Origin of the sequence: Pseudomonas sp. B6(2017) (assembly GCF_002112765.1) — a bacterium.
Lineage (GTDB): Bacteria > Pseudomonadota > Gammaproteobacteria > Pseudomonadales > Pseudomonadaceae > Aquipseudomonas > Aquipseudomonas piscis.
On sequence record NZ_NEIQ01000002.1, the window covers coordinates 332,573 to 388,097 of the forward strand.

General features: G+C 62.4%; 57 protein-coding genes (2 of these 57 cut by a window edge). 22 read left to right on the forward strand and 35 right to left on the reverse strand.

Features of this window, described 5'->3' with window-relative positions; genetic code table 11:
* On the forward strand, positions 1-787 hold the 3' portion of the coding sequence (locus CAG11_RS04865; RefSeq protein WP_053131711.1) for an alpha/beta fold hydrolase. The gene continues 248 nt to the left of window position 1, outside the view; only the last 787 of its 1,035 coding nucleotides appear in the window; its start codon lies beyond the left edge, outside the window; its stop codon occupies positions 785-787.
* Positions 788-829: 42 nt separating this feature from the next.
* Here the strand turns inward: CAG11_RS04865 and CAG11_RS04870 are convergent, their stop codons facing one another.
* Genes CAG11_RS04870 through CAG11_RS04895 form a run of 6 tightly spaced genes read right to left on the reverse strand, consistent with a single transcriptional unit; the run spans position 830 to position 8,079 of the window.
* Positions 830-2,227 carry a sigma-54 dependent transcriptional regulator gene (locus CAG11_RS04870; RefSeq protein ID WP_085595093.1) on the reverse strand — a complete coding sequence of 466 codons (1,398 nt, stop codon included), beginning with the start codon at positions 2,225-2,227 and terminating at the stop codon, positions 830-832.
* Complete coding sequence (locus tag CAG11_RS04875) at positions 2,217-3,995, reverse strand: ATP-binding protein (protein ID WP_053131705.1); 1,779 nt, start codon at positions 3,993-3,995, stop codon at positions 2,217-2,219. The genes CAG11_RS04870 and CAG11_RS04875 overlap by 11 nt, the downstream gene beginning before the upstream one ends.
* A complete protein-coding gene (locus tag CAG11_RS04880; RefSeq protein WP_085595095.1) occupies positions 3,992-5,119 on the reverse strand; it encodes a GNAT family N-acetyltransferase in 1,128 nt (375 codons plus the stop codon). Before CAG11_RS04880 ends, CAG11_RS04875 begins: the two co-directional genes overlap by 4 nt.
* 14 nt (positions 5,120-5,133) lie before the next feature.
* Positions 5,134-6,000, reverse strand: a complete 867-nt coding sequence (locus CAG11_RS04885) for a carboxylesterase (protein ID WP_022640641.1) — start codon at positions 5,998-6,000, stop codon at positions 5,134-5,136.
* Positions 5,997-7,391, reverse strand: coding sequence for an aspartate aminotransferase family protein (locus tag CAG11_RS04890; RefSeq protein ID WP_085595097.1), 1,395 nt, complete (start codon positions 7,389-7,391; stop codon positions 5,997-5,999). Before CAG11_RS04890 ends, CAG11_RS04885 begins: the two co-directional genes overlap by 4 nt.
* On the reverse strand, positions 7,384-8,079 hold the full coding sequence (locus CAG11_RS04895; RefSeq protein WP_022640639.1) for an HAD-IB family phosphatase: 696 nt from the start codon (positions 8,077-8,079) through the stop codon (positions 7,384-7,386). Before CAG11_RS04895 ends, CAG11_RS04890 begins: the two co-directional genes overlap by 8 nt.
* Before the next feature lie 229 nt (positions 8,080-8,308).
* Here CAG11_RS04895 and CAG11_RS04900 point away from each other — a divergent pair, with 229 nt between their 5' ends.
* On the forward strand, positions 8,309-9,079 hold the full coding sequence (locus CAG11_RS04900) for a MipA/OmpV family protein (RefSeq protein ID WP_022640638.1): 771 nt from the start codon (positions 8,309-8,311) through the stop codon (positions 9,077-9,079).
* Positions 9,080-9,191: 112 nt separating this feature from the next.
* Positions 9,192-10,055, forward strand: a complete 864-nt coding sequence (locus CAG11_RS04905; protein ID WP_085595099.1) for a fatty acid desaturase — start codon at positions 9,192-9,194, stop codon at positions 10,053-10,055.
* Between the two features lie 157 nt (positions 10,056-10,212).
* Here the strand turns inward: CAG11_RS04905 and CAG11_RS04910 are convergent, their stop codons facing one another.
* From CAG11_RS04910 to CAG11_RS04975, 14 genes are all read right to left on the reverse strand, one after another.
* On the reverse strand, positions 10,213-10,614 hold the full coding sequence (locus CAG11_RS04910) for an EamA family transporter (protein ID WP_085595101.1): 402 nt from the start codon (positions 10,612-10,614) through the stop codon (positions 10,213-10,215).
* A 31-nt stretch (positions 10,615-10,645) separates the two neighbouring features.
* The gene (locus CAG11_RS04915) at positions 10,646-11,020 is read right to left on the reverse strand and encodes a transporter (protein ID WP_022640635.1); all 375 of its coding nucleotides are present in this window, start codon (positions 11,018-11,020) and stop codon (positions 10,646-10,648) included.
* Positions 11,017-11,937, reverse strand: a complete 921-nt coding sequence (locus CAG11_RS04920; RefSeq protein WP_085595103.1) for an arginase — start codon at positions 11,935-11,937, stop codon at positions 11,017-11,019. The genes CAG11_RS04915 and CAG11_RS04920 overlap by 4 nt, the downstream gene beginning before the upstream one ends.
* A 151-nt stretch (positions 11,938-12,088) precedes the next feature.
* Positions 12,089-12,418: a GlpM family protein gene (locus CAG11_RS04925; protein ID WP_177409099.1), complete on the reverse strand. Its 330-nt coding sequence runs from the start codon at positions 12,416-12,418 to the stop codon at positions 12,089-12,091.
* 27 nt (positions 12,419-12,445) lie between these two features.
* Positions 12,446-13,771: a sigma-54 dependent transcriptional regulator gene (locus tag CAG11_RS04930; RefSeq protein ID WP_085595107.1), complete on the reverse strand. Its 1,326-nt coding sequence runs from the start codon at positions 13,769-13,771 to the stop codon at positions 12,446-12,448.
* Entirely contained in the window at positions 13,768-15,669 is a 1,902-nt protein-coding gene (locus CAG11_RS04935; protein ID WP_085595109.1) for a sensor histidine kinase, read from the reverse strand. Before CAG11_RS04935 ends, CAG11_RS04930 begins: the two co-directional genes overlap by 4 nt.
* A 177-nt stretch (positions 15,670-15,846) precedes the next feature.
* Complete coding sequence (locus CAG11_RS04940) at positions 15,847-16,581, reverse strand: amino acid ABC transporter ATP-binding protein (RefSeq protein ID WP_022640630.1); 735 nt, start codon at positions 16,579-16,581, stop codon at positions 15,847-15,849.
* Positions 16,578-17,249: an amino acid ABC transporter permease gene (locus CAG11_RS04945; protein WP_022640629.1), complete on the reverse strand. Its 672-nt coding sequence runs from the start codon at positions 17,247-17,249 to the stop codon at positions 16,578-16,580. The genes CAG11_RS04940 and CAG11_RS04945 overlap by 4 nt, the downstream gene beginning before the upstream one ends.
* Positions 17,249-17,995 (reverse strand): amino acid ABC transporter permease, encoded by a 747-nt coding sequence (locus CAG11_RS04950; protein ID WP_022640628.1) that lies wholly within the window; start codon positions 17,993-17,995, stop codon positions 17,249-17,251. The genes CAG11_RS04945 and CAG11_RS04950 overlap by 1 nt, the downstream gene beginning before the upstream one ends.
* 194 nt (positions 17,996-18,189) lie before the next feature.
* Entirely contained in the window at positions 18,190-19,104 is a 915-nt protein-coding gene (locus CAG11_RS04955) for a glutamate/aspartate ABC transporter substrate-binding protein (protein ID WP_022640627.1), read from the reverse strand.
* A 360-nt stretch (positions 19,105-19,464) separates the two neighbouring features.
* Positions 19,465-21,003: a glycerol-3-phosphate dehydrogenase gene (glpD, locus tag CAG11_RS04960; RefSeq protein ID WP_085595111.1), complete on the reverse strand. Its 1,539-nt coding sequence runs from the start codon at positions 21,001-21,003 to the stop codon at positions 19,465-19,467.
* A 265-nt stretch (positions 21,004-21,268) separates the two neighbouring features.
* The gene (locus CAG11_RS04965; RefSeq protein ID WP_011063123.1) at positions 21,269-22,024 is read right to left on the reverse strand and encodes a DeoR/GlpR family transcriptional regulator; all 756 of its coding nucleotides are present in this window, start codon (positions 22,022-22,024) and stop codon (positions 21,269-21,271) included.
* A 221-nt stretch (positions 22,025-22,245) separates the two neighbouring features.
* Positions 22,246-23,751, reverse strand: a complete 1,506-nt coding sequence (gene glpK / locus CAG11_RS04970) for a glycerol kinase GlpK (protein WP_022640625.1) — start codon at positions 23,749-23,751, stop codon at positions 22,246-22,248.
* 76 nt (positions 23,752-23,827) lie between these two features.
* A complete protein-coding gene (locus CAG11_RS04975) occupies positions 23,828-24,676 on the reverse strand; it encodes an MIP/aquaporin family protein (protein WP_031320417.1) in 849 nt (282 codons plus the stop codon).
* A 371-nt stretch (positions 24,677-25,047) separates the two neighbouring features.
* Between CAG11_RS04975 and ybaK the strand changes: the two genes are divergently transcribed.
* Positions 25,048-25,518, forward strand: a complete 471-nt coding sequence (ybaK, locus tag CAG11_RS04980; RefSeq protein WP_022640623.1) for a Cys-tRNA(Pro) deacylase — start codon at positions 25,048-25,050, stop codon at positions 25,516-25,518.
* A 58-nt stretch (positions 25,519-25,576) separates the two neighbouring features.
* Here ybaK and CAG11_RS04985 read toward each other — a convergent pair whose 3' ends face one another.
* Positions 25,577-26,686, reverse strand: a complete 1,110-nt coding sequence (locus tag CAG11_RS04985) for an ABC transporter ATP-binding protein (protein ID WP_031320416.1) — start codon at positions 26,684-26,686, stop codon at positions 25,577-25,579.
* Positions 26,683-27,603 (reverse strand): ornithine carbamoyltransferase, encoded by a 921-nt coding sequence (gene argF, locus CAG11_RS04990; protein ID WP_031320415.1) that lies wholly within the window; start codon positions 27,601-27,603, stop codon positions 26,683-26,685. The genes CAG11_RS04985 and argF overlap by 4 nt, the downstream gene beginning before the upstream one ends.
* A gap of 413 nt (positions 27,604-28,016) precedes the next feature.
* Between argF and CAG11_RS04995 the strand changes: the two genes are divergently transcribed.
* The 3 genes from CAG11_RS04995 (at position 28,017) to grxD (ending at position 30,988) form a co-directional block, all read left to right on the forward strand.
* The gene (locus CAG11_RS04995; RefSeq protein ID WP_085595113.1) at positions 28,017-28,307 is read left to right on the forward strand and encodes a hypothetical protein; all 291 of its coding nucleotides are present in this window, start codon (positions 28,017-28,019) and stop codon (positions 28,305-28,307) included.
* Positions 28,308-28,441: 134 nt separating this feature from the next.
* Positions 28,442-30,550, forward strand: a complete 2,109-nt coding sequence (locus CAG11_RS05000; RefSeq protein WP_085595115.1) for a molybdopterin oxidoreductase family protein — start codon at positions 28,442-28,444, stop codon at positions 30,548-30,550.
* A gap of 96 nt (positions 30,551-30,646) precedes the next feature.
* Entirely contained in the window at positions 30,647-30,988 is a 342-nt protein-coding gene (gene grxD, locus CAG11_RS05005; protein WP_022640619.1) for a Grx4 family monothiol glutaredoxin, read from the forward strand.
* A 128-nt stretch (positions 30,989-31,116) separates the two neighbouring features.
* On the opposite strand, the gene bfr is transcribed toward grxD, so the two are convergent.
* Together bfr and CAG11_RS05015 are read right to left on the reverse strand one after the other, a co-directional pair.
* Positions 31,117-31,590 (reverse strand): bacterioferritin, encoded by a 474-nt coding sequence (gene bfr / locus CAG11_RS05010; protein WP_022640618.1) that lies wholly within the window; start codon positions 31,588-31,590, stop codon positions 31,117-31,119.
* Between the two features lie 203 nt (positions 31,591-31,793).
* On the reverse strand, positions 31,794-32,012 hold the full coding sequence (locus CAG11_RS05015; protein WP_022640617.1) for a bacterioferritin-associated ferredoxin: 219 nt from the start codon (positions 32,010-32,012) through the stop codon (positions 31,794-31,796).
* 324 nt (positions 32,013-32,336) lie between these two features.
* Here CAG11_RS05015 and CAG11_RS05020 point away from each other — a divergent pair, with 324 nt between their 5' ends.
* Positions 32,337-32,939 (forward strand): peroxiredoxin, encoded by a 603-nt coding sequence (locus CAG11_RS05020; protein WP_022640616.1) that lies wholly within the window; start codon positions 32,337-32,339, stop codon positions 32,937-32,939.
* A gap of 61 nt (positions 32,940-33,000) precedes the next feature.
* On the opposite strand, the gene rnt is transcribed toward CAG11_RS05020, so the two are convergent.
* Positions 33,001-33,669 (reverse strand): ribonuclease T, encoded by a 669-nt coding sequence (gene rnt, locus CAG11_RS05025; RefSeq protein WP_022640615.1) that lies wholly within the window; start codon positions 33,667-33,669, stop codon positions 33,001-33,003.
* Entirely contained in the window at positions 33,666-34,712 is a 1,047-nt protein-coding gene (gene pyrC, locus CAG11_RS05030; RefSeq protein ID WP_053131679.1) for a dihydroorotase, read from the reverse strand. Before pyrC ends, rnt begins: the two co-directional genes overlap by 4 nt.
* Before the next feature lie 157 nt (positions 34,713-34,869).
* On the opposite strand from pyrC, the gene CAG11_RS05035 reads away from it, so the two are divergent.
* From CAG11_RS05035 to CAG11_RS05055, 5 genes are all read left to right on the forward strand, one after another.
* Positions 34,870-35,784, forward strand: a complete 915-nt coding sequence (locus CAG11_RS05035) for an OmpA family protein (protein ID WP_085595117.1) — start codon at positions 34,870-34,872, stop codon at positions 35,782-35,784.
* 129 nt (positions 35,785-35,913) lie between these two features.
* A complete protein-coding gene (locus CAG11_RS05040; RefSeq protein ID WP_022640612.1) occupies positions 35,914-37,131 on the forward strand; it encodes an argininosuccinate synthase in 1,218 nt (405 codons plus the stop codon).
* Between the two features lie 279 nt (positions 37,132-37,410).
* The gene (locus CAG11_RS05045) at positions 37,411-37,830 is read left to right on the forward strand and encodes a hypothetical protein (RefSeq protein WP_085595119.1); all 420 of its coding nucleotides are present in this window, start codon (positions 37,411-37,413) and stop codon (positions 37,828-37,830) included.
* 176 nt (positions 37,831-38,006) lie between these two features.
* A complete protein-coding gene (locus CAG11_RS05050; protein WP_085595272.1) occupies positions 38,007-38,246 on the forward strand; it encodes a hypothetical protein in 240 nt (79 codons plus the stop codon).
* A gap of 313 nt (positions 38,247-38,559) precedes the next feature.
* On the forward strand, positions 38,560-39,186 hold the full coding sequence (locus tag CAG11_RS05055; RefSeq protein WP_053131674.1) for a response regulator transcription factor: 627 nt from the start codon (positions 38,560-38,562) through the stop codon (positions 39,184-39,186).
* 137 nt (positions 39,187-39,323) lie between these two features.
* Here CAG11_RS05055 and CAG11_RS05060 read toward each other — a convergent pair whose 3' ends face one another.
* The 8 genes from CAG11_RS05060 to metG form a co-directional block, all read right to left on the reverse strand.
* Positions 39,324-39,503, reverse strand: a complete 180-nt coding sequence (locus CAG11_RS05060) for a PA3496 family putative envelope integrity protein (protein WP_022640608.1) — start codon at positions 39,501-39,503, stop codon at positions 39,324-39,326.
* A 107-nt stretch (positions 39,504-39,610) separates the two neighbouring features.
* Complete coding sequence (gene nth / locus CAG11_RS05065) at positions 39,611-40,249, reverse strand: endonuclease III (protein WP_022640607.1); 639 nt, start codon at positions 40,247-40,249, stop codon at positions 39,611-39,613.
* Between the two features lie 7 nt (positions 40,250-40,256).
* Positions 40,257-40,841, reverse strand: coding sequence for an Rnf-Nqr domain containing protein (locus CAG11_RS05070; RefSeq protein WP_085595121.1), 585 nt, complete (start codon positions 40,839-40,841; stop codon positions 40,257-40,259).
* Positions 40,834-41,445: an RnfABCDGE type electron transport complex subunit G gene (locus CAG11_RS05075; protein WP_085595123.1), complete on the reverse strand. Its 612-nt coding sequence runs from the start codon at positions 41,443-41,445 to the stop codon at positions 40,834-40,836. The genes CAG11_RS05070 and CAG11_RS05075 overlap by 8 nt, the downstream gene beginning before the upstream one ends.
* Positions 41,442-42,431, reverse strand: coding sequence for an RnfABCDGE type electron transport complex subunit D (locus CAG11_RS05080; protein ID WP_085595125.1), 990 nt, complete (start codon positions 42,429-42,431; stop codon positions 41,442-41,444). The genes CAG11_RS05075 and CAG11_RS05080 overlap by 4 nt, the downstream gene beginning before the upstream one ends.
* On the reverse strand, positions 42,418-43,626 hold the full coding sequence (gene rsxB, locus CAG11_RS05085) for an electron transport complex subunit RsxB (protein WP_085595128.1): 1,209 nt from the start codon (positions 43,624-43,626) through the stop codon (positions 42,418-42,420). The genes CAG11_RS05080 and rsxB overlap by 14 nt, the downstream gene beginning before the upstream one ends.
* Positions 43,623-44,201, reverse strand: coding sequence for an Rnf-Nqr domain containing protein (locus tag CAG11_RS05090; RefSeq protein WP_085595130.1), 579 nt, complete (start codon positions 44,199-44,201; stop codon positions 43,623-43,625). Before CAG11_RS05090 ends, rsxB begins: the two co-directional genes overlap by 4 nt.
* Before the next feature lie 130 nt (positions 44,202-44,331).
* The gene (gene metG / locus CAG11_RS05095) at positions 44,332-46,377 is read right to left on the reverse strand and encodes a methionine--tRNA ligase (protein WP_085595133.1); all 2,046 of its coding nucleotides are present in this window, start codon (positions 46,375-46,377) and stop codon (positions 44,332-44,334) included.
* A gap of 184 nt (positions 46,378-46,561) precedes the next feature.
* Here metG and apbC point away from each other — a divergent pair, with 184 nt between their 5' ends.
* Positions 46,562-47,656, forward strand: a complete 1,095-nt coding sequence (gene apbC / locus CAG11_RS05100; protein WP_085595135.1) for an iron-sulfur cluster carrier protein ApbC — start codon at positions 46,562-46,564, stop codon at positions 47,654-47,656.
* 91 nt (positions 47,657-47,747) lie between these two features.
* On the opposite strand, the gene CAG11_RS05105 is transcribed toward apbC, so the two are convergent.
* Complete coding sequence (locus CAG11_RS05105) at positions 47,748-48,506, reverse strand: SDR family oxidoreductase (protein ID WP_085595137.1); 759 nt, start codon at positions 48,504-48,506, stop codon at positions 47,748-47,750.
* Positions 48,507-48,669: 163 nt separating this feature from the next.
* On the opposite strand from CAG11_RS05105, the gene CAG11_RS05110 reads away from it, so the two are divergent.
* From CAG11_RS05110 to CAG11_RS05145, 8 genes are all read left to right on the forward strand, one after another.
* Positions 48,670-49,401 carry a HugZ family protein gene (locus tag CAG11_RS05110; protein WP_085595139.1) on the forward strand — a complete coding sequence of 244 codons (732 nt, stop codon included), beginning with the start codon at positions 48,670-48,672 and terminating at the stop codon, positions 49,399-49,401.
* Positions 49,402-49,467: 66 nt separating this feature from the next.
* Positions 49,468-49,941 carry an FxsA family protein gene (locus CAG11_RS05115; protein WP_085595142.1) on the forward strand — a complete coding sequence of 158 codons (474 nt, stop codon included), beginning with the start codon at positions 49,468-49,470 and terminating at the stop codon, positions 49,939-49,941.
* A 254-nt stretch (positions 49,942-50,195) separates the two neighbouring features.
* Positions 50,196-50,489: a co-chaperone GroES gene (locus tag CAG11_RS05120; RefSeq protein WP_011063093.1), complete on the forward strand. Its 294-nt coding sequence runs from the start codon at positions 50,196-50,198 to the stop codon at positions 50,487-50,489.
* Between the two features lie 49 nt (positions 50,490-50,538).
* Positions 50,539-52,185, forward strand: coding sequence for a chaperonin GroEL (gene groL, locus CAG11_RS05125; protein ID WP_053131655.1), 1,647 nt, complete (start codon positions 50,539-50,541; stop codon positions 52,183-52,185).
* A gap of 270 nt (positions 52,186-52,455) precedes the next feature.
* The gene (gene colR / locus CAG11_RS05130; RefSeq protein WP_053131653.1) at positions 52,456-53,139 is read left to right on the forward strand and encodes a two-component system response regulator ColR; all 684 of its coding nucleotides are present in this window, start codon (positions 52,456-52,458) and stop codon (positions 53,137-53,139) included.
* A complete protein-coding gene (locus tag CAG11_RS05135; protein WP_085595144.1) occupies positions 53,129-54,409 on the forward strand; it encodes a HAMP domain-containing sensor histidine kinase in 1,281 nt (426 codons plus the stop codon). The genes colR and CAG11_RS05135 overlap by 11 nt, the downstream gene beginning before the upstream one ends.
* 197 nt (positions 54,410-54,606) lie before the next feature.
* Entirely contained in the window at positions 54,607-55,287 is a 681-nt protein-coding gene (locus tag CAG11_RS05140) for a class I SAM-dependent methyltransferase (RefSeq protein WP_085595146.1), read from the forward strand.
* Between the two features lie 4 nt (positions 55,288-55,291).
* Positions 55,292-55,525, forward strand: partial view of a lipopolysaccharide kinase InaA family protein gene (locus CAG11_RS05145; protein WP_031320407.1) — the beginning only. 480 nt of this gene lie beyond the right edge of the window; the window shows 234 of its 714 coding nt (coding positions 1-234); its start codon is at positions 55,292-55,294; its stop codon lies beyond the right edge, outside the window.

A 55,525-nucleotide genomic window follows, 5' to 3' on the forward strand; every position in this document is an offset into this window, starting at 1 on the left:
GGTGATCCGCTATGACAACCGCGACGTCGGCCTGTCCACCTGGCGCCAGGCGCCGGCCAGCGCCAACCTGACGCTCGAAGTGCTGCGCTATAAGCTCGGCCTGCCAGTCGCCGCGCCCTACACCCTGACCGACATGGCCGATGATGCCCTGGGGCTGATGGATGCCCTGCATGTGGAGCAGTTCCATGTGCTGGGGGCGAGCATGGGCGGGATGATCGCCCAGCACCTGGCGGCGATGGCTCCGCAGCGGGTCGAGAGCCTGACCCTGGTGATGACCAGTTCCGGCGCCGAAGGCCTGCCGGCACCCAACGCGGCGCTGGTGCAGTTGCTGTCGCGGCGCAATGCGCCCAACCGGGAGGCGGCCCTGGAACAGCAGGCGGACTTGCTGGCGGCCCTGGGCAGCCCCAAGGTGCATGACGATCGCCAGGTATTGCTGCACCAGGCGGCGCTGGCCTATGACCGGGCGTTCAATCCCGAGGGGGTCAAGCGCCAGATCATGGCGATCCTCGCCGAGCCGAGCCGGGTGACCATGCTCAAGCAATTGCGGGTGCCGACCCTGGTGGTCCATGGCACTGCCGATCCGTTGCTGCCGGTGATGCATGGGGTGCATCTGGCCGCGCATATCCAGGGCAGCCAGTTGAAGCTGATCCCGGGGCTGGCCCATCGTTTCCAGGAGGCGTTCAAGGCGCCGCTGCTGGCGGCGGTGCTGCCGTACCTGCAAAGCCATCGCGAGGATACGTCGCACTGGGCGCAGATCGAGCCGCTGGAAGTGGGCCGCATGCTCTGAGCCAGCGGATAGATTTCCGTTTGCAGCTTGTCGCTGTTCGCGTCAGCGAACGATCTTGTCCACCTGGATCCCGAGTTTCTTCAGGCGATACCAGAAGCTGCGTTCGGAGATGCCGATCATCTGGGCGGCGGCGGCCTGGACGCCGTTGCTCTGGTGCAGGGCCGCGAGGATGTAGGCCTTTTCCACTTCGGCCAGGGCAGCGTCCAGATCGCTGGGCACTTGCGGCCCGACGTTGAGAGCGACGCTGGCGGCTCCCTCCTCGGCACGGGTATCGAACAGGTAGCCCGGCAGGTCGCTTTCCTCGATGGTCTGGCCGGTGGCGACGATGGTCGCCCGCTCCACGCAGTTCTGCAGCTCGCGGATATTGCCCGGCCAGTTGTAGTTGGCCATGGCCTGCAAGGCCTGGGGGCTGAAGCCGGTGATGCGCTTGCCGGCGGTGGCGCCCAGGCTGTGGGCGAAATGCCGGGCCAGCGGGCCGATGTCCTCGACGCGCTCGCGCAGGGCCGGCAAGGGAATGGGGAACACATTGAGGCGGTAGTACAGGTCTTCGCGAAACTCCTTGTCGGCCACCGCTTGCAGCAGGTCCTTGTTGGTCGCGGCGATCACCCGCACATCGACCTTGCGCTCCCGCGGATCGCCCACCGGCTCGATCACCCGCTCTTGCAGCGCGCGCAGGATCTTGGCTTGCAGGGCCAGGGGCATGTCGCCCACTTCGTCGAGGAACAACGTGCCCTTGTCCGCCTGCTGGAAGCGCCCGACCCGATCGGCCACGGCGCCGGTGAAGGCGCCCTTGCGATGGCCGAACATCTCGCTTTCCAGCAAGCCTTCGGGGATGGCCGCGCAATTGACCGCGACGAATGGTTTGCCAGCGCGATTGCCATGCTTGTGGATGGCCCGGGCGACCATTTCCTTGCCGGTGCCGCTTTCGCCGGTGAGCAGGATGGTGGCATTGCTCTCGCGGACCGAGTCCACCGCTTGCAGCACCTGGCGAAAGGCCGGGCTGTCGCCCACCAGGCTGTCGATCTGCTGGTGCTCCTCAAGTTCGGCGCGCATGCGCTGGTTGTCCTTGAGGATGTCGCGAAACTGCAGGGCCTTGCTGACGGTGATGTCCAGCTCGTCGATGTCGAAAGGCTTGGCGATGTAGTCGTAGGCGCCGTTGCGCATGGACTGCACGGCGTTCTTCACGGTGCTGTAGGCGGTCATCACGATCACCGGCAACTGTGGGTAGCGCTGCTTGATCTCGCTCAGCAACTGCGGGCCGTCCATGCCGGGCATGCGCCAGTCGCTGATCACCAGGTCGATGTCTTCCTGTTCCAGCACCTTGAGCGCGTGCAGGCCGTTGCCCGCGGTGAACACCTGGATGCCGTTCTGGCCCAGGGCCGAGGACAGCAGGTCACAGAGCTTGGGTTCGTCGTCGACCACCAACAGGTTATGCGTCATCGCGGTCCTCATCATCCTCGTCGTCTTCACCATTGGCCGGAATGTACAGGCTGAAGGTGGCGCCGGCATCCTTTTCGCTGGCGCATTCGATGTGGCCGTCATGACTTTCCAGGATCGAATAGACCTTGGCCAGGCCCAGGCCGGTGCCCGAGGCCTTGGTGGTCACGAACGGCGTGAAGATGCGCTCCAGCATGTCCGGCTCGATGCCCTGGCCGGTATCGCCGATGCTGATGATGGTTTCGTCCTCCTGCTGGGCGATGCCCAGGGTCAGGCGGCCGCCTTCGGGCATGGCGTCGATGGCATTGAGGATCAGGTTCAGGCAGGCCTGCTTGAGCTGGCGGGCGTCGGCGTGGATGGTCGCGCCCGGGGCCAGGTCCTCGATGCGTGCGTCGATGTTGTGGGTCGCCAGTTCCGGGCCGCAGAACCCCAGCAGCTCCTCGAGCAGGGGGCGCGCCGGCTGGGTGGCGCGGATCGGTGCGCTGGGCTTGGCGAAGTCGAGGAACTCGGTGATCAGGTCGTTGATCCGGCTGACTTCGCTGATCACGTATTCCAGGTGGCGCTTGTCGTTCTCGGGCAGGTCGGCCCGGCGGTGCAGCAGTTGGGTGGCGGTCTTGATGATGCCCAGCGGATTGCGTATCTCGTGGGCCAGGCCCATGGCGACCTCGCCCAGGGCATGCAGGCGGTCACGACGGCGCAGTTGCCCCTCCAGGTGTTGCAACTCGCCCAGGCGCTCGGTCATGTGGTTGAAGGTGCTGCTCAGTTCCGCCAGCTCGTCGCCGCCGATCACCGGCACCCGTTGCCGGTAGTCGCCGCTGATCACCGCCTGTACGCCCTTGGACAAGCCCCGCAGGGGCCGGGTCAGGCGTTGCGACACCAGCCAGCCGACGCATAGCGAGGCCGCCGAGCTGAGGAGGAAGATCAGGATGAACAGGTTGCTCTGGTTGACCAGGCCGACCAGGCTGCTGTGGCGCAGCAGGCCGCTGAAGATCACTCCCACCAGGTCGCCGCTGTCGTTGAAGATCGGCCGGTACAGTCCGCTGTAGCGGCTGGTGAACTGCTCGGTGGGTTGGCGCGTGGTGCGCAGGATGTCCTCGATCCGGTGCGGTACCTGTGGCGGGTGGTCCTCGAAGCGCTGGGTGGCGAAGATTTCCGAGAAGTCGTCGGCCTTGGCCAGGTACAGGCGCAGGTCCAGAGAGTGCACGTCGGCCACGCTGGTGAGAAAGCTGGCGTCCAGGTAGGTGGCGATCAACAACTGGTAGTCGACGCCGTCGAGGTTGGTCTGGAAGGTCGAGACCACCACGCCGGTGGCCGCACCGCCGACCTGGATGGTCTGCAACACGGCGTTGGAGGCGGTGCTGATCTGCCCGACCACATCGTCGGCGGCGGTAGTGAACATCACCTTGTGGTCGCTCTTGCGAATCAGCGCCACTACATCGATGCCCATGGAATCGGCGATATCGGCGGTGAGCTTGTCATGCTTGGCTGCGTTGCGTTCCCCCGGGGGCCGGGTGTAGCGCAGGAACAGCTGGGCGATCCGGGCGTTGTCGCGCAGGATCTCGGTGATCTCGTCCTCGACGATCTTGGTGGATTCCTGCAGCCAGATCCGCACGTTGCTGTCGAAGATTTCCGACAACGTGGTGGCCGCCAGCTCGGCGGCGATCATGGTGGGAATCACGCTGACCAGCCAGAACGCCAGCACCAGCTTGCGCTGCAGGCTCCAGCGGGAGATGGCGAAGGGGCGGGGAGGACGACGATCTTTTCTGGTCATGTACTTTCGCTTATTGCAGCGGCCATGGCGGGGTCGGAGCGATCCGGGCGGACAAAGCGTTTTATCACCTTCAGCAACGCGTTGAGCAAGGGATTGCGGTGGCGGAAAAACAGCATGTTAGCGGTGAAGCGACAGCCCAGGCGCAATTTGCTCGCATAACCGGCCTGGCCGCACTCGTACAGCGGGATGCGCTGCTGGATGCAGTAGTCGACGTTGGCCAGCCAGCTGCGAAAATACAGGTTGTGCTCACGGGTGACATCCAGGTCGTGGGCGAAGAACTTGTCGATCAGCCGATGCTGGTCGATGAGCACCAGGTTGAACGCCACCAGTTGCTCGCCGACCCAGTACAGGACGCAGGCGGCCCGTTCGCCCAGCTGTTCGAGGATGCCGGTGAAGTACTCCGCCGGCAGGCGTTCGAACTGCAGGTCGGCGCGGTTCAGGGTCGCCTCGTACAGGCGCATGATGTCCGGTAGCACGTCGTCGACCCGCTGCCGCCACTCGATGCGCGGCGCCGGCGCCCGGAGCTTGCGGCGCAGGTCCTTGCGGGTGGACTTGCCCAGGGTGCCCAGGTAGGCGTCGATGGAGGCGAAGGGTATCGGCAGCAGGGCGCTGGGCAGGCTCGGCATCGCCTGCAGCCCGGCGGCCAGGCAACTGGCGGCCCATTGCCGGTCGTGGCTGGCGGCGTCCTTGACCGCCATCAGGCCGATGCCGAAGCCGTCGGCGTCGGTCCGGGCCAGCTTCAGCAACTCGTCCAGCAGGGCTTGGCGGCGTTCGGCCGGGACATGGCTGGCGGTGCCGACATTGCACTGTTCGGCCACTGGCGAGCCGATGGCGTACAGGCGCAGTTGCAGGACCCCGGGCCATTGGCGTTCCAGGCGCTCGGTAAAGCGCTTGGCCAGGCCCGAAACCGTGGTATCGAGCCGGTACTGGGTGGTGAAGGCCGGTGCCACCGCCACCAGGGTCGATCCCTCGTAGATCGCCAGGTAGCGCCAGCGGAAATCGGCGATGGCGGCTTTTTCCACGGCCAGGTAATAGTCCCAATCCTCCAGGGCCCCTGGAAAACAGTCGTTCCAGGCACTGCGTTCGATGGCCTGTATGGTTGAAAAGGCTTGGGCGGTAATCACGTCTCGTCCTTAAGTCACGCCAGCTGTCGATAGTCTTCGCGCAGGCTCGGGCTGGTCACCCGTTGCTGGATGAAGTCGGCGCTCAGCTCGATCACCCGCTGGTATTGCAGGTCCACGGTGATCATGTGGTAGCAGTTGTCCAGGAGGATCTTGGTCACCGGGCCGCCGAGCTTGCGCTCCACGTAGTCGGCATTCCAGGTACTGGTGATGTCGTCTTCGCTGGAGTGCAGGACCAGGGCCGGGGTCATGATCGACGGCATGCGTTTCTTGACCACGGCGTTCATCCGGTGCAACTCGCGCACCGTCACGCCCTCCATGGTCAGGAGTCCGGCATCGCTGCTGGCGCCGGCCTTCATCTGCTTCTCGACGATGGCCCGCAGGCGTTCGTTCTTGATGCCGTAGGGTGGTTTTTCCTCGAAGCGGCAGATATGCACGCCGAACGGGATCTTCATCAGCAGCGGGGTCAGGAACGCCAGCTTGTTGATGCTCCAGCCGTCGTACTTGAGGGTGGTGGAATACATCAGCAGGCCGCTGATCCGCCCCGGGTGCTCGGAGGCCAGGTACATCGACATCACCGCGCCCATGGACAGGCCGCCGACGAACACCTGCTCGTGGCGTTGCTGCATGGCGGCGAAGGTCTTGCGCACGCCTTGGTACCAGTCCTGCCAGCCGGTGGCCTGCAGGTCGCTGTTGTCCCCGCAGTGCCCGGGCAGGGTCGGTACGTACACGGTGCACGTACCGTCCTTGGCCAGGCCCTGGGCCACCCGACGGAGTTCCGTCGGGGTGCCGGTCAGGCCGTGGATCAACAAGATCCCGACCTGACCCGTGCCGAGAACGAAGCCGGCGTCGCCTTCGCCCAGATCGATCTCAGCCATGCTCATCGCTTCATGGCCCGATCCAGCAGGCGGTCCAGCAGGGCCAGCCCCAGATCGATTTCCGCGTAGCTGATTTCCAGCGATGGCGCCAGGGTGATCACGTTCTTGTAGTAGCCGCCCACGTCGAGGATCAGGCCCAGGCGCTGGCCGTCGATCTCGATGTCGCCCTTCATGCCTTCCTCGACCATGTAGTCCAGGGTCGCCTTGTCCGGGGTGAAGCCGTCGGTGGTGCAGATCTCGCAGCGCAGGGCCAGGCCCAGGCCGTCGACGTCGCCGATGATCGGGTAGCGCTTCTGCAGGTCCTTGAGGCCTTCGAGGAAGTACTTGCCCTTCTCCATGACCATCGCGCCGTAGTCGATCTCGCTGGTCATCTTGAACATTTCCAGGCCCACGGCGGTGCCCAGCGGGTTGGAGGCGAAGGTGGAGTGGGTCGAGCCTGGCGGGAACACGCCCGGGTTGATCAGCTCTTCACGGGCCCAGATGCCGCCCAGCGGGTTGAGGCCGTTGGTCAGTGCCTTGCCGAACACGATCACGTCAGGCTGGACGTCGAAGTGCTCGATCGACCACAGCTTGCCGGTACGGTAGAAGCCCATCTGGATTTCGTCGACCACCAGCAGGATGCCGTGCTGATCCAGTACTTGCTTGAGCTCGCGGTAGAAGTTCATCGGCGGGATCACGTAGCCGCCGGTGCCCTGGATCGGCTCGGCGTAGAATGCTGCGTATTCGCTCTGGCCGACCTTCGGGTCCCAGACCCCGTTGTATTCGGTTTCGAACAGACGGGCGAACTGCTTCACGCAGTGGCTGCCGTACTCTTCCTTGGTCATGCCTTTCGGGCCGCGGAAGTGGTACGGGAACGGAATGAACTGCGCACGCTCGCCGAAGTGGCCGTAGCGGCGGCGGTAGCGGTAGCTGGAGGTGATGGACGAGGCGCCCAGGGTACGACCGTGGTAGCCGCCTTCGAAGGCGAACATCAGGCTCTTGCCGTTGCTGGCGTTACGCACGACTTTCAGCGAGTCCTCGACGGACTGCGAACCACCGACGTTGAAGTGCACGCGACCGTCGAGGCCGAACTTCTTCTTGGCGTCGACCGCGATCATTTCCGACAGCTCGATCTTGCCTTTGTGCAGGTACTGGCTGGCGATCTGCGGCAGGGTGTCGATCTGCTGCTTCAGGGCGTTGTTCAGGCGCGGGTTGGCGTAGCCGAAGTTCACCGCCGAGTACCACATCTGCAGGTCGAGGTAGGCCTGGTCTTCGGTATCCCAGACGTAGGAGCCTTCGCAGCGGCTGAAGATGCGCGGGGGTTCGATGTAGTGGACGGTATCGCCGTAGGAGCAGTACTTGGCTTCTTTTTCCAGAAGGACCTGGTCTTCTGCGGTAGCGATGCGGATATCAGACATGGTGGAAGAGTTCCTGGGTTTCAAGAGAGAAAGTGGTGGCGTTGGCGGCCTCGCGCGGCAGCTTGGCCAGCAGCGCCGGCAGTTCGGCGAAGGAGTCGAAGCGCGCGTAGGGAATGGCGTTGCGTTCGCAGTACTCGGCCAGGCGGCCCTTGGCGAAGACGAAGTCGGCGGTGGAGGCCACGCACATGTCGGACTGGCCGTCGCCGATCACCAGCACGCGTTTGCCGCGCGGGGTGGACTTGCACTTGCAGTTGCCGGAAGCGGCCCGGCAAGCGTCGCTGGAATAGGGGAAGTCGATGCGCCAGCTGTTGTGGTCGACCTGGCGCAGGCGGTTGGCGAGGATCGGCAGCAGGGTCACGTAGTTGCGCGCCAGGATGCGGGCGATGCCCTGTTCGATGCCGTCGCTGACCACTTCGATGGTGGCGCCCAGGCCGATCACATGGTCGACGAAGTCAGGGAAGTCGGGGTCGATCTCGACACTGTCGAAGTAGCCCAGCAATTCGGCGGGCGAGGCCTTGACCAGGGCCAGTTGGCGACTGAGGCATTCCCGGGAGCCGATATGACCGTCCAGCCACTCTTGCTCGATGGTTTCCCAGCTTGGGTCGGCGAAGCGTTGGAGGACGTTATCGATCACGTCGGCGCGGGAGATGGTCCCGTCGAAGTCACATACGATATGCCAGTGCATCATCTGCTGTTACCTGTTGAATAAGAGCGTTGTGTACGCTTGTGGCAGAGGTAGAGCAGGGACTGTGCCAAGTAGGGGAAACCCAGCGGGGCTGGGGCTTGGCTTGGAAGGGCAGGCGATTTGTAGCTTGGCAGCTACAATTTTTGTAGCTTGCTACAAACAACATCAGTGCTTGCGCTCGAGGCTGTCGGTGGTGATTGATGCGCGCATTTTCAGATAAGGAATTTCATTCATGCCAAGGTTCACCTTCCCCTCCCTCCTGGCCGGCCTGCTGTCGCTGGGCCTTGCCTGTAGCGCCTGGGGCGACTCCGGCATCACTGGCGAAGTGGGCCTGGGCATCGGCTACCAACCCCACGACCCTACGGCCAGCCGCTACGACACCACGCCCTTGCCCTACCTGGACCTGGACTGGGGCGATGTCAGCCTGAGCACCGACGACGGCCTGACCTGGGATGCCTTCAAGAGCAATGGCTGGAGTGCCGGGCCCTACATCAATTACCTGCAGGGGCGTAATGCCGACGGCTCCTTGCGCGGGTTGCGGGACGTGCCGGACATGGCCGACGTCGGTGGTTTCGTGCAGTACGCCCCGGATGATTTCTGGCGCGTGTTCGCCGCCGTGGGCCAGGCCGTGGGCGGTTCCGGTGGCCAGGGCGGCATGCTGGGCAAGGTGGGCGCCGAGATCGGCTACCCCTTGGGCATGGGCATCATCGGCAGCAACAACCTGACCCTGCACTTTGCCGATGCCCGGCAGAACCAGACCTTCTTCGGTGTCAGCACCAAGGAGTTCCTGGCCTCTGGCATCCAGCGCTATGACGCCGGCGGTGGCCTGCAGAACTTCACCCTGACCCAGAACATCCAGGTCCCGCTGGGGCGCAACTGGTCGCTGGTGGCCAGCGCCAGCTGGATCCGCCTGGTCAACTCGGCGGCCGACAGCACCATCGTGCGCGACAAGGGCCACGTCAACCAGGGACAAGTACAGACCGCCATCAGCTACCGTTTCTGAGGGCTTTGCGGCCTGGCGCCCGGGGCTGGACCAGCCATGGGCGCCGCCAGGAGGAAAACTGGTCTGGCCTTTGCAATGGGCGCCATGAATTCAATTTCTCAGGAAGTTCTTCATGGCCCGTCCTGCTTACCGTTTGCTCGCCTATTCACTCTGGGACCTGATCCCGATCGTCATGGCCCTGGCGCATTTCGCCTTCGTCCTGTGGCTGGTGCTGGATTTCCACGCGCTGTCCTGGTGGATCATCATCCCGGCCGCGCTGCTGTACGCCGTCAGCCTGTCGTGGAGTATCAACAGCATTTCCCACAACCAGATCCACAACGCCTACTTCACGCCCTCCTGGATGAACCGCGCCTTCGACCTGCTGCTGTCGGTGACCATCGGTTTTTCCCAGACCCTGTACCGCGACATCCATAACCGCCACCACCGGGGCAACTCCGACCTGCCGGACGCCAGTGGCAAGACCGTCGATCCGCTGTCGATCTACCTGCATGGCAAGAACGGCCAGCCGGACAACCCATGGGCCTATACCTTCCTCAGTTTCTTTCGCGATGATCCGAAGGAGATCTACCAGCAAATGCAGCGCAAGCGCCCGGACGATGCCCGCTGGGTGAAAGTGGAAATCGCCATGACCGTGGTCTTCTACCTGGCCCTGGCACTCTTCGACTGGCACGCGGTGCTGGTGCTGTTGCCGTTCTGGTACCTGGGCCAGTCGCTGTCGTCGCTCAATGGCTACTACGAGCACCTGGGCGGCAATCCCGACCTGCCGATCGCCTGGGGCGTGAGTTCCTACAGCCCGCTGTACAACCTGATCTGGATGAACAACGGCTACCACGCCGAGCACCACTACCGGCCGAAGATGCACTGGACCAAGGTCAAGGCCTTCCATCGCCAGATTCGCGAGGAACAGCGTGCGGCGGGGGTGAAAGTGATCCCGGTGTCCCACGGACTGGGCTTTTTGGTTTCCCACCGCAAGTAACCTGTAGCTGCCGCCGAAGGCTGCGCACGACCGCGCAGCTGCCGCAGGAGGCTGAAGTCTGAAGGTCCTGATGACCTTGTCGCAGCCTGGCGGCAGCGGCTACACGAAGCCGATCCTGTACCGCTGCCGAAGGTTGCGCAGCGGGCGCAGGGTGTTTTCAGGCTTCCTCGCCTTCGGCCAGCAGGGCGATCCCGCCCATGATCACGAAGACCCCGAGCCAGTGCAGCGGGTTGATCTGCTCGCCCAGCATCAGCCACGAGCCCAGCAGCACCACCACATACACCAGGGCGCTCAGGGGAAAGGCCAGGGACAGGCTGCTGCGCCGCAGGATCAGCATCCAGACGAAGAATGCGCCGATGTAGCAGGCGATCGCCGTCAGCACCCCGGGATTGGCGACGACCGCCGCCAGCCATTGCAGGCTGAAATCCATCTGTCCCAGCTGGTCGCCACCGACCTTGGTGGCGATCTGGCCGGCCCCTTCGAAACTGATCAACAAGAACCACAGCAGCAGGGTACCCAGGCGGCCATGCAGCCAGTCGTTAGCTTGGTTCGAACTCATGAAGCGTTTCCTTGTATCGGTTGGACAGGGCTCAGGTACTGGCGAGGCAGACCAGCATCACGCCGGCGGTGATTACCAGGGTGCCGAGCCAGCGCCGGCGGCTGACGGTTTCCCCCAGCACCACCTTGCCCGCCAGCACCACTCCGCAATAACCCAGGGCCGCAGCCGGGAACAGCAGGCTCAGGGGGGCCCGGGACAGGGCCTCGAGCCAGACGAAAAACTCCACCACGTAGGCGCCTACCCCGCACCACAGCAGCGGAGCGTTGAACACCTGGCCCCAGAAGGCGTTCAGGCGAAAGCCCCCCTCCAGCTCCGGCAAGCGGTCCAGGCCCAGCTTGAAACACAGTTGGCCGATCACATCCAGGAGGATGGAAAAGGCCACCAGCAACACGACGGTCAAGGTCATGGGAACAGCTCCTCGAACAGCGAAATCAGGGCTTCATTGGTCACCGAGTTGCGCAACAGATCCTCCTGGCTCCAGCGTTCGGGCGGTGGCTGGTCGGACTTGGCCTCCCAGCGCTTGAAGGCATTGCTAAAGGCCGGTTGGGCGAATTCGCCGCAAACATCGATACCCAGTATCCGTTTGCGCGCGGCCAGGGCGCGGATGGCTTGCAGCAGGTGTTCCAGGCGCATGCCGCCCTGGTCCCAGTTGGTGGCGGCGTCCTCGCTGGCCAGCACGTCCTTGTCGATGGTGATCCAGACCGCCGCGGTGGGCAGGCTGGCGATCATGCTGTCGAGGAAGTCCGTCCAGTCCTGCTGGGCCAGGTTGCGCCAGTGCAGGTGCTGGTCTTGCTGCTGGTGCCCGGCGCCATCGCCGACCCGGCCCCAGACCCGGGAGGGTTCGTGCTGCCAGGGGAACAATTGCAACTTGCCGTGCTTCAAGGCGCCGAGGTTGCCGCCGCGCAGTTGCGGGTTGTGCAGGTCTTCGCTGCAGGGCCCCAGGGTGACGATGCGCTGGATATTGGACAGTTGCAGCGCCCGGTTGACCCAGGATCCGCAATGCCGGCGCGGGGCCAGGCGCACCCAGTCCGGATGGTTGTCGAAGTGGACCAGGCTCACCGGCTCCGGCAGGTTGCGCAAGAAGGCCGGGGTCAGGTGGTGATAGTCGCCGGAGCCGACGAAGAAGATTTCCGGCTGTGGGCCGCTACGCCGGGGCCGCCGTTCGAGGCGCTCGATGAATTGGCGATAGGTGCGCTCGGTGGACCAGAGCCGCAGCCTGGGGCCCAGGTCCAGCAGGTCGATGCGTTGCGCCTGGCCACTTTGCAGGCGCCGGATGATGGGCTCCTGGGCGGTCAGGCTGTGGTCGAGATCTAGAATGTTCAAGGTGTACTTTACCCATGGCAGCGCCCCCCGGAAAACTGCGTGGTCAGGCTAAAACGCAGGCCGGGTGGGCTTTGCCGGGTAAATGCAAGGGTCGGGCCAGGCTTGTCTGGCCGAGCCGGTCGGGGCGGCTGGGTCTTCGGCCTGGCAGGCCTCAGGCGTGGACCCGGACCCAGACGCCGACCAGGATGCTGGCGGCCATCAGCCAGGCCACCGCGGCCACCGCCAGGGAGGCCTCCAGGCGCAGGCGGTCGACCATCAAGTACAGGGTCGCCAGGTAGACGAAGTAGGGAATGATCGACCACATGCCGAACAGGATGGTGGTCTTCAGGTCGTCCAGCGAACGGCCTTTGCCGACGATGTAGTGGGCGATCAGGGCGAAGGTCGGGAACAGCGGTACCAGCCCGGCGATGTAGTAGTTCCGGGTCTTGGCCAGGGCCGCGAGAATCACCACTACAGCCGCGCCCAGCGCGGCTTTCAACAACAGATCCATGGATAGGGCGCCTTGGGGTCAGTGGCTCAGGCCGTACTTCTTGACCTTGTCGAACAGCGTGGTCTTGGCCATACCCAGCTCCTGGCTGGCCTGGCTGAGGTTACCGCCGCTGCGTTGCAAGGCATCGTTCAACAGGTTGCGCTCGAAGGCTTCCACCGCCTCGGCGAAGCCCAGGCCCTGGCCGCTGCCACTGCCGGCTTTCTTGAAGGCCGGCAGGCCCAGGGCGAAGCGCTCGGCGACGTTGCGCAATTCGCGCACGTTGCCCGGCCAGTCGTGGCTCATCAGGTTCGACAGGGTCTGGTTGTCCAGCTCCGGCGCCACGCGGTCGAAGCGCAGGGACGACTGCTGCAGGAAGTGCTCGAACAGTTGCAGGATGTCTTCGCGCCGCTCGCGCAGGGGCGGCAGTTCCAGGGTCACTACGTTGAGGCGGTAGTACAGGTCGCTGCGAAACTCCTTGGCCTGGCTCAACTGGTTGAGGTCCGACTTGGTGGCGGCGATCACCCGGCAGTCCACGGCCACGCTCTGGTTCGAGCCCAGGCGCTCCAGGGTACGCTCCTGCAGCACCCGCAACAGCTTGATCTGCAAGTTGATGGGCATGCTTTCCACTTCATCGAGGAACAGCGTGCCCTGGTGAGCGTGCTCGATCTTGCCGATGCGCCGCTTGCCGGCACCGGTGAAGGCGTTTGCCTCGTGGCCGAAGATTTCGCTCTCGAACAGGTTTTCCGGCAGGCCGCCGCAGTTCAAGGCGACGAACTGTTGCTGGTGGCGCCGACTGAAGTCGTGCAGGCATCGGGCGACCAGTTCCTTGCCGGTGCCGGTCTCGCCTTCGATCAGCACGTTGGCCGAGGTATCGGCGACGTTGGCGATCAATTCCCGCAGGTTCTGCATCGCTGGCGAGCGGCCGATGATTCGCCCCTCCAGGGAGCTGCGTTCGGCCAGCTGGCGCCGTAGTGAACTCACTTCACGGGCCAGGCCACGTTGTTCCAGGGCGCGGCGAGCCACTTCCACCAGGCGCTCGGGGGAAAAGGGTTTTTCCATGAAGTCGTAGGCGCCGTTCTGCATCGCCCCCACCGCCATGGAGATGTCGCCATGGCCGGTGATCAAGACCACCGGCAGGCTGCGATCGCGAGCCTTGAGGCGGGTCAGCAGTTCCAGGCCGTCGATGCCCGGCAGGCGGATGTCGCTGACCACGATGCCGGGAAAGTTGTCCCCGACCTGGGCCAGGGCATCTTCGGCGCTGCCCACGCCGATGCAGGGAATGTCTTCCAGGGCCAGGGCCTGTTGGCAACCCAGCAGGACATGGGGGTCGTCTTCGACGATCAGCACGGTCAGCTCGTGGTTCATATCGGCTCGGCTCGATTAGGGCTTGCCAGGGGCAAGCTGAGGACAAAGGCGGTGCCGCCGCTTGCCGGATGTTCCACCCCCAGGCTGCCGCCGGTGGCGGCGGCGAGGCTGGCGGACAGGGTCAGGCCCAGTCCCAGCCCTTGTTCGCCGGGTTTGGTGGTGAAGAAGGGTTCGAACAGATGCTTGCGTGTCTCGGGGTCGATGCCATGGCCGTTGTCCCGTACCCGCAGGCGGTACTTGCCGTCGGCGGATTCGCCTTCGAGCCAGAGCTGCGGCGCCGGCTGTGCCTGCATGGCATCCAGGGCGTTGCCTATGAGGTTGACCAGGATCTGCTCCAGGCGTGTCTGGTCGATCTGCAGGGTCTGCTCGGCGAAGTCGCGATGCAGTTGCAGGGGCAGCGGTTCCAGGCGCGCGCCGAGGACTTGCAAGGCGGCGTCCACCGCCTTGCCCAGGCTGGCCTGGCCCTGGTCGTCGCCACGACGGGCGAAGGAGCGCAGGCTGGCGGTGATGCGGCCCATGCGGTCGATCAGTTCATTGATGGTCTTGAGGTTGGCGCTGGCGGTGTCCAGGGCGCCGCGCTCGAGGAAGCGCACGGTGTTGCCCGATAGCGTGCGCAGCGCTGCCAGCGGCTGGTTGAGTTCGTGGGCGATGCTGGTGGACATCTGGCCGATGGCTGCCAGCTTGCCGGCCTGGACCAGCTCATCCTGGGCCCGGCGCAGGGTCTCCTCGGCTTGGCGGCGCTCACGGATCTGCGCCTTGAGCCGTTCGTTGCTGGCGCGCAGGTCGGCGGTGCGCTCGGTGATCCGTCGTTCGAGCTGGCTGTTGGCTTCCTGCAAGGCCTCGCGGGCGGCCAGGCGGGTGGCGATGACCTTGCGCCGTTCGTTCCAGGCGATCATCAGGAAAGCCACCAGGGCGAAGGCCACGGCCACCAGGATGCCCTGGTTGATGGCTTCGCGGCGCAGGTCCTGCAAGGGCGTCAGCAGGGTGAAATTCCACGGTGTGTCGCTCAGGGGCCGAGTCTGGGACAGGTAGCTGATGGGCTGTTCTTCGTCCGCCAGCTCGGTATTGGCGGGGAAGGTGAGTTTCTCCACGCCCTCGTCCAGGCGCTCGCGGGCCAGGGGTTCCAGTTCGTTGAGCGGGAACCAGTAGTACTGCAGGCTGCGGGCCAGGCGTTCCTTGGTGTCGTCGCTCAGGGGGCGGACCGACTTGAGGCGGCGGCTCGGATCGCTGGAGAGGATGATGATGCCGTTCTCGTCGCTGACGAAGGCTTCCATGCGCGCCCGTTGCCAGCGTTCCTCCAGGGCTTCGAGGCGGACCTTGACCACCGCCACGCCGATGATCTTGCCTTGCTCCTCCAGGCCGTGAGCCAGGTAGTAGCCGGGCTCGCCACTGGTGCTGCCGATGCCGTAGAAGCGCCCGGGGTAGCCGCGCACGGCGTTCTGATAGTAGGCCCGGAACGACAGGTCTTCGCCCAGGTAGCTGTCGACATCGCGCCAGTTGCTGGTGGCCACTACCCGGCCGGTGGTGTCCATGACATAGATGGCCCGGCTGCGGCTGCGCCGGTTCAAGCCTTCGAGGTACTGGTTGACCGCCTGGCGGTGCTCCGGCGAAGGATCGGCCAGCAATTGCGAGACACTGGATTCCAGTTCCAGCAGGCTGGGCAGGTAGGTGTACTTGCTGATCTCGCTCTCTACGGCGCGGGCATGCAGCTCCAGTTGGCGCGCGCCGTTTTCACCCAGGGTGCGGATGCCGTTGTGCTCGCTGATCCAGAATCCGGCGTAGCCCAGGGCGGCCATCAGGGCGATGACCAAAGGCGGCAGCAACAGATGACGGATCAGACGGGGTTTCACGGCGAGTGATGGCGGCGTGGCGCGATAGAGAGTGGGGTCGCATTTCATCACAGATGCCTTGGGTCAACCAGCATGGCGACAGGGCGCACTCGCGCTCCGCCCGGGGGCCGTCGTAGAGCGCTGGGTGCGTTGTGCCAGGCAAGATCCGTTCGCAGGTTGGGGGTCGCCAGGCGACCCCGTGGGAGCAGGCTCCCTTGCCACGAGGGCGGGCGGAACGCCGCCGTCTCAGTGCTGCAGGATCTTCTCGAGGAAGTGCTGCGCACGTTCGGAGCGGGCGTTGATATCGCCGAAGAACTCTTCCTTCTGGCAGTCCTCGATGATCTGGCCCTTGTCCATGAAGATCACTCGGTTCGCCACCTTGCGGGCAAAGCCCATTTCGTGGGTCACGCACATCATGGTCATGCCTTCGTTGGCCAGTTGCACCATCACATCCAGCACTTCGTTGACCATTTCCGGGTCCAGGGCCGAGGTCGGTTCGTCGAACAGCATGACGATCGGGTCCATGGCCAGGGCGCGGGCGATGGCCACACGTTGTTGCTGGCCGCCGGAAAGCTGGCCCGGATGCTTGTGGGCGTGGGCAGCCAGGCCCACACGCTCGAGCAATTGCAGGCCTTTCTTGGTGGCCTCTTCCTTGCTGCGACCCAGGACCTTGATCTGGGCGATGGTCAGGTTCTCGGTGATGCTCAGGTGCGGGAACAGTTCGAAGTGCTGGAACACCATGCCCACCCGCGAGCGCAGCTTGGGCAGGTCGGTCTTGGGATCGGCGATGGAGGTGCCGTCGACCACGATGTCGCCCTTCTGGAAAGGCTCCAGGGCATTGACGCACTTGATCAGGGTCGACTTGCCCGAACCGGACGGCCCGCAGACCACCACCACCTCACCTTTCTTGACCTCGGTGCTGCAGTCGGTCAGTACCTGGAAGTCCCCATACCACTTGTTGACGTTTTTGATAGAGATCATACGGCGAACCTTTTTTGCAGACGCTTGACCAGCAGCGAGGCGGCGAAGCTGATTGTGAAATACACCAGACCGGCGAAGATCAGGAATTCATTGGAGCGGCCGATGATGTCGCCGCTGGAGCGCGAGGCGTTGAGGAAGTCCACCAGGCCCACGGTGTACACCAGGGAGGTGTCCTGGAACAGGATGATGCTCTGCTGCAGCAGCAGCGGAGTCATCTTGCGGAACGCCTGGGGCAGGATGATCAGGCGCATGGTCTGGCCGTAGGTCATGCCCAGGGCCTGGGCGGCGCCCATCTGGCCCTTGGGAATCGACTGCACGCCGGCCCGGACGATTTCGCAGAAGTACGCCGCTTCGAACATCATGAAGGCCACGATGCACGAGGTGAACGCGCCGATCGGTGTGTCTTCGCCGGTGATCCAGCGCAGCACGAAAGGCACCGCCAGGTAGAACCAGGTGATCACCAGCAGCAGCGGGATCGAGCGGAAGTAGTTGACGTAGGCGCCGGCGATGTTCGCCAGCAGCTTGTTGTGGGACAGGCGCATCAGGGCCAGCAGGGTGCCGAGGATGATCCCCCCGACCACGCCCAGGACCATCAGCTTGAGGGTCATCAGCATGCCGTTCCACAGGCCGGGAATGGCCGGGACGATGCCCGAGAAGTCGAATTCCATTATTTACCTCCCACGGAGATCAAGCCGGGGACCGAGACTTTCTTCTCCACCAGGCGCATCAGCAGCATCAGGCTCATGTTCAGGGTGAAGTAGATCAGGGTGGCCAGGGTGAAGGCTTCGAACAGGTTGGCCGAGAACTCGGCGGTCTGCTTGGTCTGGGCCAACAGCTCCATCAGGCCGATCAGCGAGGCCACGGAGGAGTTCTTGAAGACGTTGAGGAATTCCGAGGTGAGCGGCGGAATGATGATCCGATAAGCCTGGGGCAGCAGCACGTTCCAGTAGATCTGCGGCAGCTTGAAGCCCAGGGCGCGAGCGGCGGACTCCTGGCCGCGGGGCAGGGCCTGGATACCGGTGCGCACTTGTTCGCAGACCCGGGCGGCGGTGAACAGGCCCAGGCAGACGACGACGCTCAGGTAGGCCGAGGTGGTCGGGTTGAGATCCTGCTTGTACCAGTCCTGCAGGTTCTGCGGCAGCAGGTCGGGCACCAGGAAGTACCAGATGAACAGCTGCACCAACAGGGGCACGTTGCGGAAGATCTCCACGTAGACGGTGGCGATGCCCGACACCAGGCGGTTCGGTACGGTACGCATGACCCCCAGGATCGATCCCAGTATCAGTGCGATGATCCAGGCCACCACGGCGATGGCGATGGTCCAGCCCAGTCCGGAGATGAACCAGTCGAGATAGGTCTCGCTGCCCACGCCGGTGGACTTGAAGAACACGCCCCAGTCCCAGTTGTAATTCATTGGGGTTACCCCTCAGATCGTTCGATGTACTACAAGCACCCGCCTGGGGAGATCCGTTCCCTTCTGGCCAGGACGGCCAGGCACGCGCTATCGGCTCGACAACCACCGGTGCGAGTGTTTCCAGAATGTGCCAGCAGGTAGTGACAGGCTCCTGAAGAGGCCAGGGGCCCCTCAGGAGTAAGGTTAGTCAGGAATCAGGACTTTTTGTCGTCAGCCGCTTTGTCGGTCGGATTGGCGATCAGGGCCTTGAGCTCGTCGCTCATCGGGAACATCAGGTTCAGGCCTTTTGGTGGGATCGGCGATTGAAACCACTTGTCGTAGATCTTGTTGATTTCGCCCGATTTGTAGGTAGCGACGATGGCGTCGTCCACGGCTTTCTTGAAGGGGGCATCACCCTTGCGGACCATGCAGCCGTAGATTTCGTAGGACTGGGGGGTACCGGTCACGGCCCAGTCGGTAGGCTTCTTGGCCTTGGCCATCTCACCGGCCAGCAGGGCGTCGTCCATCATGAAGGCGACGGCACGGCCCGATTCCAGCATCTGGAACGACTCGCCGTGGTCCTTGGCGGAGATCACGTTCATGCCCATCTGCTTGTCGGCGTTCATGGCCTTGAGGATACGCTCGGAGGTGGTACCGGCGGTGGTTACCACGTTCTTGCCCTTCAGGTCGGCAAAGTCCTTGTAGGTGGAGTCCTTCTTGGACAGCAGGCGGGTACCGATCTCGAAGATGCCGACCGAGAAGTCGACCTGTTGCTGGCGCTCGACGTTGTTGGTAGTGGAGCCGCACTCGACGTCCACGGTGCCGTTCTGTACCAGCGGGATACGGGTCTGGGAGGTGACCAGGTTGTACTTGACCTTGAGGTCAGGCATGTCGAGGTCTTTCTTGAGCGCTTCGACGATCTTCAGCTGGATGTCGTGGGAGTAGCCGACCGGTACGCCGGAAGCGTCAGCGATATAGGAAAACGGAATGGAAGCGTCGCGATGTCCGAGGGTGATGGTGCCGGACTCTTTGATTTTCTTCAGTGTGCCGGTGAGCTCGGCAGCGAGAACTGGAGTGCTAATCAGAGCTGCAGCGATAGCTGCGCCCAACAGCTGGGGAACGATGCGCATCAGTATTTCCTCGACATTTGTTTTTTTTATGAAGCCAGTTCGACGGCTCTTTTATACAGCGAATGCCTTGACGGCTCCTGTTGTGTTGGCACGACAGGCATTCGTCGAACAGTGTAGAGCATGAGTCGTGCCAGACCAGTAGATAACGATCAACTATTTGATTTTAAAGGGAATTAAATATTCATGACGAAACCCGCCTAGCCAGGCTATCCGGTTAACCGAACTACCCTGCAAGCAGCGTTCGGAAAACCGAACGTCCGGCATCGGCTCGCTTGAGCTCTTCGGTGCCGCGGATGTCCGCTGTACAGGTACAAAAAAGCCCCTGGACCACAAGGTGCAGGGGCTGGTTGGGCTAGAGATTCAAGCTGCCTTGATCTTGCCGCGATTGTGCTCGACTTTTTCCAGGTATTCCCGCAGTTGCTGCTGTTCCTGTTCGGTGGTGAACAGCCCCAGCTTGCTGCGGCGCCAGAGGATGTCCTCGGCCTTGAGCGCCCATTCCTCGCTGCACAGGTAGTCCACTTCGCGGCTGTAGAGGCCGCCGCCCAGGTGTTCGCCCATGTCGCCCAGGTCTTGCACGCCTTCCAGCAGGCGCCAGGTGCGGCTGCCGTAGGTGGTGGCCCAGCGCCGGGCAATCTGGCTGGGCACCCAGTCGTATTGGCTGCGGATGGCTTCGGCCAGGGCTTGCGGCGTGCTCATGTCCTCGCCGCCGGGCAGGCTGGCCTGGGCCGTCCAGCTTGGCTTGGCGTGCTTGAAGTAAGGGGCCAGCTGGGCCATGGCCGATTCCGCCAGCTTGCGGTAGGTGGTCAGCTTGCCGCCGAACACCGACAGCAGGGGCGCCTCGTCACCATTGCCGGACAGGGCCAGGGTGTAGTCACGGGTGACCGCCGACGGGTTGTCGGACTCGTCGTTGCACAGCGGACGAACCCCGGAATAAGTGTGCAGGATGTCGTCGCGGCTCAGTTGTTTCTTGAAGTGGGCGTTGACCACTTGCAGCAGGTAGTCGGTTTCCCCCTCGGTGATCGCCACCTTGGCCGGATCGCCGGTGTATTCGCGGTCGGTGGTGCCGATCAGGGTGAACTGGTCGAGGTAGGGAATGGTGAAGACGATGCGCTGGTCCTCGTTCTGCAGGATATGCGCGTGCTCGCCTTCGTACAGCTTGGGCACGATCAGGTGGCTGCCCTGGATCAGGCGGATGCCGTAGGGCGATTCCAGCTTCAGGTCGTCCTTGATGAACTTGGCGACCCAAGGACCGGCGGCATTCACCAAGGCCTTGGCGGTGATGGAGAACAGGCTGCCGTCGGCACGCTCCAGGTCCAGTTGCCACAGGCCCTTGCTACGACGGGCGCTGACGCAGCGGGTCTGGGTATGCACGTGGGCGCCATGTTCACGGGCGGACATGGCGTTGAGCACCACCAGGCGGGCGTCGTCGACCCAGCAGTCGGAATACTCGAAGCCCCGGGTGATCTGCGCTTGCAGTGCGCTGTCGGCACCGAACTTCAGGCCGCGGGAGCCGGCGAGCTTCTCGCGCTTGCCCAGGTGATCGTAGAGGAACAGGCCGGCGCGGATCATCCAGGCCGGGCGCAGGTGAGGGCGGTGCGGCAGGACGAAACGCATCGGCTTGACGATGTGCGGGGCCTTGGCCAGCAACACCTCGCGTTCGGCCAGGGCCTCGCGCACCAGGCGGAATTCGTAGTGCTCCAGGTAGCGCAGGCCACCGTGGATCAGCTTGCTGCTGGCGGAGGAGGTGTGGCTGGCCAGGTCGTCCTTTTCACAAAGGAACACGGACAGGCCGCGACCCGCCGCATCCGCGGCAATTCCAACACCATTGATCCCACCGCCAATGACGGCGATATCGTAAACCTCGGAGAGAGGGCGCGCGGGCAAGGTAGAAGTGGGCATCAGCAAGCCTCGTGTTGCTTTGATATTTGAATTCGAACATTAATGTTCATTTCCGAAAATATTAGCGGATAAGGAACGGTACATCCAGCGTGTTTCGATTGAAAAAACTGATCGGAAAACCGCTAAAGGAAAGTTTTCGAACATTACCGAGGGGTAACTGTAGCTGCTGTGCCGGTGGGCGGCGGGCACGCAGGCGCGACGATATCCAGCCTGGTGGCGGGATATCGTTCGAATGCGCGAGCGGTGCAGGGAGGGGGAGGCGGTCTCAGACCACTTCGAGGCGGATCTTGTGCTGGTTGAGCAGTTGGGTCAGGGCCGGCACCGGTTGCTGGTCGGTCACCAGGCAATCGATCAGGCTGATCGGGCCCAGGCGGATCATCGCGTTGCGGCCGAACTTGCTGGAGTCGGCGGCCAGGATCACTTGCCGGGCGTTGGCGATGATCGCCTGGGAGACCCGCACTTCCTGGTAGTCGAAGTCCAGCAGGCTGCCGTCTTCGTCGATGCCGCTGATGCCCACCAGGGCGAAATCCACCTTGAACTGGTTGATGAAGTCGACGCTGGCCTGGCCCACCACGCCGCCGTCGCGCCGGACATTGCCGCCGGTCAGCAGCACGTCGAAATCATCCTTGGCACTGAGCATCGAGGCCACGTGCAGGTTGTTGGTGATGATCTTCAGGTGGCTGTGGTTGAGCAGGGCGCGGGCGATGGATTCGGTAGTGGTGCCGATGTTGATGAACAGCGAGGCATGGTCGGGGATCTGGGCGGCAACGGCTTCGCCGATGCGTTGTTTCTCATCGCGCATCTGGTCGGCGCGCATGGCGTAGGCGGTGTTTTCTACGCTGGAGTCATAGGCCGCGCCACCGTGGTAGCGACGCAACAGGTTGGCTTCCGCCAGCTGGTTGATATCGCGGCGGATGGTCTGCGGGGTGACGACGAACAGCTGGGCCAATTCCTCGATGCTGACATAGCCGCGCTCGCGGACCAGGTCGAGGATTTGCTGCTGACGGGGAGGCAGATTCATGGGGCTTCCTTTGGGCTGCCGTGCAAAATTTGCCCATGATGCCGCAGGAATCCGCTCCCTACCAGTTGCCAGGCCGGGTGACGGCGAGTGCCGTGCCTCGAAAACCGGTCCGCACACCTCACCTGCGGCAGGTGGTGGATGCGGCTATGCCGGTTCGTTGCGCAGCCCCGCAGGTCATGGGGGCTGCCCAGGTTGCCTGGAGATGGAGTCCAGGATCTGGCTTATTTGGCCTCGTCGTGGGGTTCCCAGTCGCGGGTGCGGCTGACGGCTTTCTTCCAGCCCGCATACAGCTCTTCTTTTTCCGCTTCGGCCAGTTGTGGTTCGAATTCGCGCTCGATCACGGCCTTGCCGCGCAGTTCTTCCAGGCTGCCCCAGAAACCGCATGCCAGGCCTGCCAGGTAGGCGGCGCCCAGGGCGGTGGTTTCACGCATTTGCGGACGCTCCACCTGGGTGCCGAGAATGTCGGCCTGGAACTGCATGAGGAAGTTGTTGGCCACGGCGCCGCCGTCCACGCGCAGGGCCTTGAGGCGTTCGCCGGAGTCCTGTTGCATGGCGTCGAGTACATCGCGGGTCTGGTAGGCGATGGATTCCAGGGCGGCGCGGATGATGTGGTCCACGCGCACGCCACGGGTCAGGCCGAACAGCGCGCCACGGGCGTAGGGGTCCCAGTAGGGCGCGCCCAGGCCAGTGAAGGCCGGTACCAGGTACACGCCGTTGCTGTCCTTGACCTTGCCGGCGAAGTATTCGGTGTCGTGGGCGTCGTTGATGATCTTCAGCTCGTCACGCAGCCATTGCACGGTGGAGCCGCCGTTGAATACCGCGCCTTCCAGGGCATAGGCCACTTCGCCGCGTGGGCCGCAGGCGATGGTGGTGAGCATGCCGTGCTGGGACTTCACCGCCTTGTCGCCGGTGTTCATCAGCAGGAAGCAGCCGGTGCCGTAGGTGTTCTTGGCTTGGCCCGGCTCGACGCACATCTGGCCGAACAGCGCCGCTTGCTGGTCGCCGGCGATACCGCCGATGGCGATGCCGCTCTTGGTACGGCCGTAGATTTCCGAGGAGGACTTGACTTCCGGCAGCATCTCGCGCGGGATGTCCAGCACTTCCAGCATCTTCGCGTCCCACTCCAGGGTGTGGATGTTGAAGAGCATGGTGCGCGAGGCGTTGGTGTAGTCGGTGACGTGGGTCTTGCCGCCGGTAAATTTCCAGATCAGCCAGCTATCGATGGTGCCGAACAGCAGTTCGCCGTTGCGGGCGCGCTCGCGGCTGCCTTCGACGTTATCGAGGATCCACTTGAGCTTGGTGCCGGAGAAGTAGGGGTCGGTGACCAGGCCGGTGGTCTCGCGGATATAGTCTTCCAGGCCGTCACGCTTGAGTTGCTGGCAGATCTCGGTGCTGCGCCGGCATTGCCAGACGATGGCGTTGTAGACCGGGCGACCGGTGTTCTTGTCCCAGACCACGGTGGTTTCACGCTGGTTGGTGATACCGATGGCGGCCACCTGGTCATGGTGCAGGCCGGCTTGTGCCAGGGCCTCGACCATCACCGCGCTCTGGGTGGCGAAGATTTCCATGGGGTCATGCTCGACCCAGCCGGCTTGTGGGTAGTGCTGGGCGAACTCGCGCTGGGCGGTGCAGACCACGTTGGCGTCGCGATCGAAAATGATGGCTCGGGAGCTGGTCGTACCCTGATCGAGGGCAATGATGTAGTTCTTATTCTGAATGTCGGTCATGTCGATTGCCTTGGACGAAATAAGGGAGTGGAAACAGGCGCGGGATCGATTCGGGCAGGATCCCGCGCCAGCGGATTCAGGAAGCCTTGACCTTGCCGTCAGCGGCTGGTTCGGTTTGCGCAGCCGGCGCGGCATCGGGCAGGTGGCGGGCAATCAGGCCGCGATAGGCTGCTGCGCCGAGGCAGGCACCCAGGATCGGGGCGAAGATCGGCACCAGGAAATACGGGATATCACGGCCACCGGTGAAGGAGATTTCACCCCAGCCGGTGAAGAACGTCATCAGTTTAGGACCAAAGTCCCGCGCCGGGTTCATCGCAAAGCCGGTCAGCGGGCCCATGGCGCTGCCGATCACGGCGATCAACAGGCCGATCAGCAGCGGTGCCATGGGGCCGCGCGGCAGGCCGTTGTTGTCGTCGGTCAGGGACATGATCACGCCCATCAGGATCGCGGTGATCACCACTTCCACCAGGAAAGCCTGGGCGGTGCTCAGGGCCGGGTTGGGGAAGGTGGAGAACACCGAGGCCAGTTCCAGGCTCGCCTGGGAACCACGGACCATCTGGTGGGCTTGTTCGAAATCGAAGAACAGGTTGCTGTACAGCGTGTAAACCAACAGGGCGGCGCAGAAGGCGCCAGCGACCTGGGCCAGGATATAGAACGGCAGTTTGCGCTTTTCAAAGTCGGCGAACAGGCACAGGGCGATGCTCACGGCGGGGTTCAGGTGTGCGCCGGAAACACCGGCGGTCAGGTAGATCGCCATGCTCACGCCGATCCCCCAGATGATGCTGATTTCCCACAGGCCGAAGCTGGCGCCCGCGACCTTGAGCGCGGCGACGCAACCGGTACCGAAGAAGATCAATAGCGCGGTACCCAGGAACTCGGCGATGCATTGGCCCGATAGCGATGGTTGTTGCAGAGCAGTTGTCATTGTGAACCTCGGTTTTTGTTGTTGTCTGGCGCTGCTGCAAAAGGCATGGAGCGCGACTTCCAACGACGACGGAATCCCCATTCCGGCCTCGTCTTGCTGCTGGGTGCCAACTTGGATCTACCGCATGATATTCAGAAACGAAAAAATATAGACAAGAAACACCGCTGTCAAAGGTCGAAAGTGAACGAGTGGTCATTTTATAGATATCAGTCAAATGAATGCTTTGCGGGGGTTGTGCCAAGACTGACAGCGATGGTCGCGCGGTCGTGGTGGGGCGTTGGTTTTCAAGGCTCGGAATAGAGCCTTTTGTCGGCGAATAACCTAAAATCCGGGTGCTTTGTTTTGCCTTTCATCATTGCCCTGGAGCTGCCATGACCCCTGCACTGGACCTGCTGAAAAAAGTTCGCGCCGAACATCGCATCCACAGTTATGAACACGATCCCAAGGCGGCCTCCTACGGCCTGGAAGCGGCGGAGAAACTCAGCCTGGACCCGGCACAGGTGTTCAAGACCTTGCTGGCCAGTAGCGAAAAGGGCGAGTTGCTGGTAGCGGTGGTGCCGGTCGTGGGCAGTCTCGACCTGAAGGCCCTGGCCCATGCGGCGGGGGTGAAGAAAGCCGAGATGGCCGATCCGGCCGCTGCCCAGCGTGCCACCGGCTATTTGCTGGGGGGGATCAGCCCGCTGGGGCAGAAGAAGCGCTTGCGTACCTTCATCGACAACAGCGCACAGCCCTTTGCCAGTATCTTCGTCAGTGCCGGTCGTCGTGGTCTGGAGGTGGAGTTGTCGGCAGCGGTGCTGGCCGAGCATACCCAGGCCAAGTTCGCCGATATCGGGCGAGACTGAACCGGGAGACGTGAATGCAAGGTCGGCTGCCGTGTTGTGCGGCAGCCGGCTTTTTGCGTCAGTGGGCGTTGCTGTAGCGGCGCACGCCCGAATCGTTTGCAGCGATCTGTGCGGCGGTGCTGCCCGAGGCCTGGAACAGCACCAGGTGTTCGGCGGCCACGCGGATGCCTACATCGGCTCCGACCTGGTGGTCGGCGTGGCTCGGGAAGATCGACTCCAGCTGGCTGCCGGTGGGCAGTTGCAGGCGATAGAGGGTCGAGGCGCCGAGGAAGGTCTTGCCCACTACCCGGGCCTTGAGGGTGCTGTCCGGTGCGTGGACGATGTCGTCCGGGCGCAGCAGCACGTCCACCGCGCCGCCGGTCGGCCAGGTGTAGGCACGGTTGCCCTGCAGCATTCCCAGTTCGGTCTGCACCGACTCCGGGCTGCTCAACTGGCCACGAATGAAATAGCCCTGGCCGATGAAGCTGGCGACGTAAGGAGTCTGTGGCTCGTGGTAGAGGTTGTAGGGTGTGTCCCACTGCTCCAGTCGGCCTTCCTTGAATACCCCTACCTGGTCGCTCACGGCGAACGCTTCTTCCTGGTCGTGGGTAACCAGGATGGCGCTGGTGCCGCGGGTCTTGAGGATATCGCGCACCTCATGACTGAGCTTGCGACGCAGTTCGCCATCGAGGTTGGAGAAGGGTTCGTCGAGCAGCAGCAACTGCGGTTCGGGAGCCAGGGCGCGGGCCAGGGCCACCCGCTGTTGCTGGCCGCCGGACAGCTCGTGGGGGAAGCGCTGGCCCAGTTGCTTGAGGTTGACCAGTTCCAACAGTTCGGCGACTACCCGGTCCTTCTGCGGATGCTTGCGGATGCCGAAGGCGATGTTGTCCGCCACCGATAGGTGCGGGAACAGCGCGTAGTCCTGGAACACCATGCCGATCCGGCGTTTTTCCGGGGCCAGGGTGAAGCCAGCGCTGGAAATGGTTTCCCCGGCCAGCTGGATTTCCCCTTCGTGCACCGGTTCGAAGCCGGCGATGGCCCGCAGGGTGGTGGTCTTGCCGCAACCGGAGGAGCCCAGCAGGCAGCCGATGTCACCGGCGTTGAGGTGCAGGTTGAGATTCTGCACCACGCGCTGGTCCTGGTAGCCGCAGGCGAGATTGCGCAGGTTCAGTAGCAATGGTTGGCTCATGCGTGGTGGTACGCCGGCTCGACGAGGAACTCGAGCAGGGCCTTTTGTGCGTGGAGGCGGTTTTCCGCCTGGTCCCAAGCCACCGAACGTGGATCGTCCAGCAGGTCGAGGCTGATTTCTTCGCCGCGGTGGGCGGGCAGGCAGTGCATGAACACCACATCCGGTGCTGCCAGGTCGAGCAGGGCCCGGTTGACCTGGAACGGGGCGAACAGCTCGAGGCGCTTGGCGGTTTCCTCTTCCTGGCCCATGGAGGTCCAGACGTCGGTGCTCACCAGATGGGCGCCCTGTACCGCTTCCCGAGGGTCGCGGACGATGGTTACGCGCTCGCCGGCCTGGGCGACGAACCTTGGGTTGGGTTCATAACCTTCCGGGCAGGCGATGCGCAGTTGGAAGTCGAACTGGATGGCCGCTTCTATATAGCTGTTGCACATGTTGTTGCCGTCGCCGATCCAGGCCACGGTCTTGCCCTGGATCGAGCCGCGATGCTCGAGGAAGGTCTGCATGTCGGCCAGCAGTTGGCAGGGATGCAGGTCATCGGACAGGCCGTTGATCACCGGGACGCGGGAGTTGGCCGCGAACTCGGTCAGGGTGCTGTGGGCGAAGGTGCGGATCATCACGGCGTCGAGCATGCGCGACATGACGATGGCGCAATCGCTGATGGGTTCGCCGCGTCCCAGTTGGGTATCGCGTGGCGACAGGAAGATCGCCTGGCCGCCCAGTTGGATCATGCCGGCTTCGAAGGACAGGCGGGTACGGGTCGAGGACTTTTCGAAGATCATGCCCAGCACACGATTCTTCAAGGGCTCGAAGAGTACGCCGCGGTTACGCAGGTCCTTCAGCTCGACGCCTCGACGGATCACACTGACCAGCTCATCGGGCGTGCAATCCATCAGGGAGAGAAAGTGCCTTGCGCTCATCATTAACTACCTTTTTGCCACGGACCGCAGATTCTCTAGGCCTTGTTTTATCGAACAATAGGCTGGACCTGCGGCGGAAGCCGCACGGGGCGACGAAATGGGGAAGGCGCGATCTTATAATTAAATGTCGCGTATTACCAATAGTGCTACGGCGATCAAGGGTGTTCACAGGAGCCGGAACGCGAACGCGTCGGCATTTTCAAGATCAGTTTCCAGGCAGCAGCCGGGCATTTGTACACTGCCCCGGCACGGCTTGGCAATCGAAGGGACGCTGCCCGCGGGGCCGGGGTCGCTTTCTGACCCATGGGCCGTGGATCTGCCGGCCAGGTGAGCCTCGGTCGCCAACCTGAAACATTTCCTAATGCAAAGTGCTGGGGTTATAAAGGCGGATCAGCAGCCGGGAAGCGTGTGCGATGGAGTCCAGGGAGCAACAACTTATGACGCTGTTGGGGCTCACGGCCCGGGCCCTTACCGACATGACGGCCTCGGTGACCACATTTTCCTTCGAACTGCTGCGCAGCGATGACCAGGTGACCCGGGACGCGGCGCGCAAGATGATCGATCGGATGATGACCCTCAGTGCCGGCCTCGATGAACATTGGCGCCTGCTTGCCCAGTTGTCGGGCACTTATCCCGGACAAGGACCAGCGGAATCGAGAGTGCCGGTGTCCATGGACAGCCTGCCCAGGCTGCCGCCCAACTGAGGGTGGCGAGCATGTCCCGGGTTGATGGTCTTGGATTCATGGGACGAACATCCCTGGCGTGCCTGGTGGACTGACGCCATAGTCCTGGCTTCCGATGCCTGATCGCAGGTGTCGTCGAACAATAGAGACTGGCCATGACCAAGACTCTCCATCACCGTGCCTGCCACCTGTGCGAAGCCATCTGCGGCCTGACCCTGGAAATCACCGAAGAGCCGGGAAGCGGCCCGCGGATCACCTCGATCAAGGGCGACCCCCAGGACAGCTTCAGCCGTGGCCATATCTGCCCCAAGGCCGTGGCCCTGCAAGACATCCAGGATGATCCGGATCGCCTGCGCCATCCGGTGCGGCGGGTCGGCAATGAATGGCAGCCGATCGAATGGGATGAGGCCTTCGCCCTAGTGGCCGAGCGCCTGGCGGATATCCAGCAGCGCCATGGCAAGGATGCGGTGGCCACCTACCAGGGCAATCCCAGCGTGCATAACTATGGGCTGATGACCCATAGCAACTACTTCCTCGGCCAGCTCAAGAGCCGCAACCGTTTCTCCGCCACTTCGGTGGACCAGTTGCCCCAGCACCTGGCCAGCTACTTGATGTATGGCCACGGCCTGCTGTTGCCGATTCCCGATATCGATCACACCGACTTCATGCTGATTCTCGGCGGCAATCCCCTGGCTTCCAATGGCAGCATCATGACCGTGCCCGACGTGGAGAAGCGCCTGAAGGCGATCCAGGCCCGGGGCGGCAAGGTGGTGGTGATCGATCCACGGCGCAGCGAGACGGCGGCGATGGCCGACCAGCATCTGTTCATTCGCCCCGGGGGCGACGTGGCCTTGCTGTTCGGCCTGCTGAACAGCATTTTCTTGGACGGCCCGATGCGCGACAGTCATCTGCAGGTGGATGGATTGGCGCAGGTGCGGGAGGCGATTTCCCGTTTCACCCCGGAGGCCATGAGCCCGTTGTGCGCGATCCCGGCGCCGCAGATCCGCCAGTTGGCCAGGGAGTTCGCCAGTGCCGACAGGGCGGTCTGCTATGGACGCATGGGCGTCTCGACCCAGGCCTTCGGCACGCTGTGCCATTGGTTGCTGCAATTGCTCAACCTGGTCACCGGCAACCTCGACCGGGTGGGCGGCGCGCTGTGTACCGAGCCGGCACTGGACCTGGTGGCGGCGACCTCGGGCGGTCACTTCAATGCCTGGCAGAGCCGGGTATCCGGACTTCCCGAATACGGCGGCGAGCTGCCGGTATCAGCCTTGGCCGAAGAGATGCTCACCGAGGGCGAGGGACAGGTCCGGGCCCTGGTCACGGTGGCGGGCAACCCGGTGCTGTCCACGCCCAATGGCCGACGCCTGGAGCAGGCCCTGGACGGCCTGGAGTTCATGGTCAGCATCGATCTGTACATCAACGAAACCACCCGTTATGCGGACCTGATCCTGCCGTCCACTTCGGCGCTGGAGAATGACCACTACGACACCACGTTCAACATGTTCGCGGTGCGTAACGTCAGTCGTTTCAACCGGGCGATATTGCCCAAGCCCGAGGGGGCTTTGCACGATTGGGAAATCTTCGTCGGCCTGGCCAAGGCGTTCGCCGCGAGAACCGGCAACAGCCTCAAGCCGACCATGGCTCCGGCGCAGATGATCGACCTGGGGTTGCGTGCCGGACCTTATGGCGACGGTGCGCCGCTCAAGCTATCCCTGGCCACCCTGGACCTGCATCCCCACGGCATCGACCTGGGGCCGTTGCAGCCGAACCTGGCGCAACGCCTGAAGACCGAGAACCGACGGATCCAGGCAGCGCCAGCGGCGATCATGGCAGACCTGCAACGTTTTGCCGCACAGCCTGTACCGCAGGTGGATGAGCTGCTGCTGATCGGGCGGCGGCATGTGCGCAGCAACAATTCCTGGATGCACAATTATCATCGCCTGGTCAAAGGCAAGCCGCGCCATCAATTGCTGATGCATCCGCAAGACTTGACCCAGCGTGGCTTGCGCGATGGCCAGCGAGTACGCATCAGTTCCCGGGTTGGCACGGTGGAGGTCGAGGTACTGGCCAGCGCCGATATGATGCCGGGAGTCGTGAGCCTGCCCCACGGCTGGGGGCACGCCCGCCCGGGTGTGCAGATGGAGATCGCCAGCGGACAACCAGGCTGCAGCGCCAATGACTTGACCGATGAGCGCCATCTGGATGCATTGTCGGGGAATGCGGCGCTCAATGGCGTGCCGGTCAAGGTAGTGGCGGCCTGAGATGTCTGTCGGAGAGGCCAAGCAGCGCGCTCAGGATTCCGTTACAATGCGCCACCGTGCCGACAACAGAGTCGGAAAGTTCAGCCGAGGTGTTCCATGGATATCATCGAAACTATTAAAGAGCAGATTGCCAACAACACCATTCTGCTTTACATGAAAGGCTCGCCGAATGCCCCACAGTGTGGCTTCTCCGCGAAAGCCGCGCAGGCCGTGATGGGGTGTGGCGAGAAGTTCGCTTACGTGGACATCCTGCAGAACCCGGAAATTCGCGCCAACCTGCCCAAGTACGCCAACTGGCCAACCTTCCCGCAACTGTGGGTCGATGGTGAGCTGGTCGGTGGCAGCGACATCATGGCGGAGATGTTCGCCAACGGTGAGCTGCAGACCCTGATCAAGGCCGCTGCCGAGAAAGCAGCCGCAGCCAAGACCGAAGCCTGATCCACGTTGCCTTGCAGGAGCGAGAGCACTCGCTCCTGCGCATTGCGTGAATCTATCCACGTAATGCAAAAAGCCCCGCTTCTGGAAAGAAGCGGGGCTTTTTATTGTCGGGAATATTACGAGTTAAGTTACTCGTCACCCATTTGCGATTGCAGATAGTTCTCGATACCAACTTTATCGATCAGGCCTAGTTGGGTTTCCAGCCAGTCGATATGTTCTTCTTCGGATTCGAGAATATCTTCCAGCAGTTCACGGCTGCCGAAGTCGCCGGCCGATTCACAGTGGGCGATCGCTGCCTTGAGGTCGGCATGGCCGGTACGCTCGATGCGCAGGTCGCACTCGAGCATTTCCTTGGTGTGTTCGCCGATGTGCAGCTTGCCCAGGTCCTGGACGTTGGGCAGGCCTTCGAGGAAGAGGATGCGCTTGATCAGCTTGTCCGCATGCTTCATCTCGTCGATGGACTCGTGGTACTCGTGCTTGCCCAGCTTGTTCAGGCCCCAATCTTCGTACATGCGGGCATGCAGGAAGTACTGATTGATCGCGACCAGTTCATTGGCAAGGATTTTATTGAGATGCTGGATGACTGTAATGTCGCCTTTCATGATGGGGTCCTGCCCTTTAATTAGTTGAACATGGGCAGAGTCTGAGCCGCATATAGATTACTGTCAAACCTAAGTTATTGAATAATATATAAAAATTAATCGGAATAAGAATGTTTGTGTTCCGCGTTTTGCACCTAAGCAATTGAATTGCAGGCATAAAAAAACCGGACACTAGGTCCGGTTCTTGAGTCTGGGTGTTTAAATCAGGCGACGCTGAATTCCACAGGATAGGGAATCGCTGCTTGGGCGGTCTGCAATTCGGTCAGCGTCTCGCGGACCACCTGCTTGGCCAGGCAAGCACATTTGCCACATTGGCTGGCAACGCCGGTCGCCTGGCGCACTTCACGGTAGCTGCAGCAACCTTCGTAGATCGCTTCGCGGATTTGGCCGTCGGTGACACCGGTGCAGAGGCAGACATACATAAGATGAGAACCGTCGCTGGTTAGGGCTCAATTGCGATGGATCTTAATGTTAACGAGAATGATTGTCAAAGTGGTTTCGACAGCATTTCCTGCGATTTTCCGTCGGGGTGACGAATGGCTTTTGCTCCCGTTAATGACAGATAAGCGGTATTTTTCGCCTTGTGGGCCAGCTTGGGAAAAAACCACTAAGGACAGCTTAAAAACGCCGTGTATGATGCTCGGTTCATGCGAAGCGGGGGCAGGTCATGCAGCTGTCGTATCAAAATGACAGACTCCAGGCCGGTCCCCTTCTTCCATCAGTACGTCCACACCAGGAGATATCCAATGAGCGTTCTCGTAGGCAAACAAGCCCCTGACTTCACCGTCCCGGCCGTTCTCGGCAATGGCGAAATCGTCGACAGCTTCACCCTGTCCTCGGCCATCAAAGGCAAATACGGCCTGGTGTTCTTCTACCCGCTGGACTTCACCTTCGTCTGCCCGTCCGAGCTGATCGCCCTGGACCACCGCATGGCTGACTTCAAGGCACGCAACGTGGAAGTGATCGCCGTGTCGATCGACTCGCACTTCACCCACAACGCCTGGCGTAACACCCCGATCAATGCCGGCGGCATCGGTCAGGTTCAATACATCATGGCTGCCGACATGAAGCACGAAATCGCCAAGGCCTACGACGTAGAGTCCGAAGGCGGCGTGGCTTTCCGTGGTGCCTTCCTGATCGACGACAAGGGCGTGGTTCGCTCGCAGATCGTCAACGACCTTCCACTGGGCCGTAACATGGAAGAGCTGATCCGTCTGGTCGATGCCCTGCAATTCCACGAAGAGCACGGCGAAGTCTGCCCTGCCAACTGGAAAAAAGGCGACAAAGGCATGACCGCTTCGCCAGAAGGCGTTGCTGCCTACCTGACCGAGAACGCCGGCAAGCTGTAAGGCCTGGCATCTCGTATAAAAAAAACCGGCCTCAGGGCCGGTTTTTTTATGCAGCGGATCTTCAGTCGTCGAAGTCCTGCCAGCCGCCCATTTCCTTCCAGCGGTTGACGATGCCGCAAAACAGCTCGGCGGTCTTCTCGGTGTCGTAGCGCGCCGAGTGTGCCTCGCGACCGTCGAAGTCGATGTCTGCGCTCTGGCAGGCCTTGGCCAGTACCGTCTGACCGTACGCCAGGCCCGCCAGGGTGGCGGTGTCGAAGCTGGAGAACGGATGGAACGGGTTGCGCTTCATGTCCAGGCGCGCCACGGCGGCGTTGAGGAAGCCCAGGTCGAAGCTGCTGTTATGGCCGACCAGGATCGCGCGCTTGCAACCGTTGGCCTTCAAGGCCTTGCGCACCCCGCGGAAGATATCCGTGAGGGCGGTCTCTTCGCTGACGGCCATGCGCAGGGGGTGATCGAGCTTGATCCCGGTGAACTCCAGGGCCGCCGGCTCGATGTTCGCTCCCTCGAAAGGCTCGACCCGGAAGAAGTAGGTGTGTTCGGGGAACACGAAGCCTTTTTCGTCCATGCCGATGGTAGTGGCGGCGATTTCCAGCAGGGCGTCGGTGGCGCAGTTGAAGCCGCCGGTCTCTACGTCGACGACAACTGGCAGGTAGCCGCGAAAGCGTGCGGCCATGGGGTGGCGAGGGCCACCGCTGCCTTCTTGTTCATCGTCGAAATGTTCGTCACTCACGAGTGATCCTCCAGCAGGCGCCAGCGCAGTTTTTCCCCGGCGCGCAGCGGAATGACAGTCAGCTCGCCGAACGGCAGGCTGGCGGGGGCGGTCCATTCTTCACGAACCAGGGTGATACGGTCGGTGTTGGCCGGCAGGCCATAGAAGCGTGGGCCATTGAGGCTGGCGAAGGCTTCCAGCTTGTCCAGCGCATTGCGTTGTTCAAAGGCCTCGGCGTACAACTCGATGGCGGCAAATGCGGTATAGCAGCCGGCACAACCGCAGGCGGCTTCCTTGGCATGCTGGGCGTGAGGCGCGGAGTCGGTGCCGAGGAAGAACTTCTCGCTACCGCTGGTAGCAGCATCCAGCAGGGCGTGCTGGTGGACGTTGCGCTTGAGGATCGGCAGGCAATAGAAGTGCGGGCGAATCCCGCCTACCAGCATGTGGTTGCGGTTATAGAGCAGGTGATGCGCGGTGATGGTGGCGCCGACGTTGGCCGGGGCTTCCTTGACGAACTGCACTGCATCGGCGGTGGTGATGTGTTCGAACACCACCTTCAGTGTCGGGAAGCGTTCGACCACGCGCCGCATGTGTTCGTCGATGAAGATCTTCTCGCGGTCGAAGACATCGATGTCGCCGTGGGTCACTTCACCGTGGACCAGCAGCGGCAGGCCGACTTCGGCCATGGCTTCGAGTACCGGGAAGATCTTGTCGATGCTGGTCACCCCCGAGTCCGAGTTGGTGGTCGCGCCGGCCGGATACAGCTTGGCGGCGTGCACGAAGCCGCTGGCCTTGGCTTCGCGGATCTCGTCCGGCTGGGTACGGTCGGTGAGGTAGAGCACCATCAGCGGCTCGAAGCGGCTGCCGGCCGGGCGCGCGGCGAGGATGCGCTGGCGATAGGCGTCGGCTTGTGCGGCATTGCGCACTGGAGGCACCAGGTTGGGCATGATGATCGCGCGGCCAAAGGTGCGCGCGACATCTGCGACTGTATTGGGCAACACGGCACCATCGCGAAGATGGATATGCCAGTCGTCGGGACGCAATAGGGTCAGGCGGTCGGACATGGGAGGTTCCAGGCGGGTAAAACTAGGGGGGAATGCTACCGGAAAAGACTCTTGCAGGCACTCGCTATCAAGTTTTGCTCAGAGCGACCGATAGCCCGATGGTATGGCGTATTCACGCCTGTCGATTTTTCTGTTGTACACGTCAGTGGAGCCTCCCGTGCGCCAGCGTTATCTAGCCTTGCTCAGTGTGTTTGCCAGCCTGCCCGCGATGGCTCTCACTTTCCAGACTCGCCTGGAGAGCATTGAGTGGACGGTCGAAGGCGACAAGTTCGAATGCCGCTTGATCCAGCCGGTGACCGATTTCGGTTCTGGTGAATTCGTGCGCCGGGCCGGCGAACAAGCGATCTTCCGCCTCAAGAGTTTCAACCCGATGCAGGCCGGTGGCTCGGCGACCCTGCTCGCGGCTGCCGCACCTTGGCAGCCCGGCCGTGGCGACATCAGCCTCGGGGCGGTCAAGGCCGGCACCGATGGCGTGTTGTTCAACAGCAACCAGATGCAGGCTGGCCGCCTGATCATCGGCTTGCTGGAAGGGCGCAGCCCGGTGGTCCGTCACTACTCCCGCGAAGGCGGCGTGTCCGAGGTTCGCCTGCTACCGGTGAAGTTCAGCAAGGCCTATGGCGACTATCAGACCTGCATGACCAAGTTGCTGCCGATGAACTACGACCAGATCAAGCAGGCCGAGATCGGTTTCCCTGGAGGTGGTATCGAACTCGATGCCCGGGCCAAGGCCAAGCTGCAGGTCATGGTGGACTTCATCAAGGCCGACCCGACGGTCAATCACATTGAGCTCGATGGCCACTCGGACAACAGCGGCAATCGCCTGACCAACCGTGACCTGTCGCGGCGCCGGGCCCTGGCGGTGATGGAGTTCTTCAAGGCCAATGGCCTGGCCGAAAACCAGATCGTCGTGCGTTTCCATGGTGAACGCTATCCATTGGCACCCAATACCAATGCCGCCAACCGGGCCAAGAATCGTCGGGTCAACGTGCATCTGGAACGGGTCGCCCCCGCCGAGAAACCTGCCCCGGCGCCCCAGGCGGCCTCCGAGGCGGGAGCTGCGGCCACTTCCTGACCCGGTTTTCATCGTCGCCCGCCTGACATATTTTGTCGCCTGGGCGTCATAAGCTGTCGCCCCTCTGTAAATTATCCGCATTGACCGGTAGACTCGACGGCTTTCCGTACAACCCCGTGGAGTGATGGCATGGCGGACGTTAACAAGGTCGTTCTCGCGTATTCGGGCGGCCTGGACACTTCGGTGATCCTCAAGTGGCTGCAGGATACCTACAACTGTGAAGTAGTGACTTTCACTGCTGACCTGGGCCAGGGCGAGGAGGTCGAACCGGCCCGCGCCAAGGCACAAGCCATGGGTGTCAAAGAGATCTATATCGACGATCTGCGCGAAGAATTCGTGCGTGACTTCGTCTTCCCGATGTTCCGCGCCAATACCGTCTATGAAGGCGAGTACCTGCTGGGTACCTCCATCGCCCGTCCGCTGATCGCCAAGCGCCTGATCGAGATCGCCAACGAGACCGGCGCCGACGCCATCTCCCACGGCGCTACCGGCAAGGGCAACGACCAGGTGCGTTTCGAACTCGGCGCCTATGCCTTGAAGCCCGGCGTGAAGGTGATCGCCCCTTGGCGCGAATGGGACCTGCTGTCCCGCGAGAAGCTGATGGACTACGCCGAGAAGCACGCCATCCCGATCGAGCGCCATGGCAAGAAGAAGTCCCCGTATTCCATGGACGCCAACCTGCTGCACATCTCCTATGAAGGCGGTGTGCTGGAAGATACCTGGACCGAGCACGAAGAAGACATGTGGCGCTGGACCGTCTCCCCGGAGAAGGCCCCCAACACCCCGACCTACATCGAGCTGACCTACCGCAACGGCGACATCGTCGCCATCGATGGCGTCGAGATGAGCCCGGCCACCGTGCTGGCGACCCTGAACCGCATCGGCGGCGAGAACGGCATCGGTCGCCTGGACATCGTTGAGAACCGCTACGTAGGCATGAAGTCCCGTGGCTGCTACGAGACTCCTGGCGGCACCATCATGCTCAAGGCCCACCGTGCCATCGAGTCCATCACCCTGGACCGTGAGGTGGCGCACCTCAAGGACGAGCTGATGCCCAAGTACGCCAGCCTGATCTACACCGGTTACTGGTGGAGCCCGGAGCGCTTGATGCTGCAACAGATGATCGACGCCTCCCAGGCCAGCGTGAACGGTGTGGTACGCCTGAAGCTGTACAAGGGCAACGTCATCGTCACCGGCCGCAAGTCCGACGATTCGCTGTTCGACGCCAACATCGCCACCTTCGAAGAAGATGGCGGCGCCTATAACCAGGCGGACGCGGCAGGCTTCATCAAGCTCAATGCGTTGCGCATGCGCATCGCCGCCAACAAGGGCCGGAGCATGCTCTGAATCCCTGAGCGGTCGTGACAGGCCGCCATAGGCACACCGTCGTACCCAAAACGCCGCTGGCTCATTGTGAGACCAGCGGCGTTTTGCATGGGGCCGGCAAATGCTCGGGGACACCAGGCGGCTTGTCGGGGAAGCGGTTCCGCGTGGTACCGCCACACGGGCGGGAATAAGGTCGTTAGCGGTACCTGCCCCTGGCTACCAATAGGCCGTCGGTACAGGGTAAGGGCCAGACCCTAACTCACCGTTGCGCCTATCAAGTTCCTATTGGGAGGGACTCCAATGAAAACGCTCAGATCCTACCTGTTTCCCCTGGCCTCGACGCTGGGCCTGGCTGTGCTTTCCAGCCATGCGCTGGCGGCGGTTTATGTCTGTGGCGATGAGGAATGCAACACCTGGGATGCCATTACCGAAGTGCAGCTCGAGACCAAGTCCACCGATGGAGAAAATACGACCATTCGCCAGACCCTCAGCCTTTCGGCGAGTGAATCCATCGCCAATGGCTACAACAGCATCGCCAACACTGACCTCTACCTGAAGAAAAGTCTTTGGCACATAGGTGGCATTGAGCCGTTCAAGGGCAAGCAGCATGTAACTGCCTACGTCTATAAATCCACCGACCCCGATACCCGCCTCAAGACCTGCCACGCTTTCTCATACAAGAATCCCAAGGGGCGCTACCACGCCACTTGCGATAAATGAGGGCGAAGTGTCGTTGATCCTTGCCTGATATGAGTAGGCGATCCGGAGCCCCGCGGGGCTCCGGTTTTTTCTGCCCAGCTTTCCAGCAACCGCCGGTTGGCGAGCAGCCTGGCAGCCTGCTGGGCAGGGCCTATCATGTTCAGGGTTGGGGATCGACGAAAACCAGGGAGATCAGTATGCGGCTCAACGATGTGGAACAGAGTCTCCGGCGTGACCTGCAAGGCACGGCTTCCGACTTGCGCTGGTCGGCGGTGGAACTCAGGCGTATCGCTGAATTGCTGCGCCAGGCAGGCAATGGTGCGGATGCCGATGCGCTGGTGAGGATGTGCCAGTTGTTCCAGGATGACGAGGAGCGGCTGGTCGCATATGCGGATGAAGTAAAGGCCCACTTGATCAGTCGACGACAAACTCAATAGATGAATATTTAGATGGAAATAAGTTGTTTGGCGGTCGTTGGTTAGTTTAGGGTTTTGAGTGTTTTAAATTTTTGGAAACAATACTTGTCATGTTTTTATTAAATTTTTATTAGTACGGAAAGTAGCTTGGCTGTTGATTGGTCTTATGTGGCTTTAAAGTTTGTTGTTCGGTGTGAAAGTTATTTTGTAAGGCAATTCGGTATTGCTTGTAAGGAACGTCCTCCTACAGTCGTAGCCGCCTGATACGCAGTGCCAGCGTCAATTCTCTCGGGTATGGTGCTGGCTCTAAAAATCTCAGGACGTGGACGGACCTATGAAAAGAGTCTTGATCGTGGATGATCATCCGGTAACTCGTCTGGCCGTACGTATGTTGATGGAGCGACATGGTTTTGAAGTTATAGCGGAAACGGACAATGGCGCGGATGCATTGAAGCTGGCCGTGGAGTATGTGCCGGACATCCTGATCCTGGATATTGGACTTCCACAACTTGATGGGCTTGAAGTTATAACGCGGCTGATGTCACGGGCCATGCCGATCAAGATACTGGTGTTGACCCTGCAGACGCCCGGGCCTTTTTCCATGCGTTGCATGCAGGCCGGGGCGGCGGGTTATGTATGCAAGCAGCAGGACATTACCGAGTTGATCAGCGCGGTGCGGGCGGTACTGGCCGGCTACAGCTACTTCCCCAATGAAGCGTTGCACACTTTCCGTTCCAGCCAGGGAGTCAGCAGCGAGGAAGAAATGATCGAACTGCTGTCAGGGCGTGAGTTGGTGGTATTGAAACAACTCACCAGTGGAATGAGTAACAAGGAAATCGCCGAAGGACTATGTCTGAGCAACAAGACCATCAGTACCTACAAGCGAAGATTGCTCACCAAGCTCAATGCCCGGTCACTGGTCGACCTGATCGAGTTTGCCCAGCGGCACCGGTTGATATGAAGTTTTGCAGATTGCAAGGACTGTAGCGGGCGGGATGATCCCTGAATACTGCGAACGCCTGGTCGGCCTCTAAGGCCGACCGTGGGAGCAGGAGAAACCAGTAACGAGAAAACCTCCAGTCGGAGGTTTTCTCGTTACTAAAGATCGAAATCGTAATCGGCCAGCTGCTTTTGCAGGCGCCGTTCTTCCAGGAGATTGTCGATGGTGCGGCGCTTGCTCAGGTTGGTCTTCGCCACCTCCACCACAGGTTCGGCATCGTCTGTTTCAGCCGCGGTGAAATCGTCTTCTACGTCCAGTTGTTCTTTGCCAGTGCTCATAAGGTCGACTCCAGGCTAGGACTGCCATTGGCGCTCCTTATATCGATATTCTCCTGGCGGGTAAAAAAGATTTTTTCAATCGAGTCATGAAGAAAATCAATGCTCGATCAATCATCGGAAGTCTTTTGCTTGTATTCGCACAGGTCTTCGATCCGACAACTTCCGCAACGTGGCTTGCGGGCCAGGCAAACATATCGACCGTGCAGGATCAGCCAGTGGTGGGAGTCCAGCAGGTACTCCTTGGGCACGAACTTCATCAACTTGTTTTCCACTTCCACCACGTTCTTGCCTGGCGCCAGCCCGGTGCGATTGCTGACCCGGAAGATGTGGGTATCCACGGCCATGGTCAATTGGCGAAAAGCCGTGTTGAGGACCACGTTGGCGGTCTTGCGACCAACGCCCGGCAGGGCTTCGAGTTCTTCCCGGGTCTGCGGTACCTCGCCGCCATGGCGTTCCACCAGTAGGCGGCAGGTTTCGATGACGTTCTTGGCCTTGCTGTTGTACAGGCCGATGGTCTTGATGTACTCCGACAGCCCATCGACCCCGAGGGCATGGATGGCTGCAGGGGTGTTGGCCACGGGAAACAGCTTGGCAGTCGCCTTGTTGACCCCGACGTCGGTCGATTGCGCCGAAAGGATCACGGCGATCAGCAGTTCGAATGCCGAGGAGTAGGCCAGTTCGGTCTTCGGTTCGGGGTTGTCCTCATGGAGCCGGCGAAATATTTCCAGGCGTTTGGCTGCATTCATGGGTGATTCATGTCCTCGAAGGCGATCGGTAGAGGGTCCAGGCCCGGGTGGCGGCCAGCAACAGGCCCAGCAGGATAAAACCGCCCGGGGCGAGAGTCAGCAGGTGCAAGCCGCCATTGGCCACTATCCAACCGCTCCCGGTATCGGTCATGCCGATGAGCCAGCCCAGGTGGCTACCCAGGGACCCGGTGCCCAGCAGTTCGCGCAGGGCGCCCAGCAGGCTCAGGGCGGCACAAAAAGCCAGGGCCAGGCGTAGCCGGTCGGCATGCTGGAAAAATCCCACCTGTTCCAGTGCTATGCACTGCAAGGGCAGCAGCGCCAGGTACAGGCCCAGTTGCTGGTGCAACTCCAGGCTCCAGGCCTGCGCGGCCAGCCACAGGCAACTGCCAAGGCCGGCGGCCAGCAACAAGCTGGCCAGCAGGCGCGGGCCACCGGCCTGCAGATGCGGGCGTAGCGAGCGCATGCCGAGACCGAAAGCCGTCGCCAGCAAGCCAAAGCCCAGGGTCATGCCCAGGGCCTTGACCCAGGAATCGGTCGCCCCGATCAGTGCCGGCAGCATCAACAGCCCGGGCAGCGCCAGCGGCTTATTCATGGTCGGCTCCCTCGAGCAGGGTGGCGCGGTGTTCGTCAAAGTAACGCAGGGCATCGTGCAGGGCGCTGATCACTGCACGGGAGGTGATGGTGGCGCCGGCGATCTGGTCGAACTGGCCCTGGTCCTTCTTCAGTGCCCAGCCTGCGTCACCGGGATCGTTGCGGGACTTGCCGGAAAACCCGGCCAGCCAAGGGTTGGGTTGATCGCCGATGTGGGAGCCCAGGCCCGGCGTCTCCTCCTGCCTGAGGGCCTTGCTGCCCAGCAGGCGGCCCTGATTGTCGATGGCGATCAGCAGCTCGATGGGGCCGGCATACCCCGTAACCTGGCTGCGCAGCAGCAGGGCGCTGGGCAGGCCATTGCGGGTGGCCAGGTAGCCCTCGAGCAGGCGGCTGTTGGCCAGCTGCGTGGCAGGTAGTGGCACTGGCCGATCCAGGGGCTGGTTGTCATAGCTGTCCGTTGGCAGCAGGTCCAGCAGCTTGCGCGCTTGCAGGGCTCTTTGCTCGGCTTCGATCCGCGGGGCGCTGGCATGTTGCAACCACAGCGTGGCACCGATGCCCAGGATGCCAAGGGCCGCCAGCAACAACAGGCTGCGTGGAGGCTTCATGGTCGGCTCCCGGCTGGTTCGCGGGCGCAATGGCGTTCCAGGGCGGGCACCGCCAGGTTCATCAGCAGCACGGCGAAGGCCAGGCCGTCAGGGTAGCTGCCCCAGGTACGGATCAGGTAGGTCAGCAGGCCGACCCCGACCCCGAACAGCAAGCGTGCCCTGGCTGCTTTGGGACCTGATACCGGTTCGGTGACGATGAAGAAGGCGCCGAGCATGCTGGCCCCGGTGAGCAGGTGGAACAGCGGCGAGCCGTGGGAGTCGGAGCCTGTACCGTTCCAGCACAGCAGGCTGATGAGCAGCAGGCTGCCGAGCATGCCAACAGGGGCATGCCAGCTGATGACTCGCTGTTGCAGCAGCAGCAATCCGCCGGCCAGGAAGCCCAGGTTGACCCATTCGACGCCGCGACCAGCGAAATGACCGAAGGCCGGGCTGGCGGCGAACAACTCGTCGATGGTCAGGCTCTTGTTGATGCGCAGGCTGTCCAGCGCAGTGGCCTGGGCCCAGGCATCGGGACGCGAACCGTCCAGGCCGAAGACCAGTTGCAGGCCGTCCAGCAAGCCCATGGCCTGGGGGGCAGGCCAATGGGTCATCGACTGCGGGAAGCACAGCAGGGCCAGGGCATAGCCGAGCATGGCCGGGTTGAAGGGGTTCTGCCCGACGCCGCCATACAGGTGCTTGCCCAGGAGCATGGCGCTGGCAGCGGCGCTTGGAGCCAGCCACCAGGGGCAGTAGGCCGGCAGGGCCAAGGCCAGCAGAGTGGCGCTGACCAGGGCGCTACCATCGCTGAGGGACGCCAGCAGCGGGCGCTTGCGCAGGCGCAATACCAGGGCCTCCATGGCCAGTGCGGCACCAGCGGCCAGCAGCAGATTCAACAGCACTCCCCAGCCATACAGCCACAGCAGTACCAGCAGCCCTGGCAGAATGGCCAGCAGCACTCGCTGCATGGCCTGGCGCAGGCGTGGATCGGCGCCCTCAGCCAGCGGCATGGGCATCCACCTGGCGTTCGACTTCACTCAGGCGTGCCTGGGCCTGGGTCAATTGTTCGGCACTGCTGCCTGCCTGGCGTTGCAACTTGTGCAGCTCGGCCCGGGCATAGGCCAGCTCGGTCTTCAGGCGGCGCAGTTGCGGGTCGATTGGCCGCTTCTCGGTGCGGGTGAGCACCGGTGCCGGCTTGGCACTGGCATCCTCGGCGGCATGCAGGTCCTGTTCGGCAGCCGCCAGGGCTGCGTCCAGCGCCTCCAGTTCAGCCTGTGGAGCACCTGCGGCCTGGGCTTTTTTCAGTTCGGCGCGGCGTGTGGCCAGCTGGATCTTGGCGCGCTTGAGATTGGCATCCTTGGGCGTCGCCACTGGTGGCGTGGCTGGGGTTTGGGCTTCCAGGCGAGCCAGGGCCTGCTCGGCGGCTTCGAACTGACGCTGCAGGACGATCAGTTGCGACTGTTGCTCGAAGGTGGGCGGATGACCGAAGGCCTTGAGGGACTTGTTCAACTGGGTCCGGCTCATGGCCAATTCGATCTTGGCTTTTTTCAGCGCGGCATCGGCAGCCGCGGCCTTCTGCGCACGAACTCGTTCGATCGCCGCCTGGACCGGGTTGTCGCCGCTCGCGCCAGGTTGGGCAGCCTTTTGCGCCCGGGCCTGGCGTTCGGCCAGGCGTCGGGTTTCCTCACGCTGCAGGCGTTGGTTGCGTTGTTCGAAGCGGCGCCTGGCGTGCTCGCGCTTGCTGCTGCGGGCCTGCAATTGCTCGGGGCTGCCGGCCAGGCCGCCGACAATCGGTACCACCTGGCCCAGGGCCAGGGGCAGCATGTCGATGCAATCCACCGGGCAGGGCGCCACGCACAAATCGCAACCGGTGCATTCATCGACCAGCACGGTGTGCATCAGCTTGGCCGCGCCGACGATGGCGTCCACCGGGCAGGCCTGGATGCACTTGGTGCAGCCGATGCACTCGGCTTCGCGGATGTAGGCCACCTGGGCCGGGGCTTCGCCGCGGCTGCGATCCAGTTCGATGACCGGCAATTGCAGTAGCCGGGCCAGGCCGGCGATGGTTTCCTCGCCGCCGGGTGGGCACTTGTTGATGGCCTCGCCCTTGGCGATGCCTTCGGCGTAGGGTTTGCATCCGCCATGGCCGCACTTGCCACATTGGGTTTGCGGCAAGAGGGCATCGATGCGTTGAATCAGACTCATGGTTTGACCATTCCGTTGAAGCCCAGGAACGCCACTGCCAGCAGGCCGGCGCCGATCAAGTCGAGGGGCAGGCCCCGCCAGGGCAGGGGAACATCGTTGTTGCAGACGCGCTGGCGCAGGTCGCTGAACAAGCCAAGTACCAGCCAGAAACCCAGGCCGGCTCCCAGGGCCATGGCGCCGAGGGTCGCCAGCCCCAGATCATCGCGGCTGCCCGCCAGCAACAGGCCAATCACGCCGGCATTGCCCAGGAGCAACAGCCAGAGACCGTCGAACGGCCAGCCGGGCAGGATCCGCGCCAGCAAGCCCAGCAGCGGCTGGATCAGCAGCACGTTCAGGGACAGCCAGAAGAACAGTTGCAGCGATGCCAGCCCCCAAGGCTCGAGCAGGCCACGATAGAGCAGCTGGCCCAGCACGCTGCTGACCAGCATCAAGACCGTGGTGGCCAGGCCCAGGGCGTGGACCTGCCGCCTGTCGCCAGCCTGGGACTGCAACAGCGGATCGACGCCCAGCGGCCACTGCAACACGAAGTTGTTGACCAGGGCGGTGCTGATGAGAGCGAGCAGGAAGTGGGTCATGGTCGATGCCGGTGCAAGCAGGCTGTCCCTCAAGAGTAGGCAAACTCCACGCGCGCGCGTGACTGCCCAGATATGCAAATCCCCCCGTTGCGCCGGTGGGCAACGGGGGGACGGGGTCCAGCCGACGGCCTTACTTGATCCGCTGGCCGGGCTTGGCGCCGCTGTCGGGGCTCAGCAGGTAGATTTCTTCACCGCCTGGGCCGGCAGCCATCACCATGCCCTCGGAGATACCGAACTTCATTTTCCGTGGCTTGAGGTTGGCAATCATCATGGTCAGGCGACCGTCGAGCTTGGACGGGTCCGGGTAGGCGCTCTTGATCCCGGAGAAGACATTGCGCTGTTCATCGCCGATATCCAGGGTCAGGCGCAGCAGCTTGTCGGCGCCCTCCACGGCTTCGGCCTTGACGATCAACGCCACGCGCAAGTCGATGGCGGCGAAGGTGTCGAAGTCGACTTCCGGCGACAGCGGGTCCTTGGCCAGTTCGCCATTGCCCTTGGGCGCACCTGTGTCGGTCTGGCTGGCGACGAGGTCTTCCTTCGAGGCGTCGGTCATGGCTTGTACTTTCACTGGGTCGATCCGCGTCATCAGCGGCTTGAATTCGTTGAGCTGATGGTTGGCCAGCAATTGCTGGTGGTCGTTCCAGGTCAGTGCCGGGACGTTGAGGAATGCCTCGGCGTCGGCGGCCAGGACCGGCAGTACCGGCTTGAGGAAAATCACCAGCTGGCGGAACAGGTTGATGCCGGTGGCGCAGATGGCCTGGACTTCATCCTGCTTGCCTTCCTGCTTGTTCAGCGACCAGGGCGCCTTGTCGGCGATCCAGGCGTTGGCGCGGTCGGCCAGGGACATGATCTCGCGCATGGCACGGGCGAAGTCACGGGCCTCGTAGGCCTCGGCGATGCTCGGTGCGGCGGCCAGGAAGGCCTCGGTCAGCTCGGGGGCGGCGTTGGTATCGACCATCACCCCGGCATTGCCCTTGTGGATGAACCCGGCGCAACGGCTGGCGATGTTGACCACCTTGCCTACCAGGTCGGAGTTGACCTTCTGCACGAAGTCCTCGAGGTTCAGGTCCAGGTCGTCGACGCCACGGCCCAGCTTGGAGGCGTAGTAGTAGCGCAGGTATTCCGGCGACAGGTGGTCCAGGTAGGTGCGGGCCTTGATGAAGGTGCCGCGGGACTTGGACATCTTGTGGCCGTTGACGGTCAGGTAGCCGTGGACGTTGATCGCCGTGGGCTTGCGAAAGCCCGCGCCCTCGAGCATGGCGGGCCAGAACAGGGCGTGGAAGTTGACGATGTCCTTGCCGATGAAGTGGTACAGCTCGGCGCTGGAGTCCTTGGCCCAGAACGCATCGAAGTCCAGTTCCGGACGGCGGGCGCAGAGGTTCTTGAAGCTGGCCATGTAGCCGATCGGCGCGTCCAGCCAGACATAGAAGTACTTGCCTGGCTCATCGGGGATCTCGAAGCCGAAGTACGGCGCATCGCGGGAGATATCCCACTGCTGCAGGCCGGCATCCAGCCATTCGGCGATCTTGTTGGCCACGGCGTCTTGCAGGGTGCCGCTGCGGGTCCAGGTCTGCAGCATCTGCTGGAAGTCCGGCAGCTTGAAGAAGAAGTGCTGGGACTCCTTGAGCACCGGAGTGGCGCCGGAGATCGCCGACTTCGGATCCTTCAGGTCGGTGGGGGCGTAGGTGGCGCCGCATTTCTCGCAGTTGTCGCCGTATTGGTCCTCGGTGCCGCACTTGGGGCAGGTGCCCTTGATGAAGCGGTCGGCCAGGAACATTTTCTTGTCCGGGTCGAAATACTGGGTGATGGCGCGCGTGGCGATGTGCCCGGCATCCCGCAGCTTGAGGTAGATCTGGCTCGACAGCTCGCGGTTTTCCTCGGCGTGGGTCGAGTGGAAGTTGTCGAAGTCCACCAGGAAGTCGGCAAAGTCGGCGCTGTGTTCAGCCTGCACGTTGGCGATCAGTTGTTCCGGGGTGATGCCTTCTTTTTCCGCGCGCAACATGATGGCCGAGCCGTGGGCGTCGTCGGCGCAGACATAGACGCATTGGTTGCCGCGGTGCTTCTGGAAGCGCACCCACATGTCGGTCTGGATGTACTCGAGCATGTGGCCAAGGTGGATGGAACCATTGGCATAGGGCAGGGCGCTGGTGACGAGGATCTTGCGTGGCTCGGACATGGGGCTCGGCTACTTGATGAAACGAAGGTCGGCCACTATAAAACGCCGGGACGGAATTTTCACCCTTCCAGGCGTCGCTATGCAGCGCAGGCAAGCTCCAGGGGCGGCGCCGCTCCCTCGCCACGAAGGAAGAGGCGGCGTAGGATAGCCGGCTGATTTTCCTGTCTTGTTATCGGAGTTGCCCATGAGCGCCGTCAATCGCGCAGCGGTGGAAGCCGTGCTTCGCCAGTACACCGACCCCTATTTGAACCAGGACCCGGTGAGCGCCGGCTGTGTGCGGGACATCGACATCCAGGGCGACCGGGTCTCGGTCCGCCTGGAGCTGGGCTATGCCGCCGGCCTGTTCCGCAATGGCTGGGCACAGATGCTGCAACTGGCCATCGAGGGCCTGGAAGGCGTGGGCTCGGCCAAGGTCGAGGCCAGCAGCGTGATCGTCGCGCACAAGGCCCAGGCCCAGGTCCCGGGCCTGGCCAACGTCAAGAACGTGGTGGCGGTGGCATCGGGCAAGGGCGGCGTGGGCAAGTCCACCACCGCCGCCAACCTGGCCCTGGCCCTGGCCCGGGAAGGTGCCCGGGTGGGCATCCTCGACGCCGATATCTATGGCCCGAGCCAGGGCATCATGTTCGGCATCGCCGAAGGCACACGGCCGAAGATCAAGGACCAGAAGTGGTTTGTGCCGATCCAGGCCCACGGTGTCGAAGTCATGTCCATGGCCTTCCTCACCGACGACAACACGCCCATGGTCTGGCGTGGCCCGATGGCCTCGGGCGCCTTGCAGCAACTGGTGACCCAGACCGACTGGGGCAATCTCGACTACCTGGTGATCGACATGCCGCCGGGCACCGGCGACATCCAGCTGACCCTGGCGCAGAAGGTCCCGGTGGCGGGTGCGGTGATCGTCACCACGCCCCAGGACCTGGCCCTGCTGGATGCACGCAAGGGCATCGAGATGTTCCACAAGGTGAACATCCCGGTACTGGGCGTGGTGGAAAACATGGCGGTGCACATCTGCTCCAACTGCGGCCATGCCGAGCACCTGTTCGGCGAAGGCGGCGGCGAGAAGCTGGCCAGCCAGTACGGCGTCGAACTGCTGGCTTCGCTGCCGCTGTCGATGCTGATCCGCGAGCAGGCCGATGGCGGCAAGCCGACGGTGATCGCCGAGCCGGATAGCCAGATCGCCATGGTCTACCAGGAACTGGCACGGCACGTGGGGGCACGTATCGTGTTGCAGGAAGCTGCGGCCCCGGCGATGCCCAGCATCACCGTCAGCGACGATTGAGCCCAGGGCAGGCGCTCGCCGCGATTTAGGTTGCGGCAAGCGTTGTTGCATCAACTCCCGCGCCGCAAGGGCCGGGAGCCGCGTCTTCGGATCAGAGGCGCAAGCCGCCGTCCATTTCCAGGATGCGTCCGGTGTAGTAGTCGTTCTCGAAGATATAGGCCGCCGAATGAGCGATTTCTTCCGGCTTGCCCATGCGCTTGAGCGGAATACCGGCGGTCATTTTCTCCAGGGCCTCGGGCTTCATGCCCAGGGTCATCTCGGTCTCGATGAAGCCCGGGGCGATACCGGCCACGCGGATGCCGTAGCGCGCCAGTTCCTTGGCCCAGGTCACGGTCGCTGCGGCAACCCCGGCCTTGGCCGCGGAGTAGTTGGTCTGGCCGATATTGCCGGCGCGAGAAATCGACGAGATGTTGATGATGGTGCCGCTGGTCTTGAGTTGCACCATCTTCGCTGCCACTTCCCGGGTGCACAGGAACACGCCGGTCAGGTTGACGTCGATCACCGACTGCCATTGGGCCAGGCTCATCTTGGTCATTTCACCGTCCTTGACCTTGAGCAGCAGGCCATCGCGCAGGATCCCGGCGTTGTTGATCAGGCCATGGATGGCACCGAAGTCCTCGGCAACCTGATTCACCATATGCTCGACCTGTTCTTCGTTGGCCACGTTGCACAGGTAGGAGCGTGCCTCGACGCCATGGGCTTTGCAGGCCGCGACGGCCTGGTCGAGTTTTTCCTGGTTCAGGTCCACCAGGGCCAGCCTGGCTCCACGGCTGGCGAAATACTCGGCCATGGAGCGGCCCAGGCCCTGGCAACCGCCGGTGATAATGATTACTTTGTCAGTGAGTTGCATTCGCATGTCCTGCCAGCTGTCGTGAGAGGGTGTCCTTGTACCAGGGCCCTTCGCGACAGCTGGGCCTGGCCTGGCTGCAGACGAGTATTGCCCCGTTGGCGTAGACGGACCGTGGTCCGATCGCCCGTCCGTTTTCGACGGATTCTATTGAAGGAGTCATAAAGTGAGCGTTGAAGCTGCCAAGAATGCACGAGAACTGCTGCTCAAGGAATACCGCGGCGTGCTGTCCACGCATTCCAAGTCCATGCCGGGTTTTCCCTTCGGTTCCGTAGTGCCTTATTGCCTCGATGCCGAAGGTCGTCCGCTGATCCTCATCAGCCGCATCGCCCAGCACACCCACAACCTGCAGAAGGACCCCAAGTGTTCACTGCTGGTCGGTGAGCGTGATGCCGACGACATACAGGCCGTGGGGCGCCTGACTTACCTTGCTGAAGCCGAGAAGCTGGCCGACGAGGCAGCGATCGAGGCGGCCGCCGAGCGCTACTACCGCTACTTTCCCGAATCGCAGAACTATCACCAGGCCCACGACTTCGACTTCTGGGTGCTCAAGCCGGTGCGCCATCGCTACATCGGTGGTTTCGGCGCCATCCATTGGGTCGACCAGCTGACCCTGGCCAACCCGTTCGCCGGCCAGGCCGAGGCGGGCATGGTGGAGCACATGAACAGCGATCATGCCAAGGCCATCGCCCACTACGTCGAGCTGACCGGCTTACCTGACAAGGTGCCGGCGCAGATGGCCGGGATCGATACCGAGGGCATGCACCTGCGTATTGGCCAGGCGCTGTATTGGTTGCCATTCCAAGCCCCTTGCAACACGCCGACACAAGTGCGCGAGGCCCTGGTTTTCCTGGCGCGCGCCGATCAATGGCCGAAAAATCAGACCGTGGATGCTTGAATTCACGAATTGGCGACGTCATTTACGGTCTACTGGAAGGCATTCTTCCGCAGAGGAAACCATTTGATGCGCCCTTTTCTGTTGCTCTTTCTGCTGTTCCCAGTGTTGGAGCTGTTCGTCTTCGTCAAGGTCAGCGCGGCGATCGGGTTTTTCCCGGCGCTGCTGCTGGTCATTCTCGGTTCGCTGCTTGGCGTGATGGTGTTGCGTGGGGCCGGCCTGGCCACTGCCCTGCGCGCCCGTGAAAGTCTCAATCGTGGCGAGTTGCCGGCCCAGCAGATGCTCGAGGGCCTGATGCTGGCCCTGGGTGGTGGTTTGTTGATCTTGCCGGGCTTTATCAGCGATGTGTTCGGCCTGCTGATGCTGCTGCCATTCACCCGTCGCCTGCTGGCCAACAAGATGCGCGAGCGTGCCGAGGAGCAGGCCATGCGCCAACGCGCCTTCGCCGACGACATGCGCTCGGCCCGTGGTGGTCCTGCGCCGCAGCAACCCTTGGGGCGCGAGCCGAACGTCATCGAAGGTGAGTTCGAGCACCGCGACTGATCGCTTCCAGCCTCGCAAACACGGCACCTTCGGGTGCCGTTTTGGTTATTGCGCAGGCGATTTAAAAAAATTCATCGACCAGCCCTTGTAATAGCCTTGTGCGCCCTTATGTAACGGTCACCGCAAGGTTTCTGGTGCTGACACCAGACAGACTTCCGCGTCTCGCTCGTCGAGCCGCAACCGGCCACGCCGGATTTGTTAACCCGCCGGTATCGACACCGGCCGCTGAAAACCACAATTAGGAGAGATCGACAATGAAGCTTCGTCCTCTGCATGACCGCGTCGTCATCCGTCGCAGCGAAGAAGAATCGAAAACTGCCGGCGGTATCGTTCTGCCTGGTTCGGCCGCTGAAAAACCTAACCGTGGCGAAATCGTCGCTGTAGGTACCGGCCGTGTGCTGGACAACGGTGAAGTACGTGCGCTGGCCGTGAAAGTGGGTGACAAAGTGGTGTTTGGCCCGTACTCCGGCAGCAACACCGTGAAAGTCGATGGCGAAGATCTGCTGGTAATGGCCGAGAACGAGATTCTCGCTGTTATCGAAGGCTGATTCCTCGCGTATTTTCCCACTACTACACAGTATTTAAGGAATATCGATCATGGCTGCTAAAGAAGTTAAATTCGGCGACTCCGCCCGCAAGAAAATGCTCACTGGCGTCAACGTCCTGGCTGACGCGGTAAAGGCTACCCTGGGCCCGAAAGGCCGTAACGTGATCCTGGAAAAGAGCTTCGGCGCTCCGACCATCACCAAGGATGGCGTGTCCGTAGCCAAGGAAATCGAACTGGAAGACCGTTTCGAGAACATGGGCGCGCAGCTGGTCAAGGACGTTGCCTCCCGTGCCAACGATGACGCTGGCGACGGCACCACCACCGCCACCGTTCTGGCTCAGTCGATCGTCAACGAAGGCCTGAAGGCCGTTGCTGCCGGCATGAACCCGATGGACCTCAAGCGCGGCATCGACAAGGCGACCATCGCCATCGTCAAGGAGCTCAAGGCTCTGTCCAAGCCATGCGCCGACACCAAGGCCATCGCCCAGGTAGGTACCATCTCCGCCAACTCCGACAACTCCATTGGCGACATCATTGCCGAAGCCATGGAAAAAGTCGGTAAAGAAGGCGTGATCACCGTCGAAGAAGGCACTGGCCTGGAAAACGAACTGTCGGTCGTTGAAGGCATGCAGTTCGACCGTGGCTACCTGTCCCCATACTTCGTCAACAAGCCAGACACCATGGTTGCCGAGCTGGACAGCCCGCTGATCCTGCTGGTGGACAAGAAGATCTCCAACATCCGCGAAATGCTGCCAGTGCTGGAAGCCGTTGCCAAAGCCGGCCGCCCACTGCTGATCGTGGCCGAGGACGTCGAAGGCGAAGCCCTGGCGACTCTGGTTGTGAACAACATGCGCGGTATCGTCAAAGTCGCAGCCGTCAAGGCTCCAGGCTTCGGCGATCGTCGCAAGGCCATGCTGCAGGACATCGCCGTCCTGACCGGCGGTACCGTGATCTCCGAAGAAATCGGTCTGAGCCTGGAAAGCACCACCCTGGAGCACCTGGGTAGCGCCAAGCGCGTGACCCTGTCCAAGGAAAACACCACCGTTGTCGACGGTGCTGGCAACCAGGCCGACATCGAAGCCCGTATCGCCCAGATCCGTGCCCAAGTGGCCGAGACTTCCTCGGACTACGACCGTGAAAAACTGCAAGAGCGCCTGGCCAAGCTGTCCGGCGGCGTTGCAGTGATCAAGGTTGGCGCTGGCTCCGAAGTTGAAATGAAAGAGAAGAAAGCTCGCGTTGAAGACGCCCTGCACGCTACCCGTGCAGCCGTTGAAGAAGGCGTGGTGCCTGGCGGTGGCGTGGCCCTGATCCGTGCTCTGCAAGCGATCGTCGACCTCAAGGGCGACAACGCTGATCAGGACGTAGGTATCGCGGTGCTGCGTCGCGCCGTTGAAGCTCCGCTGCGCCAGATCTCCGCTAACAGCGGCGACGAGCCAAGCGTTGTAGTCAACGAAGTGAAGAACGGCAAAGGTAACTTCGGTTACAACGCTGCTTCCGGCGAGTACGGCGACATGATCGAAATGGGCATCCTGGACCCAACCAAGGTGACCCGTTCGGCTCTGCAAGCTGCAGCTTCCATCGGCGGTCTGATCCTGACCACCGAGGCCGCCGTTGCCGACGCACCGAAGAAAGACGCTCCAGCTGGCGGCGGCATGCCAGACATGGGCGGCATGGGTGGCATGGGCGGCATGATGTAAGCCAGCCTTACCCCTGTACTGAAAAGCCCCGCCGGCGCAAGCCGGCGGGGCTTTTTCGTTTCCGTTGTCCTGCGGCAAATCCAGGGCAAATGGCTGCCATTGTGTTGCCTTGGCTGTGATCGGGGCGTGAGTCCCGGGTGAAAAAAACGTCAAGCCATGGCGACACTGGAAACAGCCACCCGAGCCGCCCGACAAGGCTGGCGGTGAGTCGGACTTGGCCTTAAGCTGCGCGAGCCAAGACGGCCGTAACTGTATACGGAGAGAGTGCCGATGCGAATCCTACTGGTTGAAGACAACCGCGATATTCTCGCCAACCTGGCTGACTACCTGGGGCTCAAGGGCTATACCGTGGACTGCGCCCAGGATGGCCTGTCGGGCTTGCACCTGGCCGCCACCGAGCACTACGACCTGATCGTGCTCGACATCATGCTGCCGGGGATCGATGGCTACACCCTGTGCAAGCGCCTGCGCGAAGACGCCCGGCGTGACACGCCAGTGATCATGCTCACCGCCCGCGACCAGCTCGACGATCGCCTCCAGGGCTTCAAGTCCGGAGCCGACGATTACCTGGTCAAGCCCTTTGCCCTTTCGGAGCTTTCCGCCCGGATCGAGGCGGTGATGCGCCGCAGCCAGGGTGGCGGCAGGCGGGCATTGCAGGTGGGCGACCTGAGCTACGACCTCGACACCCTGGAAGTCACCCGTGAGGGACGCCTGCTCAAGCTCAACCCGGTCGGCCTGAAACTGCTGGCGGTGCTGATGCAGAAGAGTCCCCATGTCTTGCGCCGGGAGATCCTCGAAGAAGCCCTGTGGGGCGATGACTGTCCGGACAGCGACAGCCTGCGCAGCCACGTCCACCAATTGCGCCAGGTGATCGACAAGCCGTTCGCCAAGCCGCTGCTGCACACCGTGCATGGTGTCGGCTACCGCCTGGCCGAGGGCCGCGATGGAGTTTAAGCAGAGCCTTGCTCAGCGGATCATCATCGCCTTTGCGCTGATGAGCGCCCTGGTGGCCGGGGCCTTCGCCATGGGCATCGTGGCCACCGTGCACCTGGTGGAGGAAAAGCTCATCTCCGCCGGCCTCGGAGGCGACCTGCAACGCCTGCTGTTGATGGATAACGTCGGCGACTGGAGCCACCGCCCCGAGCCCGACCAACTCTTCTACTACAGTGGTGGTCGCGGCGATTTCGAGCTGCCCAAGGACCTGCGTCACCTGGACCCCGGGTTCCATGAAGTGTTTCGCGAACAGTTGTCCTATCACGCCATGGTCGAGGTGGTGGATGGCCGGCGCTATGTGCTGCTGCAAGACCAGAGCGATTTCGAAGAGCGCGAGCGAGTGCTGTTCGCGGTGGTGCTGGTGGGCTTCGTGCTCAGCCTGGCGCTGGCGGTGTTCCTCGGCTGGGTGCTGGCGCGGCGCGTGATGGCGCCGGTGGTGCGCCTGGCACGCCAGGTACGGCATCGTGACCAGTTGTTGGGCCTGGCACCACCATTGGCACCGGACTACGCGGCGGACGAAGTGGGAGAGCTGGCTATTGCCTTCGATGCGACCCTGGGCCGCTTGCGCCAGGCGCTCAATCGCGAGCGGCTGTTCACCAGTGACGTCAGCCATGAATTGCGTACGCCATTGATGGTCCTGGCCACCTCTTGCGAGCTGTTGCTGGAAAACCCGGCCCTGGACCATCGCGGGCGGGCCCAGGTGGAGCGGATCACTCGGGCCTGCTCGGAAATGCGCGAACTGGTGCAGACCTTCCTGATGCTAGCGCGAGCCCAGCGCGAGGACGCCAGCATGTCTCCGCAGTTGACCTTGAGCCAGGCCGCCAACGACCTGCTCGGGGTGTGGAGCGAGTCCATCGAGGCCAAGGGCATCGAGCTGATCTTCGATCCCGGACAGCCCGACGATACCCGTTACCACGCCACCTTCCTGCATGCGGTGATGGGCAATCTCCTGCGCAACGCCCTGCACTATACCGAGCAGGGGTTCATTCGCCTGAGCCTGGCGCCCGGTAGCTTCACGGTGGAAGACAGCGGCGTGGGCATTCCCGAGGAAAAGCGCGAGGCGATGTTCGAGCCTTTCGTACGTGGCGATGAGAAGCGTGGGGAAGGCCTGGGCCTTGGCTTGTCGCTGGTCCAGCGCATTTGTGAAAACCAGGGCTGGAGTGTCAGCCTCAGCACCATGACGCCTAATGGCTGTCGTTTTCACGTGCAATTGCAATCGACCAAGCTCTGATTTTCTTGCATGGCCCTGTTTTACAGGGCCTGTCACTTGTCGATTTCTCCTTTGAAATGGCCCTAGGCCACTGTTCGCCCGCTGTAAAACCCTGCAATATTTCCTGGCTGGACGGTACGAAGTTTTCACGTGGGAACAACCTGTCGCTGACATGGCGCTGCTTAAGGTAGCGCCATCAATTGCAGGAGGTTCTGGCGATGGTTGCACCGATCAAGCTGACGTTTTCCGAGAAGTACGATACCCGGCATGCCCTGGAGTACCTGCTCAAGCATCAGGATGGACTGGCGCGCCAGCTGTCCCACAAGCGAGATGAGCACTTGGCTCGCACCGCCTTGTCCCTGGCGGGTGATCCGGGGTTGGTACTGGACCTGCCGTGTGGCGCTGGGCGTTTCTGGCCCCTACTGGCCGAAAAGAGCAATCGAATCATCATTGGCGCCGATTATTCAGCGGCTATGCTCAACACCGCCACGGTGGCGCAACCTGCCGAAGTGGTGAAACGGGTACGGCCCTTGCAGACATCGGCGTTTGCCATCGATCTGCCGGACAACGCCGTGGACTGCATTTTCTCCATGCGCTTGTTGCACCATGTCGGTGAAGCGCAGCACCGCATGGCGCTGTTGCGCGAGTTCCAGCGGGTGACCCGCGATAGCGTGATCGTCTCGTTGTGGGTCGACGGCAACTTCAAGGCTTGGAAACGCAAAAGGATGGAGCGCAAGCGACTATCCGAGGTTGGGCAAAAGGGTTACCAGAACCGTTTCGTGTTACCGGCGGCCACGGTCGAAGAAGAATTCCGGCAAGCCGGCTTTAGCGTCCAGCAACACCTGGACTTCCTTCCGCTCTACGCCATGTGGCGAGTTTACGTACTACGCAAGAGGTAAAAGGATGGCTGTTGAATGTGCTTCGGAAATGGATGCCGTGCCCACAGATCGCTTCGAATACTTCTGGAACGAGCAAGGTGAATGGGTTGAAGAACCCAACAAGCGCCGAGGCGGTGAGAGTGGTGTTCAACGGCTTGTAGGCAGTAATGGAAGACTGCTGTATGCCAAGCGTCAGGTAGGGCATATCTACCGCAGTTGGTTGCATCCTTTCGGACGCCCTACGGTCCTGCGTGAACTC

Bases quoted from the DNA above. Each gene is read 5' to 3' on its own strand.
- CAG11_RS04870 (WP_085595093.1), bottom strand. From the start codon at position 2,227: ATGACGCATAACCTGTTGGTGGTCGACGACGAACCCAAGCTCTGTGAC.
- CAG11_RS04875 (WP_053131705.1), bottom strand. From the start codon at position 3,995: ATGACCAGAAAAGATCGTCGTCCTCCCCGCCCCTTCGCCATCTCCCGC.
- CAG11_RS04885 (WP_022640641.1), bottom strand. From the start codon at position 6,000: ATGAGCATGGCTGAGATCGATCTGGGCGAAGGCGACGCCGGCTTCGTT.
- CAG11_RS04890 (WP_085595097.1), bottom strand. From the start codon at position 7,391: ATGTCTGATATCCGCATCGCTACCGCAGAAGACCAGGTCCTTCTGGAA.
- CAG11_RS04895 (WP_022640639.1), bottom strand. From the start codon at position 8,079: ATGATGCACTGGCATATCGTATGTGACTTCGACGGGACCATCTCCCGC.
- CAG11_RS04900 (WP_022640638.1), top strand. From the start codon at position 8,309: ATGCCAAGGTTCACCTTCCCCTCCCTCCTGGCCGGCCTGCTGTCGCTG.
- CAG11_RS04905 (WP_085595099.1), top strand. From the start codon at position 9,192: ATGGCCCGTCCTGCTTACCGTTTGCTCGCCTATTCACTCTGGGACCTG.
- CAG11_RS04910 (WP_085595101.1), bottom strand. From the start codon at position 10,614: ATGAGTTCGAACCAAGCTAACGACTGGCTGCATGGCCGCCTGGGTACC.
- CAG11_RS04915 (WP_022640635.1), bottom strand. From the start codon at position 11,020: ATGACCTTGACCGTCGTGTTGCTGGTGGCCTTTTCCATCCTCCTGGAT.
- CAG11_RS04930 (WP_085595107.1), bottom strand. From the start codon at position 13,771: ATGAACCACGAGCTGACCGTGCTGATCGTCGAAGACGACCCCCATGTC.
- CAG11_RS04935 (WP_085595109.1), bottom strand. From the start codon at position 15,669: ATGAAATGCGACCCCACTCTCTATCGCGCCACGCCGCCATCACTCGCC.
- CAG11_RS04940 (WP_022640630.1), bottom strand. From the start codon at position 16,581: ATGATCTCTATCAAAAACGTCAACAAGTGGTATGGGGACTTCCAGGTA.
- CAG11_RS04945 (WP_022640629.1), bottom strand. From the start codon at position 17,249: ATGGAATTCGACTTCTCGGGCATCGTCCCGGCCATTCCCGGCCTGTGG.
- CAG11_RS04950 (WP_022640628.1), bottom strand. From the start codon at position 17,995: ATGAATTACAACTGGGACTGGGGCGTGTTCTTCAAGTCCACCGGCGTG.
- CAG11_RS04955 (WP_022640627.1), bottom strand. From the start codon at position 19,104: ATGCGCATCGTTCCCCAGCTGTTGGGCGCAGCTATCGCTGCAGCTCTG.
- glpD (WP_085595111.1), bottom strand. From the start codon at position 21,003: ATGCCCACTTCTACCTTGCCCGCGCGCCCTCTCTCCGAGGTTTACGAT.
- CAG11_RS04965 (WP_011063123.1), bottom strand. From the start codon at position 22,024: ATGAATCTGCCTCCCCGTCAGCAGCAAATCCTCGACCTGGTCCGCGAG.
- glpK (WP_022640625.1), bottom strand. From the start codon at position 23,751: ATGACCGACATTCAGAATAAGAACTACATCATTGCCCTCGATCAGGGT.
- CAG11_RS04975 (WP_031320417.1), bottom strand. From the start codon at position 24,676: ATGACAACTGCTCTGCAACAACCATCGCTATCGGGCCAATGCATCGCC.
- ybaK (WP_022640623.1), top strand. From the start codon at position 25,048: ATGACCCCTGCACTGGACCTGCTGAAAAAAGTTCGCGCCGAACATCGC.
- CAG11_RS04985 (WP_031320416.1), bottom strand. From the start codon at position 26,686: ATGAGCCAACCATTGCTACTGAACCTGCGCAATCTCGCCTGCGGCTAC.
- argF (WP_031320415.1), bottom strand. From the start codon at position 27,603: ATGAGCGCAAGGCACTTTCTCTCCCTGATGGATTGCACGCCCGATGAG.
- CAG11_RS04995 (WP_085595113.1), top strand. From the start codon at position 28,017: ATGGAGTCCAGGGAGCAACAACTTATGACGCTGTTGGGGCTCACGGCC.
- CAG11_RS05000 (WP_085595115.1), top strand. From the start codon at position 28,442: ATGACCAAGACTCTCCATCACCGTGCCTGCCACCTGTGCGAAGCCATC.
- grxD (WP_022640619.1), top strand. From the start codon at position 30,647: ATGGATATCATCGAAACTATTAAAGAGCAGATTGCCAACAACACCATT.
- bfr (WP_022640618.1), bottom strand. From the start codon at position 31,590: ATGAAAGGCGACATTACAGTCATCCAGCATCTCAATAAAATCCTTGCC.
- CAG11_RS05015 (WP_022640617.1), bottom strand. From the start codon at position 32,012: ATGTATGTCTGCCTCTGCACCGGTGTCACCGACGGCCAAATCCGCGAA.
- CAG11_RS05020 (WP_022640616.1), top strand. From the start codon at position 32,337: ATGAGCGTTCTCGTAGGCAAACAAGCCCCTGACTTCACCGTCCCGGCC.
- pyrC (WP_053131679.1), bottom strand. From the start codon at position 34,712: ATGTCCGACCGCCTGACCCTATTGCGTCCCGACGACTGGCATATCCAT.
- CAG11_RS05040 (WP_022640612.1), top strand. From the start codon at position 35,914: ATGGCGGACGTTAACAAGGTCGTTCTCGCGTATTCGGGCGGCCTGGAC.
- CAG11_RS05045 (WP_085595119.1), top strand. From the start codon at position 37,411: ATGAAAACGCTCAGATCCTACCTGTTTCCCCTGGCCTCGACGCTGGGC.
- CAG11_RS05050 (WP_085595272.1), top strand. From the start codon at position 38,007: ATGCGGCTCAACGATGTGGAACAGAGTCTCCGGCGTGACCTGCAAGGC.
- CAG11_RS05055 (WP_053131674.1), top strand. From the start codon at position 38,560: ATGAAAAGAGTCTTGATCGTGGATGATCATCCGGTAACTCGTCTGGCC.
- CAG11_RS05060 (WP_022640608.1), bottom strand. From the start codon at position 39,503: ATGAGCACTGGCAAAGAACAACTGGACGTAGAAGACGATTTCACCGCG.
- nth (WP_022640607.1), bottom strand. From the start codon at position 40,249: ATGAATGCAGCCAAACGCCTGGAAATATTTCGCCGGCTCCATGAGGAC.
- CAG11_RS05070 (WP_085595121.1), bottom strand. From the start codon at position 40,841: ATGAATAAGCCGCTGGCGCTGCCCGGGCTGTTGATGCTGCCGGCACTG.
- CAG11_RS05075 (WP_085595123.1), bottom strand. From the start codon at position 41,445: ATGAAGCCTCCACGCAGCCTGTTGTTGCTGGCGGCCCTTGGCATCCTG.
- CAG11_RS05080 (WP_085595125.1), bottom strand. From the start codon at position 42,431: ATGCCGCTGGCTGAGGGCGCCGATCCACGCCTGCGCCAGGCCATGCAG.
- rsxB (WP_085595128.1), bottom strand. From the start codon at position 43,626: ATGAGTCTGATTCAACGCATCGATGCCCTCTTGCCGCAAACCCAATGT.
- CAG11_RS05090 (WP_085595130.1), bottom strand. From the start codon at position 44,201: ATGACCCACTTCCTGCTCGCTCTCATCAGCACCGCCCTGGTCAACAAC.
- metG (WP_085595133.1), bottom strand. From the start codon at position 46,377: ATGTCCGAGCCACGCAAGATCCTCGTCACCAGCGCCCTGCCCTATGCC.
- apbC (WP_085595135.1), top strand. From the start codon at position 46,562: ATGAGCGCCGTCAATCGCGCAGCGGTGGAAGCCGTGCTTCGCCAGTAC.
- CAG11_RS05105 (WP_085595137.1), bottom strand. From the start codon at position 48,506: ATGCAACTCACTGACAAAGTAATCATTATCACCGGCGGTTGCCAGGGC.
- CAG11_RS05115 (WP_085595142.1), top strand. From the start codon at position 49,468: ATGCGCCCTTTTCTGTTGCTCTTTCTGCTGTTCCCAGTGTTGGAGCTG.
- CAG11_RS05120 (WP_011063093.1), top strand. From the start codon at position 50,196: ATGAAGCTTCGTCCTCTGCATGACCGCGTCGTCATCCGTCGCAGCGAA.
- groL (WP_053131655.1), top strand. From the start codon at position 50,539: ATGGCTGCTAAAGAAGTTAAATTCGGCGACTCCGCCCGCAAGAAAATG.
- colR (WP_053131653.1), top strand. From the start codon at position 52,456: ATGCGAATCCTACTGGTTGAAGACAACCGCGATATTCTCGCCAACCTG.
- CAG11_RS05135 (WP_085595144.1), top strand. From the start codon at position 53,129: ATGGAGTTTAAGCAGAGCCTTGCTCAGCGGATCATCATCGCCTTTGCG.
- CAG11_RS05140 (WP_085595146.1), top strand. From the start codon at position 54,607: ATGGTTGCACCGATCAAGCTGACGTTTTCCGAGAAGTACGATACCCGG.